This is a genomic window from Kribbella sp. CA-294648 (genome assembly GCF_050943845.1).
GTDB lineage: Bacteria > Actinomycetota > Actinomycetes > Propionibacteriales > Kribbellaceae > Kribbella.
This window is the reverse complement of record NZ_CP191981.1, coordinates 6169852-6227522: the sequence shown is the minus strand read 5'-3', so window position 1 is coordinate 6227522 and position 57671 is coordinate 6169852. Positions and strand designations below refer to the sequence as shown.

Here is a 57671-nt window from a genome sequence, read left to right as displayed (position 1 = left end):
CCGACCTAGCCGAAACCAACGCCCAAACCACCACCACCCTCCAATCCGGCCACCTCCCCACCCCCGCGGACGAACCACCCCCGCCAGGCACTGCAGGAGGCCGGGAGCAAACGGATCGGTCAGGCACTGGCAGCTCATCCAAGGCTGCCTTCCGGGAAACTCCTGCGGCGCAGCGGCGAGCAACTACCGCGGCGGACCCCGCCGCGATCAAGCAAACCGCCACCACACACGGAAACTCAGAGCCGCTCAGCGACGAGGGTCACCCGCCCACCACGGACCCACCGCGCACTGCGGAGCCTTCGAACACATCCGCGGCACCTCCAAGCACTGCGGCGCAGCGGACCTCAACCCCCGCAGATCCAGCAACAACTGACGCCGACGCCAGCCCGCGCGGCGGAGTACAGGGAACTGAGAACGACGGAGATCCCACCAAGGGGTTCTCAAGTTACTCACCAGTCGGGCACTATGTCCCCGGAGTCGTCGAAGAGGAGACGCAGCGTGGCTGATCAGACCGGCGCGGACGCCGTACGGTCCGTCCTGCCGGCCACCGAGCCGTCGGCGCTGGGCCAAGCGGCGACCGACAGTTCGCTCACCGAGGCGCGCCATCGAGCGGTCGATCCGGTCCCGATCGTGGCCGTGGATGTGACTGATGGTGCGGAGCTGGCTACGTTGGAGACAGTGGACGGAGTGCCGTCGGCACCGATCTGGAGGGTGCGGCGCAAACTGTCGCCGCGCCCGGTCCCGGGCAACCGACGCAGGAAACCGCCGGTGCCGGCACTGGCGACGGACGAGGAACCGATCCCGGCTGAGGAGATGGACGACGTGGGTACTCAACCCGACAAGGCGGCGAAGACCGCCGCTGCCGAGCAGGCGGTGACATCGGACGTGGCGGCTGAGGAGACTCCCGCGGCCGAGGCGTCCTCCAGCAGCCCCGGTGCGACCACAACCGCGACCACGACCGCGACCAGGTCCGCGAAACCGAAGACGGCGGCGGAGATCGTCGCCGAGCAGCGTGCCCGCGAGAAGGCCGCGGCCGAGGCGCCGCAGGACACGGCCGTGACGAAGCCCGTCACCCGCCAGCCGGCCTCGCCCAGCTCGCCGGCCGTTTCGAGCGCCAACGCCTCCAAGCCGAAGCCGGCCGTGGCGAAGAAGACCGTCACCTCGTCATCGAGCGACAAGGGCAAGGCCGCCTTGTCCGCGGTGGGTTCGGGCGTGAAGCGCTTCCGGAACCTGGTGGCCTCGCTGGTCTGGCTGGTCGCCGTGATCGCCGCCGCGGTGCTTGCCCTGGGCGCCCTTTTCACTGCCCTGGATCAGGCCAACCAGAGCAACGAGATCGTCAAGTGGGTGCTGGAGCGCGGCCATGATCTGGTCGGCCCGTTCAAGGACCTGTTCCGCCTGGAGACGGCGAAGAACACCCTGCTGGTCAACTGGGGCATCGCAGCCCTCGTCTACCTGGTCATCGGCAAAATCGCCGAACGCTTCATCCGCCCCTGACCCGTACGACGTCGCAAGCCGGCCCGAGTACTCCGTGATTCGCGGCCGGCGCGACCTCTCCCGTACTGCGTAAGCGGTGGCCGGCGCCACGTCTCCGGTACTACGTGCGCCGGGTGCGGGCGACGACGACCAGGTCGAGGCTGTCGTCCAGGTCGCCCGCCCGGATCACGAAGTCCTCGTGGCTGGTCTCCGTCACCAACTGGACCAGCTCAGCCGGCCATTGGCTGTGATCCGTCGCCAGTTGCGCGTCCACACAGGAGCCGTGCTGCTGCTCCCACGCGGTCAGCTTCTCCCCATGCCAGAGCCCGAGCGTTTCAACGATCTCGAGATCGACTTCGACCAGCTCGGTGAACTCGGACGCCGTCAGTTCCTTCGTGTGGTACCAGTTGCCGCTCGGAAAGGTCAGCCGGTTGGGCGTGCTGAGCACCACAACTGCGCCCGGCTCGGCGATCCGCGCGCACTCGGCGATGAACCGCGGCTGCTCCCACAGATGCTCGATCGTCTGCAACGAGACCAGCAGCCCGAACGCCGCGTCCGCGAACCCGGTCTGGACGAGATTGCCCTGGACCAGATTGGTCTGTGGATAAGCCTTGGCGACGTGCCGAAGCGTCGTACTTTCATAGTCGAGACCGAAAACCTGCCGAGCCCCGGCCTGGCGGAGCAGGTCCGCGCCGTACCCCTCGCCGCAGCCGGCGTCGAGGACGCGGCCGGTCTCGGAGCTGAGCCAATTCGCCGTGATCCAGCGATAGGCGGCCTCGTGGCGCGCGAACCAGTAGTTCTCGTGCCAGATCCCGGGGGCTGTTCTCTCACCGGTGAGCGGTAACGTCTCGGTCACCCGGTCAGACTAGTGTCCGGTGGGTACGTTGCGTTCTGCCCACCCGGACTGTGATGGGACTCGCACGCGTCTTATGTTTCTCGCGAGTAACATCCGTGGCAGGCTGGGAGAGACCGTTAACCAGAAGGGGTCCCACACGCTATGAAGATCGTCGTCTGCGCGAAGTTCGTGCCGGATGCCACGGCGGACCGCCGCTTCCGCTCCGAGGACAACACGGTGGACCGCGCCGGTGTCGACGGGCTGCTGTCCGAACTGGACGAGTACGCCGTCGAGACCGCGCTGACCGTCAAGGAAGCCGGCGACGGTGAGGTGACCATCCTCACGGTCGGCCCGGACCAGGCGGCCGACGCCATCAAGAAGGGTCTCCAGATGGGCGCCGACGCCGGTGTCCACGTGAACGACGAAGGCATCCACGGTTCCGACGCGACCGCCACCTCGCTGATCCTGGCCAAGGCGCTGAGCAAGCTCGATGCCGACCTGATCGTGTTCGGGATGGCCTCCACCGACGGCTCGATGGGCGTCGTCCCGGCGATGGTGTCGGAGCGGCTCGGCCTGCCGGGCGTCACGCTGGGCTCGTCGGTCACCGTCGAGGGCGACACCGTGCGGATCCGCCGCGACGGCGACACCGCCAGCGATACCGTCGAGGGCAAGCTCCCGCTGGTGCTGAGCGTCAGCGACCAGTCCGGTGAGCCGCGGTACCCGTCGTTCAAGGGCATCATGGCCGCGAAGAAGAAGCCGGTCGAGACCTGGTCGCTGGCCGACCTGGAGATCTCGCCCGACCAGGTCGGCGCCGCTTCGGCGTGGACCGAGGTGATCGAGGTGACCGCGCGGCCGCCGCGCACCGCCGGCACGATCGTCACGGACGAGGACGGCAGCGGTGCTGCCCAGCTCGTCGAGTTCCTGTCCACCAACAAGTTCCTCTGAGGGGCGACCAGTTCATGTCGAACGTTCTCGTTCTCGTTGACCACACCGGTGGCAAGGTCCGCAAGACGACCGCGGAACTCCTCACCATCGCCCGCCGGCTCGGCGAGCCGGTCGCCGTCTACATCGGCGAAGGCGTCCAGGACGCACTGCCGGCCCTTGGCCAGTACGGCGCGACCAAGGTGATCGCGCTGACCGACGCCGACCTCACGCAGTACCTGGTGGCCCCGAAGGCCGAGGCACTGCACCAGGTCGCGGCCAAGGTCGAGCCGAGCGCCATCCTGATCTCGTCCAGCGCCGAGGGCAAGGAGATCGCCGCCCGGCTGGCCGTCAAGCTCGAGTCTGGCCTGATCACCGACGCCGTCGACGTCCAGGCGGGCGACGGCGGTCCGGTCACCACCCAGTCGGTGTTCGCCGGCAACTACTCGGTCCAGGCCAAGGTCACCCACGGCACGCCGATCATCACGGTCAAGCCGAACGCGGCGACCCCGGAAGCGGCCGAGACCTCACCGGAGGTGGAGGAGTTCGACGTGACGATCTCCGACGCCGCCAAGACGGCCCGCATCACCGAGTCGAAGCCCCGCGAGGCGACCGGCCGGCCCGAGCTCACCGAAGCCGCGATCATCGTCTCCGGCGGTCGCGGCACCGGCGGCGACTTCGGCCCGATCGAAGCCTTCGCCGACTCCCTCGGCGCAGCCGTCGGCGCATCCCGCGCCGCGGTCGACTCGGGTTGGTACCCGCACGCCTACCAGGTCGGCCAGACCGGCAAGACGGTGTCGCCGCAGCTCTACATCGCAGCAGGCATCTCCGGCGCCATCCAGCACCGAGCCGGCATGCAAACCTCGAAGACCATCGTCGCCATCAACAAGGACGAAGAAGCCCCCATCTTCGAGCTCGTCGACTTCGGCGTAGTAGGCGACCTCCACAAGGTCCTCCCAGCCACCACCGAAGAGGTAACCAACCGCAAGTCCTAACCACCCAACCCGAGGTCACCCCCGGACCTCATCCCGAGGTCACCCCCCCGACCTCACCCCGGCCCGGCCCGCTCATCCCCCCGAGCGGGCCGGGTCGGCCCTTTCCCCTGCCATTTCGAAGGGTGTCGCGCTCCACCCAAGTGCTAGCTGCAGCGGCGTACGAAGTTCCGGGCGTGTGGGGGTGCCGAGCGACAGGAGATGCTCGCGGGTTCTGCTGGCGCTCACGCTCAAGAGCCGGGCCCACTGGCAGGTTGAGGGCGGTACATCCTGTCCGTCGGGACACCACGAACCAGGCGAACGGCGGTCGGTCGCCACGAGGTTCACGTTGGGTGAGTGTGGGCCAGGTGCTGGGGCCCATGCCGTGCCGTGCGTGCCCCGCCGGGCTGTGGCGTGCGGTGCGTGCCCTGCCGGGCTGTGGCGTGCGGTGCGTGCCCTGCCTGCCGCACGTGCGGTCCGCGCCGGGGCTGTGCCTGCCGCACCTATTTCACACCCGCGCGTGCTTCACACCGCTTGCTTCACACCGCGTGCGTCACCGCTTGCTTCACGCCGCGTGCGTCACACCGCTTGCTTCACGCCGCGCTTGCTCCACCCGTATCTGCATCACCCGGGTGGGTTTTTGGTGGGGGTGCGGTGGGGTGGGTGGATTACTCGGAGTTGGAGCATGGCGGCGAAGCGGGTGTTGGGGTCGGTTAGGTCTAGGGCTCCTACTTCGGCTAGGCGGCGGAGGCGGTAGCGGAAGGTGTTGGGGTGGACGTAGACGGCGGCGGCCGCGGCGATGACGTCGCCGAAGGCGTCCAGCCAGGCTCGGAGGGTTTCGACCAGGTTGGTGTTGTGGTCGCGGTCGTAGGCGACCAGGCGGGCGATGGGGCCGGTCGGCTGGTCGCCGCGGGCTTCGATCAGGTCGCGCAGTTCGAGGAGCAGGGTTTCGACGTGGACGTCGGCCAGGCGGGCAACGCGTTGGGAGCCGTTGCCGGTTCGCAGTACTCGCAGGGCGCGGTCGGCGCCGGCGCGGGCGTGGGGAAGCCGGGAGGTCTCCCGTACTACGGGTCCGACGCCGATGGTGGCCGTGACGCGTTCGCCGATCCGGTCGAGGAAGTCCTTGGCGATGCGGACCGCGCGTTCTTCACCATCGGCGCGATCGGCCCGGACGGGCATCAGGCCGTACGCGATGTCGCCCACCAATGCGGACGCCGATCGTGGATGGACAGCACCCAGATGCATCGCGAAGGCATCGGCGAGCCGCTGCCGCTCGGTCGCGAGCCCGGCTTCCCCGACCAGCGACTCATCGGACACCGGCACAGCCAGAGCCAGTACTACGACCGGCTGGTCGGCCAGCCCGAGACGGTCGAGCGCATCGCGCGCACCGGCGCCGCCTTCGAGCGCAGTACTGACCAGGTCGGCGCGGAGGCGGCGTTCGACGTCGGCGCCGGCGCGGATGCGGAGCATGTGGAGTGCGACGAGCTTGGCTGCGTCGGAGAAAGCCTGGGAGCGTTCCTCGGTGAGCGGGGCGCGGACGGCGGCCCAGATCGAACCGAGGATCTCGTCGCCGGCGCGGACGGCAACCGCGACCCGCGGCAACGTCAGTTCGTCTTCGACGATCGGCAAGGGTGGGATGTAGACCGGCCGGTCGGTTCGGTACAGCTCGCGAAAGATGCCGCGCTCGGACAGCATCCGGGAGTAGCGCTGCGGCACCTGGCGACCGAGGACGGTTTCGACGCGGGCCGGATCGGCTTCGTCCTGTCGGCCGGAGAAAGCGAGCACCCGGGAACTGCGGTCCTCGATCGTGACCGGCGCGTCGAGCAACGCGGCGGCCGCGTTGGCGAGAGCGAACAGATCGCCGGACGGCATACCGCCCAACGTTTCCGGCTCGGCGACTCCGACATCCCCTTCGGCGAGGAGCGAACGCAGGAGGACGGCGAGCTGGTCCCACGACGCGCCCCGGGTCAGACCGAGCAAGGCGACGCCTGACTCGGCCACCGCGGTGGTGATCGAATCGTGCGCGGCGATGGGGGAGCGGACGACCAGGCCGGCCGCTTGCTGGCGGCCGAGATCGCGCAGGGTCCACGCGATCAGCGACGGCTCCTGGAGTCCGACGCCGAGGACGAGACTGTGCCGCGGCAGGACCGGCTCGTCGAGAGGATCGTGAATGACGACCCCACCGATCTCGGCCCGCTGGTCGGGATCACCGTGCACGAGTTCGAGCAGGGTGGCACCGAGATCGTCGAGCACACGACCGAGGCTCGCGCGGGGTCGGTTGGTCACGGAAGGCAGCACCTCTCCGAAACTAGAAGCCAGACCACCAGCGTAGTTCGTCCAGCCGAACAGATCCTCCCCTCCAATTGGTCGGTCACCACAAGTCAGTCCGGGGAGACTGCTGGATCGGGCCGGTTACAAAGGCAGCCATTCGGTCGAGGTGGTGACAGCGTCCAGTACTGCGGGGAGCGGGTCGATGCCGATCCCGGGCGCGGTCGGGACCGGGAGATGGCCGTCGTCCAGCGTGAACGGAGCGGTGATGTCCGTCGTGTAGTAGCGGCTGGAGGCGGAGGTGTCGCCGGGGAGGGTGAAGCCGGGCAGGGCTGCCAGGGCGACGTTGGCGGCTCGGCCTAGGCCGGTTTCCAGCATGCCGCCGCACCAGACGGGGATGCCGTGCGCGACGCAGACGTCGTGGATACGGCGGGATTCCAGGTAGCCGCCGACTCGGCCGGGCTTGACGTTCACGATGGAGCACGCGCCCAGGGTGATGGCCGCCGCGGCTGCGCGGGCTGAGGTGATCGACTCGTCCAGGCAGACAGGGGTCTTCAGGTGGCGAGCGAGTTCCGCGTGGCCGAGGATGTCCTCCTCGTCCAGCGGCTGCTCGATCAGCAACAGGTTGAAGGGGTCGAGTCGCGCGAGGTGCCTCGCGTCCGACACCGAGTACGCCGTGTTGGCGTCGACCTGGAGCAGCACATCGCCGAAGCGTTCGCGGACCGCGGCCACCGGCGCCACGTCCCAGCCCGGCTGGATCTTCAGCTTGATCCGCAGATAGCCCTCGTCGAGATAGCCCTCGACCGCATCCAGAAGTTCGCCGATCGAGTCCATGATGCCGACCGAAACCCCACACGGCACGCGGTCGTGCACAGCCCCGAGCTCGCGCGCCAGCGGTCGTCCTTCGGCCCGCAACTCGGCATCCAGTACTGCGGTCTCCAACGCCGCCTTCGCCATCCGATGCCCGTGGAACTTGGCCAGCGCCGGCGCCACCTCGACAGCGGAGAGCCGCTCGACCGCGCCCAGCGCGGGCACGAAGAACCGCCGCAGGACGTCGATCGCCGCGTCCACGTACTCCGACGAGTACAGCGGCCCGGACATCGCGACGCACTCGCCCCAGCCTTCCGCCTCGGTGCTGACCGCGCGCACCAGCAGCGCGTCCCGGGTCGTCTCGGTTCCGAACGAGGTCCGAAACGGCGACACCAACGGCAACGAGATCCGCCGCAACTCAACTCCGGTCAGCTTCATCACGCCAGCCCCTTCTCAGCATCGTCAAGCACAGATCGTTCAAGCACAGATCGTTCGAGCGCAGTTTGATCGAGCCCGGATTCTTCGGGCCCAGGTTGTTCGAGCACGTACCACCCAGCTCGGTCGAACCCGGTCACCCGGGCGCCGTCGGCCAGCAACCCACCGAGCACCTCACGCAGCGCCGCCCGCCAAGACTTCGCCACCCCCGGATCGGTCTGCCGCAACTTCTCCACATCAGCCGGTACGCCGACCAGCACTGTCCCGTCGCCGGCACCCCAGGCAGTGGAAGTCGAAGGCCCGCCGTCGTCTGCGAAGCCCAAGGCGACAGTTGCCCCCGGCAACCGATCCACGGTAGTGACAGCCGGGCGGCGGGCGGCGGCTGCGCCGACCTCCGGCGCGTCGAGTTGCCAGCGGACCAGCAGGCGGTCGCTGTCGTCGCCGCCGTTGATTCCGTCCTGCATGAACCCGTAGAAGTTCGTCAGGTACTCCGTCGGCCGCGCCGCCAGCTTGGTCACGTTGAAGTACGCGTTCCGCCGGATCAACGGATCAAAGGTCCACGAGATGGACTCCACCCCACGCTGCAACGCCCACGCCCGCTGATGCAGCTTCAGCGCGAACCCCACGCTCCGCCCCCGAGCAACCCCGGACACGCCGGCCACATGACTGTGCATCGCCCGCTCAGTAGGCGCCGAGAAGAACCCGACACAAGCCCCGATCAGCTCGTCACCGTCAAACGCTCCGCTGACGTAGTTGCCCGCCTTCGTCAACGCCCGCAGCAGTTCCGTCGTGATCGGCGGATTCATCGGATCCGGCCGCCAGATGGAGTCGTACAACCGATAGACCGCATCGAGGTCAGCCAGTTCGTGCAGCCCCCGAACCCGTACTCCGGCGGAGGCCGCGGCGGCCAGGCCGTCGCCGATCGCGTCGTCGACCGAGGTGCTCACGTCGATCAGCCCGGTGGTCTCTGGACTGCTCATGGTCTGTCCAACAGATCGGCGATCAGTGCCGTCAGGAGCGCAGTCCGGGGTGCGATCTCGGCAACCACCACATGCTCGTCGTCAGCGTGAGCGCCGCCGCCGACGGCACCCAAGCCGTCGAGGGTCGGAGTACCGATGCCGGCGGTGAAGTTGCCGTCGGAGCCGCCGCCGACCGAGATCTCGCGCAGTGGTTCAAGCCCGAGTTCGACGGCGAGCGCGGCGGCTCGGTGGTAGAGATCTTCCGACATCTTCCGCTCGAGCGGCGGTCGGTTCGGCGCACCGATCACTTCCAACGAGGACCCGGCGAGCACGGGCGTCAAGGCGTGCAAAGCCGCATCCACGCGCTCCTGCTCGGCAATACTTCGCGCCCGGACGTCGACACAGAAGCCAGCAGCAGCGGGCACGGTGTTCCGCGTAGTACCGGATGTCAGAACAGTCGGCGTCACAGTCGTCCCGAGTGCGGCATCACCGAGCTGGCTCACCGCGAGCACCTGATGGGCTGCCTCGATGCTGGCGTTCACACCGAGCTCCGGCTCGAGCCCAGCATGCGAGGCGCGACCGGTGATCCGGATCTCGTAGCCGGAAACACCCTTGCGCTCGAGCTTCAAAGCCCCGTCAGCCGACGCCTCCAACACCAGCGCGGCCGAGCACCCAGCCGCCTCCGCCTCGATCAGCGCACGGGACGACGGCGACCCCAACTCCTCATCACCGGTCACCAGCAACGTCACCCCCGCCGCAGAAGGCAAGGCCGCGATCGCGTGAAAGGCCATCACCAGACCGGTCTTCATGTCGAAGCAACCAGGCCCCCGCAGTACGCCGTCCTCGACCGCAAACGGATGCGTGACCAGCGAACCAACAGGCCACACCGTGTCGTGATGCCCAAGCACCAGTACCCGCCGAGGTCCGTCGCCGAGCCGCCAGCGCAGATGCGTACGCCCATCGACGACCACGTACTCCGGTGCGCTGCCCAGCAACTCAGTCCCGAGCCGGGCCACCACGTCCGCGCTGCCGGCGACAGCCGCAAGGTCAGCCGACGGCGACTCGCACGTCACCAACGTCTCCAAGTCAGCCAGCATCCGCGGTAAAGCGGCCCGCATGGACTCCACCAGTTCGCTCATCAGCCCACCTTCGGCGTGGCTCGAACCCCGAAGTGCACGTACTTCTCACCCGTGGGCAGCGAGTAGAACGTCACCGGGGACCAGGTCAGCGACCCCGGCTGCCGTACGACGAAAAGGTCGCCACTCTCGTCGACCGGGATCATCGGAAATGAGTGCGTCGGCTCCGGCATCAACTCGGCCAGCGGCCCGGTGAGCGTCATCCGCAGTACCAGCTGGCCGTCCTCGACGAGCACCTCCTGCAGTGTGCTGGCGCGCTCGTACCGACCGACGTGCCGGTGCAACTCAATAGTGGGCGGTTCATCCGGCGCGGTCAGCGGTGCGGGCATCTCGACGTCCGCCAGCTCGCCGAAGATCTCGCGGTACAGGTCTTCGTAGAGATCACGCGCATTGCCGCCGTTGGTCAGCAGCGTCACAGCCAGTCCCTGGTCGGGGAGGACGCGCAGGAAGGCGGCCTGGCCGATCGTGTTTCCGTCATGGCCGATCAGCCGGTGACCGTTCCAGCCGAACCTGATCCAGCCCAGGCCCCACGAGTCGCCCAGCGAGTACTTGTCCGGCAGCTCCGCGTGCTGCTCAGCCATCAACGCCACGGTCTCCTCGCGAAGCACCTGGGTGCCATCCGGCGCCACCCCGCCCTTCAGATGCAAACGAGCGAAGGCCAACGCATCAGCAGCGGTCGACGTGATCAACCCGGCCGGCCCGAGCGAGCGGGGCAGACCCCAGACCGGCGCGCGCGACGGCTCTTCATCACCCTCGCCGACATGCCCGACCGCGGCCCGATGGAGGAGTGCCTCCTCGGGGAGCGTGACGGTGTGCTCGAGTCCGAGCGGCCCGATGATCCGCTCGCGAAGTGCCTGGTCCCAGGTCTTGCCGGTGAGCTTCTCGATCACCCGGCCGGCCAGCGAGAAGCCGGAGTTGCAGTACGACCAGGTGGCGCCGAGCGGATGATTCTGCCCCACCTCGGCCAAGCCCTCGACATACTTCTCCAGACAGTCGTCACCACGCCCGGTGTCGGTGAACACGTCGCCGTCGATCCCGCTGGTATGCGTGAGCAACTGCCGCATCGTCACCTGCTTGGCGACGTCAGGATCGCCGAGTTGCAGTTCCGGCAACACCTGGATGATCGGCGCGTCCAGGTCGAGCAGGCTCTCGTCGACCAGCTGCATGGCCAGCGTCGCCGTCCAGACCTTCGACATCGACCCGATCTGGAACAGCGAATCGGTCGTCGTCTCGACCCCGGTGTCCTTGTTCAGTACGCCGGTCGCAGCCTCCACCAACTCGTCGTCCGCCGCAGGCCGTACCCGCAGGATGCCAAGCGTGGCCCCCGGTACGCCGTGCTTGGCCGCGAGCGTGCTGAGCCTGCGCTGCCAGTGCGCGGCGTCGATGCGGGCGCGACGCGGGCCGCCCGCGTCACCGGCGTACTGCTCGACCCAGTCGAGGATGCGGCGGTTGAAGTCGAGGCGGTGCGACGGCCTGCCCTCGACGATGAACAGGTGACTGGCCTCCGGGTAGAGGACCAGTTGGGTCGGCACGCCTTGCTCGCGCAGCGCGGTATGCCACTGCTGGGCCTGACCGACCGGGCAGCGCACATCGGCATCACCCTGCAGGATCAGAGTCGGCGTCCGCACCTGGCCGATCTGGCTCAGTGGCGACATGGCAGTGACGTCGTCGGCGTTGCTGAGCTCGTAGGCGCGGAGGAAGTGGCCCATGTCGGAGGTGCCGGACATGCTGGTCAGGTCGCTGACCACACCACCCGTGACCGCTGCCGCGAACCGATTGTCCCGGCTGGTCAGGTAGCAGGTCATGTAGCCGCCGTAGCTGTATCCCGCGACGGCGAGACGCTGCGAATCAGCGATGCCCTCGGCAACCAATTCGTCGAGCGGTTCGAGGAAGTCCTTCGCGTCCGCCGTACCCCAGTTGCCGAGCGCGCCATTGAAGAACTCCTCGCCATAGCCGTCGCTGGCACGCGGGTTCACCAGCAGCACGGTCCAGCCGCGCGCCGCGAGCTCCTGGTGGTAGAGATGCACCTCGTCGGCGGCACCGTTCCAGGCGTTGTGCGGACCGCCGTGGATGTCCAGCAGCAGCGGCTGCGCCCCACTGGCCGCAGGGTCGCGGATCAGCCAGCCCGACACGACAGTCCCGTCGGAGATCGTGAACTCGCACTCCTCCCGGAGGAAGTGCTCCACGTCAGCGAACTTCTCGCCGTACTTCGTCAAAGTCGTCGACTCGCCAGTCGCCAGGTCCAGCGCGACGACCTCGCCGTACGACGTCGGGGTGGTCAGCGCGACGGTCGCGACACCGCCCGCGACCGTTAGGCCGGCGACGTTCTGACCCGGCTCGCCCAGCACCCGCTGAGGTGTACCACCGGCCAGCGGAACGGAGTACAGGTGGGTGCAGCCGCGGTCGCGGATGCAGAAGAGGACCGTGCGGCCGTCCTCGATCAAGGCGGGAAGGGCACCCGGGTACGCCGGTCCGCCGGGCATCACGTTGCGGTCGAGCGGTGCTGCCAGGTTCTCCACCTCGCCGGTGGACAGCGTGAGTCGCAGGAGACCCGCATGTCCCACCGGTCCACTGAGGTTGCCGACGATCAGCAGGGACTCGCCGTCAGCCGTCCAGACCATCGGACCGGCCAGTCCCTCGGCCAGACCGACCTGCTGCGGTTTGGCCTTCTCATCCGTCACATCGAGCACGTACGCCGGTGCTGTCGGGCTCAGGTCTGCGTCCGGTGCAGTAGCGGCTCCGAACGCCAGCTTGGTGCCATCAGGTGACCAGGCGGGGTCACCCGCGTGCCAGTCGCCTTCGGTGGCCTGCCTGCACTTCTTCGACTCGACGTCGAGTAGGTGCACGTGCTTGCGGATAGTGCGAAGCCAGCCGGCTCCGTCGGCCTGGTAGTCCAGCCGCTCGCTGACGATCGGTGCGTGGCTCCGTGCCTCGCCCGCAGCCTCGTCCTCGCCGTCCTGAGCAGCCGTGTCGACCGCTGCGCTGAAGGCGATCCGAGTGCCGTCAGGACTCCACTGCGGCATCCCTGCGCCGAGCGGCAGGGTAGTGAGCTGCTCAGGCTCGCCACCGCCGGCTGGAAGCAACCAGAGCTGAGCTGGGCCGTCCTTGGCGCGCAGGAACGCTAGCTGGGTCCCATCAGGCGACCAGACAGGTGTGCTGTCGGCATCACCCCGGGTGAGCTGCTGTGGCTCGCCACCGGACGCGGGCACCCGCCACAGGTTTCGCAGGGTGCGGTCGCCCTTCACATCGGTGGTCCGCAGTACGTAGGCGACCGTGGTGCCGTCCGGCGACAGCGCCGGCTGCTCCGGTACTGCGAACTCGGTCAAGTCGTCGATGCGCAGACGTCGGGTCACGGTGGAGTCCTCCTTGGACACAGGACAAGTCTCCTGAGTCGGAAGTTCCTGCGCATCTCCGGCGCCCAGGCACGCACCTCGCGGCGTTGGAGAAGCGTCCACGATGCTGCGCATCGAGGACGCTCCTCCGCCTTGCGATGCACGCACCTGGACACCGGAGCTGCTGCAGCAACTTCCGACTCAGGAGACTTGCAATGGGATGGCTCACTGGCTGAGCTCGACCGTCTGAAGTGCACCGGCCGCGTGGTGGCAGGCGGTGCTGTGGAGACGATGCTGAGCCTCGGTGGTGGGATCAGTGGTCAGGCAGTGCTCGCGATCGGTACGGACCAGCGGCCCGATCGGACAGCGAGGGTGGAACCGGCAACCGGCCGGCGGGTGATGCGGATCGGCCGGCTCTGCGTCGGCGACAACGCGCAGCGCCGGGTCAGGCGGTTGCAGAGCAGTCGTGCCGCGGCGTGGAGCGGCCGCGAGAAGCTCTTTGGTGTAAGGGTGTTGAGGGTTGCTCAGAACGTCGCGAGCCGGGCCGAACTCGACGATGCGGCCGAGATACATCACCGCGATGAAGTCGCTCACGTAACGCACGACGGCCAGGTTGTGGGAGATGAACAGCATCGACAGGTGCAGCTCCCGTTGCAGTTCGCGAACGAGGTTGAGCACCGTGCCCTGGATCGAGACGTCGAGAGCCGAGGTGATCTCGTCGGCGATGATCACGTCGGGCCGGCCGGCCAGAGCCCGGGCGATCGCGACTCGCTGCCGCTGGCCGCCGGACAACGCGCCTGGGTAGGCCCGCGCCCGATCGGGGTCGAGTCCAACCAGCTCGAGCAGCCGCACGACCTCCTCGCGACGCGCTCGCTGCTGGCCGCGCCTGTTCAGGCGGCCGGGCCCATCGGAGCGGGGTACGGACTCGGCGATCGAGTCGCCGACGGTCATCCGGGGGTCGAGGGACGAGTACGGATCCTGGAACACCATCTGCAGCGGACGCCGTTGCCCGGCGCGATGCTTCAGCGGCACGCCGTCCAGCAGGATCTGCCCGGACGACGGCTCGGTCAGGCCGACCGCGGCCCTGGCCAGGGTCGATTTGCCCGAGCCGGACTCGCCGACCAGCCCAACAACCTGGCCGGACGGAACGGTGAGGTCGACCCCGTCGACGGCGGTCAGCGCCCGGCTGCCGGTTCCGAACCGGACCGAGACTCCTTCGAAACGCAGTTCGCTCATCGCTGCCCCGTCCGGATCGCCGCGCTGCCTAGATACCGAGCTTGCCAGGCCGCCGATGCTCCCTGGGGATTCCAGCAGGCCAGTTGATGATCTGGGCCGTGGATGACCAGCGCGGGATCCTCGGTCAGGCAGCGGTCCTCGGCGAACTCACAGCGCGCCGCAAACGCACAGCCACTCGGCAGCTGCGCCGGATCCACCGGACGCCCCGGAATCACCGCGAGCGGTTCGTCGAGCGGCGTCTCGAGATCCGGTACTGCGGCCAGCAAGGCGCGCGTGTAGGGATGGCGGGCCCCGGTCGCGAGCTCGCTGGACGGCAGGTCCTCGACGATGCGGCCGGCGTACATCACCAGCACGCGATCGCAGACCTGCGCGACGACGGTGATGTCGTGGCTGATCAGCAGCACGGCAACGTCGTCCTCGGTCCGGATCGTCTCCAGCAGACGGAGTACCTGCCGTTGCACGGTGACGTCGAGTGCGGTGGTCGGTTCGTCGGCGACGATCAGCGCCGGGGTACCCATCAGGCCCATGCCGATCATCGCCCGCTGCCGCATCCCGCCGGAGAACTCGTGCGGATACTGACGCGCTCGCCGCTCGGCCGCCGGGACCCGCACCGCGCGCAACCGGTCGATCGCGCGAGCCATCGCCTGACGCCGGGACAGGCCTTGGTGCTCGCGCGCGCCTTCGGCCAGTTGGACGCCGATCCGCTTGGTCGGGTTGAACGACGTCATCGGGTCCTGGAAGACCATCGCGAACGACGTACCCAGCAGGCGTCGCCGGGCGGCCGCGGTCCCGCGACCCGCTAGCCGTCCGAGGAGTGGCGCACCGAGGAAGGACAGTTCGGAGGCCCGCACCTGGCCGGGCGACTCGATCAACTGCGCGACGGCGAGAGCGGTCAGACTCTTGCCGGAGCCGGACTCGCCGACCACGCCGACGATCTCGCCCTTCCCGACCGTGAAACTGACGCCGCGGACCGGGGTGATCGGGCCGGGGAAGCTGACATACAGGTCCTTCACGACCAGGACGGCCTCATCGTCGGCCGGCGCTGCGGGAGTCGTCTCGGGCAGTCGCTCGCGGACCTGAGCTCCCTTCAGCACCGGTACGCCGAAGCCCTTCGCGACGGCCTCACCGAACAGGTTGAAAGCGAGTCCCGCGATGACGACCGCGACTCCGGGCGCGAGCGCCGCGGCTGGATGGACGTAGATGCCGTTGAGGCCTTCGCCCATCAGCCGGCCCCAGTCATAGGCCGGTGGCTGAACGCCCAGGCCGAGGAACGACAGTCCCGCGAAGGCGAGCAACGCGCCGCCCGCGCCGATCGTGGCATTGACGACGAGCGGCTCGGCGATGTTCGGCAGGATGTGCCGCAGCAGCGTCCGGAACCGGCCGACCCCGGCGATGCGGGCGGCGGCAACGAAGTCCCGCTCGCCGATCCCGGCGACCAGCGTCTGGGTCAGCCGCGCGAACGCCGGCGCCCCCGCGAAACCGATCGCCAGTACTGCGCCCTTGGCTCCCACCCCGAAGATGACCGCGAAAAACAGCGCGAGCAACAGGCCGGGGAAGGCGACCGCGATGTTCACCACGGCCGTCGTCACCCGGCCGGCGCGCCGGCCCATCATCGTCGGTGCACAACCGAGCGCGAGTCCGGTGATCACCGCGATCGCCGTGGCCGACAGGGCGAGCAGGATCGACGTACGGGAGGCGACGAGTACTCGGTAGAAGATGTCGCGGCCGAGGCTGTCCGTGCCGAGCCAATGCGCTGACGATGAGCCTTGCAGGAGCTGCTCGGTGTCGATCGCGTTGGCTTGCTCGGACCAGAGCACTGGGGCGAACAGGGCTAGGAGGAGTACCAGGAGCAGGAGTAGGCCTGCGCCCGCGCCGACCGGCGTACGGAGTACTGCGATCCATCTCGCTCTCATCAGCTCTCCCTGATTGTGGAGCGCGGATCCAGCAGGGCGAGGGTTACGTCGACTACCAGGTTTACCAGGAGGACGCCGACGCCGTAGACGAGTACTACGCCCTGCACCAGCGGGTAGTCCTTGGCCAGGATCGAGGAGACGATCGTGCTGCCGAGTCCGGGCCAGCCGAAGACGTTCTCGACCAGTACTGTCCCGGCGACCATTCCGCCCAGCAGGAGGCCGCCCAGGGTGATGGTGGCCGTTACTGCGTTGGGCAGGGCGTGCCTCAGGTAGACAGCTACGGCAGGGAGGCGCTTGGCGCGTGCTGTGCGTAGGTAGTCGGTCTGCAGCACTGCTAGCAGCTCTACGCGGCAGATGCGTGCCAGGACTGCGGCAGGCCCGACGGCCAGCGAGAGCACCGGGAGCACGTACGACGTGACGTTGCCGCGGCCGGCGACTGGCAGCCAGTGGAGCTTCACTGCGAAGAGGTAGACCAGGCCGACGGCCAGGAGGAACTCCGGGATCGCGGCCAGGATCACTGTGGTCGAGGTGAAGCTCAGTTCGGTGCGGGGGCGGCGGCCGGCTCGGGTGAGGACTCCCATGGCCAGGCCGACTGGTAGAGCGATCAGTACTGCGACCAGGAAGGCAGCTACGGCTAGCTCGACGGTGGCGGGTAGGCGGTCGCGGATCACGTCGGAGACCGGCAGGCCGGTGGTGATCGACGTACCGAGGTTGCCGGTGAAGAGGTTCTGCAGGAAGTGGAGGTACTGCTCCCAGAGTGGGTCGTTGAGACCGAGCGACTCGCGCTGAGCGTCGACCAGGCTCTTCGGCGCCGCTGGGCCGAGCGCCGACTGCACCGGGTCACCCGGAATCAGATGAATCATCAGAAAGGCCGCGCTGACCAGCGTCAGCACCGACACCACCAGCCGGCCAACCCGCCGCACCCCGAACCGCACCCACGGGTGGGCAACGAACCCGGCCGCCATCCCAGCACCCGAGCCCGCGCCAGGACCCGAGCCGGGGCCACGACCCGAGCCCGCGCCAGGCTCCGAGCCCGCGCCGGGCCCCGAGCCCGCCGCGGCGCCAGGGAGGCCGGCCGTTGTGGTCACCGGCTCACCCCAGCATCCGGATGGAGGACGGGACGACGCTGCCCTGGATCAGGTCGAAGGTGGCGTTCTTGGCGAACGTGGGGATGGTCGAGTTCACGAACGGCACCACGTTGACCTGCTCGAACAACGCACGCTCGGCCGCCGCCCAGTCCGGGCAGCCGTCGGTGCCCGCGATCGACGACGCCTTCTTGACCGCGGCGTCGTACGCCGGGTTCTTGATCGCGGCGAAGTTGCTCCCGTTCGGGGGAGTCGGACCGGACAGGAACGAGACGAGCTGGCTGGGCAGGGAAACCGTCAGCGGGATCAGTCCGGCGTGCCAGGTGCCCTGGCCGGCCAGGATGACCGTGCTGATCTCGGCGGTCGAAACAGCCTTCAGCGAGACCTCGATGCCCAGCTCGTTCCAGGCCTTCTGCAACAACTCGGAACCGGATTGCAGCGTCGAGCCGAGACCGGTCGGATAGTAGAAGACCAGCGAGAGCTTGCTGCCACCCTTCTCCCGGGTGCCGCCCGCACCCGCCTTCCAACCGGCTGCGTCGAGAGCAGCCTTGGCAGCGTCCAGGTCATGGCCGGGCAGGTTGCCGGCGACCGTGTCCTCGGTGCAGGGACCCATGCCGGGGGCAACCATGCTGGTGGTCGGCGAACCGGTTCCGCCGGTGATCACCTTGCCGAGCTGGGTCAGGTCGAGACCCTGAACCAGCGCCTTCCGGACGGCCGGGTCAGCGGTCGGCAGCCCGGCCTTCTGGTTGAACCAGAGCTCGCCGAGCGGAGCACCCGCGCTGTGCTGGAAGATCTTCTGCGCTTCCAGCCGCTGCTTGTCCGGCCCCGCGATGCGGACGATGTTGACCTGGCCGGCAACCAGCAGGTTGGCCGCGGTGGTCTCGTTGGCGATGACCTTGAGCACCACCTTGTCCGGCAGACCCGGTTGTCCTGCCTTGAAGTCGCCAGGCCCCCACGCGTACTCCTTGCGGCGGGTGAGCGTGTAGTGGTCACCCGGCACCGCCTCGGCGACGGTGTACATGCCAGTGCCGTCTGAGCCCTGCTTGAGCAGGTTGCGGTCCTTCATGCCCTTGCTGCAGACCAGGTGCAGGCCACCGATGTTGCCGACCAGGAAGGCATCGGGCGCAGGCACAGTGACGCTCACTGTCCCCGCCGCATCATCGGCGGTCGCCTTCGCGCCGGGCGGGACGAAGACGCCGATCCGGGTCGACTTGTTCGCCGGGTCGCCGACGAAGTTGATGTTCTCCGCCACCGTGCTCGCGGTCAGCGGGCTGCCGTCCGCGCAGGTGATGCCCTTGCGCAGCGTGTACTTCGCTGTGGTCGTCGTGCCTTCCCACTTCTCCGCGAGACCGGCGATCTGCTTGCCGCTCGCATCGGCGCTGACCAGCGTGTCGTACAGGAACATGTCGACCTGCTGGGTGACCGACAGCGAGGTGAACTGCGGGTCCAGGTTGCCGGGGTCGGCATTCAGGGCCATGGTCAGCGTCCGGCCCTCGACGGGCCGGCCGGAGCCCGCGCCCGCGCTGGCGTTGTTGCTCTGCTCGCCCGAACTGCATGCGGACAAGGCCAGTCCGGTGACCAGTACGCCGGCCGCCGCGACGGTGAATGCGGATCTCATGAGATGCCTCCGGTGGGAAAGCGTGGGTCAGGCTGAGGTCGGGTCAGCGGCGCGGCGGATGGCCCTGCCGGTGTGCAGGAAGAGGGCACGACCGGCCGGATCGTTCCCGACGAAGACATACGGACTGTGGATGCCGTTCTCGGCCTTCACCGCGATCAGGCTCTCCTCGGTCCGGCCGACCAGCTCGACCGGATCGGGGGTGGGCCCGAGTTCGGCGAAGATGCCCTTCGGGATCTGGTCGAGCCAGACCCGGCCGTCCTCGTCCTGCCGGACGGTGACGTCGGCGACCTCACAGCTGTAGGTGCCCAGGACGCGGTCGACGTCGATCGGCACCGGCGTGGCCGGCGGGGTGGGCAGCGCCGGGAGGTCGAGACCGGCGAGTTCCTTGACCACATGGGCCACGACGGTCTTGTACACCTCGATCGTGTCGCCACCGTTGGTCAGTACGGCGACCGCCAGGCCATGCTCCGGTACGACGCGCAGGAACGCGTTCTGGCCGATCGTGCCGCCGTCGTGGCCGATCACTGTCGTGCCGTTCCAGTCGAAGAGCTCCCAACCGAGCCCCCACGAGTCGCCCATCATGCCGAGCGCCGGCACCTTGACCTGCGCCTGCTGCATCGCCTTGACGCTCGCCGGGCTCAGGACCGCAGTACCGTCGGCCGCAGTACCGGAGTCGAGGTGGAGCTTGGCGAAGGCGAGGAGGTCGCGCGGGGACATCGCCAGCATGGAGCCGGCGGCGGCCATGGAGCGGGTCATCGCCCAGAAAGGTGCCGGTACCGGCGCCGCGTCGGGAGTGGGCCGGACGTGGCCGACCGCTGCGCGATGCAGGATCGCGTCGTACGGGTCGGCGGCCGCGTGGGCCAGGCCGAGTGGGGTGAAGAGGTGGTCCCGCAAGGCGGCGTCGAAGGTTTTGGCGCGCAGTACCTCGATCAGGCGGCCCAGGACGGCGAAGGCCGCGTTGTTGTAGGAGAACAGCTCGCCGGGCGGGAAGAGCTGCTCGACTCCGGCCAGCGTGGGGACGAACTTCTCGATGGCGTCGTCGCCCTTGCCGGTCTCGTTGAAGATGTCGCCCTCGAAACCGGACGTGTGGCAGAGCAGCTGACGCACGGTGATGACGGCGGCGGCCGTTTCGTCGCCGAGGACGAACTCCGGGAGGTAGTCGCGCAGCGGCCGGTCGAGGTCGACCTTGCCCTCGTCCACCAGCTGCATCACCAGGGTCGTCGTCCAGACCTTCGTGATCGAGCCGATCTGGAACACCGAGTCGGGCGTCGTCTCGACCTCGGTGGCCTTGCTCAGCACGCCGGCCGCGTGGTCGATCACCTCACCGCCGTACAGCACGCCCACCGCCGTACCGGGGACCTCGTGCTCGGCGAGCAACGCCGGGAGCCGGTCTTGGAGCCACGTCTGGATTTCGCTCAGGGTCGCCATGACCCGACGCTAGGACCGTCCGTCCCCCGAGTATTCGTCCCGGCGGACGACTACCCACCCCGATTTCGTCCACCCCGACGAGGTGTCACGATCGGGGGATGGAAAAGAGGCACTGGTACGCCGATGGCCTGGGTCCGGAGGAGCTGGCCTTCCAGCGGCTCTACGGGCCGGTCGAGCCGGCCACGCTGGCCGAGGCCAAGGAGTTCTTCGGCGGACTCGGACTCGACTGGCGGGTCGCCGGCGGCTGGGCCGTCGAGGCGTTCACCGGCGTCCCGCGCCCGCACGACGACCTGGACGTCTCGTTCTGGCGGCGGCACGTACCGGAGCTGGTCAGGTACGCCGACGGCCGGTACCACGTGTGGTCGGCGGGCAGCCGGATGCTCTCCCCGCTCTCGGCGGACGATCCGGTGATGCCCGACACCGCGGACCAGGTGTGGCTGCGCGAGCACGCGCTGGCGCCCTGGAAGTACGACGTGGTGCTGAATCCGGACCGGGACGGCCGCTGGGTGTTCCGCCGGGATCCGGCCCTCGACTTCGCGCTCGACGAGGTGACCTGGGTCGCCGACGACGGCATTCGCTACCTCAATCCTGAGATGGCCGTCGCCTACAAGGCCCGCCTGGACCGGCCCAAGGACCGCCAGGATCTCGCCGCGGTCCTCCCGCTGCTCCCGGCGGCGAAGCGCGGCTGGCTCGCCGACATGATCGATCATCTGCACCCCGGTCATGCCTGGCTGGAGCCGATCCGCGGTGGCTGATCGGGAACATCCGGGGAGGACTTACTCTTGAGGGTGTTATGACCCTTTCTGGCCGTCGGACGGTCTACCTCGATCACGCTGCGACGACTCCGATGCTGCCCGCGGCGATCGAGGCGATGACCTCGCACCTCGGGCGGACCGGCAACGCCTCCTCGTTGCACGGGTCCGGGCGGGCCGCGCGACGGACGATCGAGGAGTCGCGCGAGACGATCGCCGAGGCGCTGGGCGCCCAGCCGAGCGAAGTGGTGTTCACCTCAGGCGGGACCGAGGCGGACAACCTCGCCCTGAAGGGTCTGTGGTGGGCCCGGCTCGCCGAGAGCCCGCGTCGCCGCCGGATCCTGCTGAGCGGGATCGAGCACCACGCAGTACTGGATCCGGCCGTCTGGCTCGCTCAGCACGAGGGTGCCGAGATCGAGTGGCTGCCGGTCGACGAGCTGGGCCGGGTGCGGCCCGACGACGTCCAGCGGGCGATCGAGGCGGACCCGGAGTCCGTGTCGTTCGTCACGTTGATGATGGCCAACAACGAGGTCGGCACACTCCAGCCGGTCCGGGAGATCGCGGTCTTGGCCAAGGAACACTCCATCCCCGTGCACACCGACGCCGTCCAGGCGGTCGGGCAGGTGCCGGTGGACTTCGCCGGGCTCGGCGTCGACGCGATGACGGTGTCCGGCCACAAGGTCGGCGGCCCGTTCGGGATCGGTGCGCTGGTCGTTCGCAAGGAGACCAAGCTGGTGCCGATCGTGCACGGCGGCGGTCAGGAGCGCGACGTCCGGTCCGGCACGCTCGACACCCCGGCAGCGGCCGGCTTCGCGGTCGCCGTCGAGCATGCGGTCAAGCACCAGGACGAGCTCGGGCAGCGCCTCACCGCTCTGCGTGATCACCTGATCGAGGGCATCACCAGCACCGTGCCGGGCGCGATGCTGTCCGGAGACCCGGTACGACGCTTGCCCGGTAACGCACACTTGTCGTTCAAGGACTGCGAGGGCGACTCGCTGCTCCTGCTGCTCGACGCGCGGGGGATCGAGGTCTCGACCGGATCCGCCTGCAACGCCGGCGTGGCCGAGCCGAGCCACGTGCTGCTGGCGATGGGGTACGACGACCAGCGGGCGCGCGGGTCGCTGCGCTTCACCTTGGGGCACACGTCCACCCGGGCCGACGTGGACGCCGTACTGGACAGCATCGGGCCCGTCGTCGAGCGGGCGATGTCCGCCGGATTGCAGAACGTGGGAAGGAACAACTGATGCGGGTACTCGCAGCCATGTCCGGCGGGGTCGACTCCGCCGTCGCGGCGGCGCGGATGGCCGAAGCCGGGCACGACGTGGTCGGTGTGCACCTGGCGCTGAGCCGCAACCCGCAGTCGTACCGCAGCGGCGCGCGCGGCTGCTGCACGGTCGAGGACTCCCGTGACGCCCGCCGCGCCGCCGACGTGATCGGCATCCCCTTCTACGTCTGGGACCTGGCCGAGCGGTTCCACGCCGACGTGGTCGAGGACTTCGTCGCGGAGTACGCGGCCGGCCGTACTCCGAACCCCTGTCTGCGCTGCAACGAGAAGGTCAAGTTCAGCGCGGTGCTCGAGCGGGCCCTGGCGCTGGACTTCGACGCCGTCGCCACCGGGCACTACGCGCAGATCGTCGAGACGCCTGCCGGGCGCGAGCTGCACCGTGCGGTGGACCAGGGCAAGGACCAGTCCTACGTGCTCGGGGTGCTCACCCAGGAGCAGCTCCGGCACGCGTTCTTCCCGCTCGGCGACACCCCGAAGACCGAGATCCGCGCCGAGGCCGAGCGCCGCGGGCTGTCCGTCGCCGACAAGCCGGACAGCCACGACATCTGCTTCATTGCTGACGGCAACACCCCGGGCTTCCTCAGCAAGCAGCTCGGCGAGGCGCCGGGTGACATCGTCGATGCCCAGGGCAACAAGTTGGGCGAGCACAAGGGCACCCACGGCTTCACCGTCGGCCAGCGCAAGGGCCTCAAGATCGGGACGCCGGCAGCGGACGGCAAGCCTCGCTTCGTCCTCGACATCAGCCCGGTCGACCGCACCGTCACGGTCGGCTCGCGCGCCGAGCTCGCCGTCGAGCGGCTGACCGCGTCGAAGCCGCGCTGGTGCGGCCCGGTGCCGACCGGGACCCTGCACGTGAAGGCGCAGTTGCGCGCGCACGGCGAGGAGATCGCGGTCACCGCGCGGCTCGAGGGCGACCAGGTGCTGGTCTCCTTCGACGAGCCCGCGGACGCCGTCGCGCCCGGCCAGGCGGTCGTCCTGTACGACGGCACCCGGGTGATCGGCTCGGCCACCATCGATACGGTCGAGCGCGCAGCGTCGAAGGTCTGAGCCTCGTGCTGAAGATGAAGGACAGCTGCGAGCGCTGCGCCACGTCGCTCGGCCCGGCGGACGACGCGGTCATCTGCAGCTACGAGTGCACCTTCTGCCCGGCCTGTTCGGCGGCCATGTCGGCCACCTGCCCCAACTGCGGCGGTGAGCTGGTCAGCCGCCCGAAGCGAACCACCGGCGCGGCCCAGATTGCCGCGCGGGCACCCGGCCGCGTGACCAGGTACCTCCAGCGGAACAGGAACACCACGTGAGCAGTCCCTTCGGCCCAGCGGCGACCACGGCGATGGGCTCGCTGCCTGGCGAGGACCTGCGCGAGTGGACGAAGTACGTGCTGGGAGCAGTCACCATTCCGTTCCTGCCGGAGCTGCCGGCCCGCCCGTACGGCGACATGCTGAGTCGCACGGCTGGGCTGATCACCTCATTGGCGATGGACCTGCAACCGGCCGGATGGCGGCTGACGGGTGGGAACGACCCGCGAGCAAGCCTTGACCAGCGGCGCGCTCGCTCGTTGCTGCTGGAAGACCTGGACGTACTGGAGGAGCTTGCCGACGGCTACACCGGTCCGCTGAAGCTCCAGGTGACTGGGCCGTGGACACTCGCCGCCACTGTCGAGTTGCCGCGCGGCGACAAGGTGCTCGCCGACCACGGTGCCCGGCGCGACCTGGCCGAGGCGCTGGCGTATGGGCTGCAGGACCATGTGGCCGACGTACGGCGACGGGTGCCGGGCGCTGACCTCGTAGTACAGATCGACGAGCCGGGGCTGCCCGCAGTACTGGCTGGGGCGGTTCCTACTGCCAGTGGGTGGGGCAAGCATCGGTCTGTCGATGGTCCTGGTGCTGTAGACCTCATGAGTCGGGTGATCGAGGCAGCGGCGCCTGCACTCACTGTGGTGCACTGCTGCGCGGCACGGCCGCCTATAGAGGTGTTCCGGAAGGCCGGCGCCGGGGGAGTGGCGGTAGATGTTGCCTTACTCACCGATGCGGCTTGGGAGCAGATCGCGTTTGCGGTAGAGGCTGACACGGTCTTGTATGCGGGCGTAGTACCGACCACTGGCGCGATTCCTCAGCCGGAGAAGGCTGCTGCGACTCTGACTCGCCGCTGGCACGAGATCGGCCTCACCCAGACCTCCTTGACCGACGTGGTGATCACTCCGGCGTGCGGCCTGGCAGGCGCCCCGTCACCAAGCGACGCGCGCGCCCGGATCGAGCTCCTCCGTCGTACGGCCGAGGTCGTGGGAGATACCGCAGAAGCCTAAGAACGTCGGTGGCGGGCGGTAAGTTCTCCTTCATGAGTACGGAGATCCCGGAGACCACAGCCGCCGACCAGCCCGCCGCGCCGCCGGACGTGCGCGAGCGTCATGCCGCGCTGAGCCGGGAGATCGAGGAGCACCGGTTCCGCTACTACATGGCCACCTCGACCATCTCCGACGCGGACTTCGACGCGCTGATGCACGAGCTGCAGGCGATCGAGGAGCAGTACGCCGAGCTGCGCACCCCGGACTCGCCGACCCAGAAGGTCGGCGTCCCGATCTCGACGCTGTTCACCGCGGTCCAGCACCCGCAGCGGATGGAGAGCCTGGCGAACGCGTTCTCCGCCGAGCAGATGGAGGCCTGGGCGAAGCGGCTCGAGCGCGAGGTCACCGTCCAGCAGATCCACGACTCCGGGTTCCTCTGCGAGCTCAAGGTGGACGGCCTGGCGCTCGACCTGGTCTACGAGAACGGCCGGCTGGTCAGCGGTGCCACCCGCGGCGACGGCCGCACCGGTGAAGACGTGACGCTGAACGTCCGCACCATCGCCTCCATCCCGAACGAGCTCACCACCTCCGAGCCGCCGAAGTTCCTGGAGGTGCGCGGCGAGGTCTACTTCCGGGTCGAGGACTTCACCGAGCTGAACGCGCAGCTGGTGGAGGCCGGCAAGGACCCGTTCTCCAACCCACGCAACGGCGCCGCCGGATCACTGCGGCAGAAGGACCCGCGCGTGTCCGCGACCCGCCCGTTGCGTTTCGTCGTGCACGGTCTCGGCAAGGTCGAGGGCCACCACATCAGCCGGCTCTCCGAGGCGTACGAGCAACTGAAGGCCTGGGGTCTGCCGATCAGCGACCGGGCCCGCCGCGTCAGCACCCTCGACGAGGTCAACGAGTTCATCGCGTACTACGGCGAGAACCGGCACTCCGTCGACCACGAGATCGACGGTGTCGTGGTGAAGGTGGACGAGGTCGACCTGCAACGCGCGCTCGGCTCCACGTCGAGTGCACCGCGCTGGGCGATCGCGTACAAGTACCCGCCGGAGGAGGTCACCACCAAGCTGCTCGCCATCGAGGTGAACGTCGGGCGCACCGGCCGGGTCACGCCGTACGGGGTGATGGAGCCGGTCCGGGTGGCCGGTTCGACGGTCGAGTTCGCGACGCTGCACAACGCCAAAGAGGTCGAGCGCAAAGGCGTCTACCCGGGCGACACCGTCGTACTGCGGAAGGCCGGCGACGTGATCCCCGAGATCCTCGGGCCGGTCGTCGAGCTGCGACCCGACGATGCCGTGCCGTGGGTGATGCCGACGGAGTGCCCGTCCTGCGGGACGACGCTGCGGCCCATGAAGGAAGGGGACGTGGACATCCGCTGCCCCAACTCGCAGTCCTGCCCGGCGCAGTTGCGCGAGCGATTGTTCCATCTGGCCGGGCGGTCCGCGTTCGACATCGAGGTGCTCGGGTTCAAGGCCGCCGACGCGTTGATCAGCAGCGGCCTGATCACCGACGAGGGCGACCTGTTCGACCTGACCGAGGAGGCGCTGGCCGGCAGTTCCTTCTTCACCACCAAGGCCGGCGCGCTGTCGGCCAACGCGCAGAAGCTGCTCGCCAACCTCGAACAGGCCAAGACCCAGCAGTTGTCCCGAGGCCTGGTGGCGCTCTCGATCCGGCACGTCGGCCCGACCGCGGCGGCCGCGCTGGCCGCGGCGTACGACGACATCGACGCGATCCAGGCAGCCTCCGAAGAAGAGTTGTCGCAGATCGAGGGTGTCGGTCCGACCATCGCGCATGCGGTGATCGAGTGGTTCGAGGTCGACTGGCACCAGGAGATCGTCCGCAAGTGGAAGGAAGCCGGCGTCGAGCTGCGGCAGATCCGGTCTGGACCAACGGTCGAGCAGACCCTGGTGGGACAGTCTGTCGTGGTGACCGGCACGGTCGAGGGCTACAGCCGCGACGAGGCCACCGAGGCGATCGTGTCGCGGGGCGGCAAAGTGGCCGGCTCGGTGTCGAAGAAGACCTCGTTCGTGGTGGTCGGCGATTCGCCGGGATCGAAGTACGACAAGGCGGTTCAGCTCGGCGTGCCGATTCTGGATGCGGCCGGTTTCGAGGTACTGCTGACCGACGGGCCGGAGGCGGCCGCGGCGGTCGCGACGAACCCCGAACCGGGCGATGCCTGACAACGAATGGATCCGCCAGCGGATCTGAAACGTCGGACTGTTAGTTTGCATCCTCTACACGTGGGTTTCTAAGGAGCGCATATGACGACGCCGCCACAAGGACCGTGGGGTCCTGGGCAGCCGGGGGGCCAGCCGGGCGGGCAACCAGGGGGGCAGCCGGGAGGTCAGCAGCCGGGTCAGGGAGGCTGGGGGCAGCAGCCTGGTCAGGGTGGAGGCGGCTGGGGTCAGCCGCCGGCCCAGCCGCAGCCTGGGGCAGGACAGCCGCCGCAGCAGGGTGGTTGGGGCCAGCAGCCTGGGCAGGGCGGTCAGCCCGCGCAGGACGGGCAGCCTGGTGGCGGTTGGGGCCAGCGCCCCGGTCAGCCTCCTCAGCAGGGCCAGCAGCCGGGTGGTTACCAGCAGCAGCCGTGGGGTCAGCAGGGCCAGCAGTCGCAGGGCGGCTGGCACCAGCAGCAGACCCAGCCTTGGCAGGCCGGAGTCGGCGGTCCAGGGGGCCCGAAGAAGGGCGGCATCCCCAAGGACAAGCTGCCGATGGTGATCGGCGGTGGCGTGATCGGTGTCGTACTGATCGGCCTGCTGGTCTTCCTCGGCGTCCGCGCCATGGGTGGTGACGACGACACGACCAGTCCGCCGCCGACCACGCAGCCGACGGGCGAACCGACCGGCCAGCCCACGGGCGAACCGACCGGCCAGCCCACGGGCGAGCCGACCAGCAACCCGACCAGCGGTCTGGGTGAGGCCAAGGGTCAGGCGAAGGCCGCGACCGACAAGTTGCAGGCCGCCGGCTACCAGTGCAGCGACCTGTTCAACGGCGCGCAGGGTGCGCACCGCGGCTGCTTCAAGTTCGAGGAAGCCAGCGAGGCCGAGACGATCTTTCAGTTCCAGCCCGACGGCACCATCATCGGCGTGCTGATCAAGTCGTCGAACGACGAGAACGTCAACAACGCCGCCGTCGTCTTCGACGCGGCCCTGCAGGCGATCGGCAACGACACCTTCGGCGGCAGCGAGGTGGCGAAGATCCAGCAGGCCGTGAAGACCGGGCAGCGCACCACCAAGGTCGGCAGCACCTGGGGCGAGTTCAACCTGCGGAACAGCGGCGAGACCGTGCAGATCCTGGGTGGCAAGTCCGGCGCGGACTCCTTCGACCTGCCGCGCAAGGAGTTCGAGACCACCGAAGCGCAGCTGACCGCGGCGCTGCGGGCCAAGCAGTACACCTGCACCTCGTCGTGCCGCAAGGATCTCGGCCGGTCCGGCTCGCAGCGGATCTTCGGGATCGGTGGCAACAGCGGGATCCGGATCCTCGACATCGGTGCGTCCGGCAACCCCGAAGAGGTCAAGGCGGCTCTTCCCACCGTCATCGGTGACGCGTTCGGTGCGCTCAAGGGCCCGGATGCGGCGGCGCTGAAGGCGTTCATCGACTCGCACAAGGACGGGAAGCCGTACGCTGGTTACGTGGCCGGATGGCGCGTCCAGCTGACCGGGAACGCCGGTGAGACGTACGCGACCCAGACCGTCACGATCAAGTACGAGTCGTACTACGTGTGAGGTGTGATGAGGTTCAGCCCGGCGAAGCGTGAGCGGACTCCGGTGGCCAAGCCGCCGCCGGAGTCGCTCCACCGGGTCGAAGGCGGCGGCCCGTGGGGGCCGACCCAGTTCGACCTCCCGGAAGGTGAGGACAACACCCAGGCGGTGCTCGTCGTCGCCATCGTCGGAGTGGTCATCCTGCTGGTGATCGCCGGGCTGTGGGCCCTCTGGTACTTCCAGTACAACTGAACGAACAGAAGGGGGCCTCCCGTGCTGGGAGGCCCCTTCTGCGTTCTGTCGAAAGCGCGGGTGTGACGCAGCGTCAGGCGGTGGCGCGGATGGTGACGGCGAGGCTGGCCAGGTAGCTCAGGCGGGCTACTTCGGAGCCGAGGAACTCGGGCCCGCCGCGGCGGCCGATGATGAGCACCCGGCGGTCCGACTCCAACGGCGCCGCGACCAGGACCGACTCGGCCAGACCCTTGTGGTCCGGAGCGGTCAGCGTCGTCGCCTTCTCCAGCGGCAGCCACTGGTCACCGAGGTCACCGAACTCCGGCGTCGCGCTGGTCTCCAGCGCGACCTTGATCTCACTGCCGGTGCCGTCCAGCAGTGCGGCCCAGTCGGCGTGCAGCACGGCGGGTGCCTGCTCGACCAGGATGTCGACCGCTTCGGCCGGTGCCGACGTCATCTGCTCGACGGCTTCGAGGTCCATGTGCAGCCCGCCGCCGGCGCCGTACCGGGAGAACCAGATCACTTCGACGTCGGGGACGCTGTTGCAGGCCGAGACGAGCCGGTCGGGCAGCACGCCCGGTGGCAGGTCGACCACGATGTCGTCGACGGCGGTGCCGTTCTCGCGGCGGTGTTCCACGATTTCGATCGCGTGGATGTCGGCGCTCACCTCGCCGAGGGCCGTTGCGACGGTGCCCAGCGAACCGGGACGGTCCGGGATGATCAATCGCAGCAGGAACACCGAACGATCATCTCCCAGCCGAATACCACGCAAGTTACGCCCTGTCGCGGCCAATGTTACAGAGCGGAACCCAGGGACACGCCGGGACCTCTCACCTGATGATCTTCGCGGCCGCCGGAAACCGGAAATACACCCGTCATCGCCGCCCACTAGGATGGGCCGGTCCGTAGGTAGGTGCGCGTCGCGCTGACCGCACCCTGCCGGCAACTCGCTGTAGACCATTGGAATCCAACATGGCATCGATTACCCGCGAACAGGTCGCGCATCTGGCGCGACTGGCGCGGATCGAGCTCTCCGACGACGAGCTCGACCACCTCGCTCCGCAGCTCGACCAGATCATCGGCCTGGTCGCGCAGGTCAGCGACGTGGCCGCCGAGGACATCCCGCCGACGTCCCACGCGCTGCCGATCACGAATGTGATGCGGGACGACGTGAACGTCCCCTGCCTGACGCCGGAGCAGGCGCTGTCCGGCGCCCCCGCGGCGGAGGAGCAGCGTTTCCGGGTGCCGCGGATCTTGAGCGAGGAGGCGTGATGAGCGACTTGACGCGGAAGACCGCGGTTGAGCTGTCGGAGCTGATGAGCTCCGGCGAGGTGAGCTCGGTGGAGATCACCCAGGCTCATCTGGACCGGATCGGCGCCACCGACCGGGCCGTGCACGCGTTCCTGCACGTCGACACCGAGGGCGCGCTCGCCCAGGCGGCCGACGTGGACGCGCGCCGTGCGGCTGGTGACGAGTTGGGCCCGCTGGCCGGCGTACCGCTGGCGCTGAAGGACGTGCTGACCCAGGACGGCGTACCGACCACGGCCGGTTCGAAGATCCTCGAGGGCTGGAAGCCGCCGTACGACTCGACTGTCGTGAAGCGCCTGAAGGCGGCCGGCATCGTGATCCTCGGCAAGACCAACATGGACGAGTTCGCGATGGGCTCGTCGACCGAGAACTCGGCGTACGGGACGACCCACAACCCGTGGGACCTCGACCGGATCCCCGGTGGCTCGGGTGGTGGCTCGTCGGCCGCCATCTCGGCGTACCAGGCTCCGCTCGCGATCGGCACCGACACGGGTGGCTCGATCCGTCAGCCGGCCGCGTTCACGGGCACCGTGGGCGTCAAGCCGACGTACGGCGGCACCTCGCGGTACGGGCTGATCGCACTGGCCTCCAGCCTGGACACGCCTGGTCCGTGTGCGCGGACGACCCTCGATGCGGCGCTGCTGCACGAGGCGATCGCCGGCTACGACCCGATGGACTCGACCTCGATCAACCAGCCGGTACCGGCCGTGGTCGACGCGGCTCGTCGCGGTGACGTGACCGGGCTGCGGGTCGGCGTGGTCAAGGAGCTCGGCGGCGAGGGGTACCAGCCGGGTGTCGAGGCACGCTTCCACGAGGCGGTCGAGCTGCTCACCAAGCTCGGCGCCGAAGTGGTCGAGGTGTCCTGCCCGCACTTCCAGTACGCGCTGCCGGCGTACTACCTGATCCTGCCGAGCGAGGCCTCGTCCAACCTGGCCAAGTTCGACGCGATGCGGTTCGGCCTGCGGGTCGGCGACGACGGTCTCAACGACGCCGAGCAGGTGATGCGGCTGACCCGCGAGGCCGGTTTCGGCCCCGAGGTCAAGCGCCGGATCATGCTCGGCACGCACGCCCTGTCCAGCGGCTACTACGACGCGTACTACGGCCAGGCGCAGAAGGTCCGCACGTTGATCGCGCGCGACTTCACCAACGCGTACGAGCAGGTTGACGTACTGGTCTCCCCGGCCACGCCGACCACCGCGTTCGCGATCGGCGACCGGGTGAACGACCCGATCGCCATGTACAAGAACGACCTCTGCACGATCCCGTCGAACCTGGCCGGCAACGCCGCCGGGTCGTTCCCGATCGGCCTGGCCGACGAGGACGGGATGCCGGTCGGCTTCCACGTGATGGCGCCGGTGATGCGCGACGACCTGTGCTACCTGGTCGGTGCCGCGCTCGAGTCGGCGTACGCCGACCAGTGGGGTGGCGTACTGATGTCGAAGGCTCCGGAGCTGGAGGTCACCCGATGACTGTGGTTGCTGACGTGCTGTCCATCGATGACGCTTTGGCGAAGTTCGACCCGGTGATGGGCCTGGAGGTCCACGTCGAGCTGAACACGAAGTCGAAGATGTTCTGTGGCTGCCCGACCGAGTTCGGCGCCCCGCCGAACACCCAGACCTGCCCGGTCTGCCTCGGCCTGCCGGGCGCGTTGCCGGTGGTGAACGCCCGCGCGGTCGAGTCCGCGATCAAGATCGGCCTCGCGCTGAACTGCGAGATCGCCGAGTGGTGCCGGTTCGCCCGGAAGAACTACTTCTACCCGGACATGCCGAAGAACTTCCAGACCTCGCAGTACGACGAGCCGATCGCCTTCAACGGGTGGACCGAGGTCGTCGTCGACGGGGAGACGTACCGGATCGAGATCGAGCGCGCGCACATGGAGGAGGACACCGGCAAGTCCACCCACGTGGGTGGCGCGACCGGCCGGATCCACGGTGCGTCGCACTCGCTGGTCGACTACAACCGGGCCGGCATCCCGCTGATCGAGATCGTCACCAAGACGATCGAGGTGCCGCCGGCCAAGGCGGCCGCGGTGGCCCGGGCGTACGTGAGCATGTTGCGCGATCTGCTGCTGGCGCTGGAGGTGTCCGACGTACGGATGGACCAGGGATCGCTGCGGTGTGACGCGAACGTGTCGCTGAAGCCGTCGGGTTCCACCTCCTTGGGCACCCGGACCGAGACCAAGAACGTGAACTCGTTCCGCTCGGTCGAGCGCGCGATCACCTACGAGATCACCCGGCAGGCCGCCATCTTGGTTGCCGGGGGCAAGATTTTGCAGGAGACCCGGCACTGGCACGAGGACACCGGGATCACCACCTCGGGCCGGGAGAAGTCGGACGCCGACGACTACCGGTACTTCCCGGAGCCCGACCTGGTGCCGGTCGCCCCGGCGCGCGAGTGGGTCGAGGAGATCCGCGCGACGCTGCCCGAGGCACCGCCGGCCAAGCGGCTGAGGCTGCAGACCGAGTGGGGCTTCACCGACCTGGAGATGCGTGACGTCGTCAACGGCGGCGTGCAGACCCTGATCGAGCAGACCGTCGCCCTCGGCGTGACCCCGGCCGCCGCGAAGAAGTGGTGGCTGGGCGAGCTGGCCCGCGCGGCGAACGAGGCCGGCAAGGACGTCGACGCGCTCGGCGTCGGCCCGGCCGAGATCGCCGAGGTCCAGAAGTTGGTCGACTCCGGTGAGCTGAACGACAAGCTCGCCCGCCAGGTCTTCGACGGCCTGGTCAAGGGCGAGGGCAGCACCACCGAGATCATCGAGAAGCGAGGCCTGAAGCTGGTCTCCGACGACTCGGCCCTGACCGAAGCCGTCGACCGCGCCATCGCGGCCAACCCCGACGTGGTCGAAAAGGTCAAGTCCGGCAAGCCCGCCGCAGCCGGCGCCCTCATCGGCGCCGTCATGAAAGACATGCGAGGCCAAGCAGACGCCGCCAAGGTCCGAGAACTGGTCAACACCAAACTCGGAATCTGACGCAGCGATCAGCACCTGGGCCCGGCCGCCACCACAGCGCCGGGCCCAGCCTCGTCCCCGAGCCTCGTCCCCCCAGCCTCGTCCCCGAGCCTCGTCCCCGAGCCTCGTCCCCGAGCCTCGTCCCCCGAGCCTCGTCCCCCCAGCCTCGTCCCCCCAGCCCCGGCCCCCCAGCCCCGGCCCCCCAGCCCCGGCCCCCCAGCTCCGGCCGACCCGCCGGGGCTGCTCTCGATGGCCCACCACGCCTTCCCTGACCCCAGCGTCAGCGCCCTAGCTCAACCCAGCGCCTCGCGCCTTCCCTGGCCGGAGACCGACCGCCCACCTCACCGCTTTTCCTGGGGTTGGTTAGTTGGTGACCGTGATCCGGAGGATCTTGTCGTCGTCGGGGCGGGTTTCGCCGCGGCCGTCGGTGTTGGAGGTGGTTAGCCAGAGGGAGCCGTCGGGGGCTGGTTCGATGGTGCGGAGGCGGCCGTATTGGCCGGTGAAGAAGGCTACTGGTTCGCCGGTGCGTTTGCCGTTGGCTACCGGGGTTGCCCAGAGGCGTTCGCCGCGCAGGCTGGCCATGAAGATGTTGCCTTGGGCAAAGGCGATTCCGCTCGGTGAGGCGTCGGCGGTTCGCCATTGGGCGATCGGGTCGACCATGCCGTCCAGTTGGCTGATGCCTTCGGCGGCCGGCCAGCCGTAGTTCGCGCCCGGGGTGATCGCGTTCAGCTCGTCCCAGGTGTTCTGCCCGAACTCCGCGGCGTACAACTGCTGCCCGTCGAACGCCAGGCCCTGCACGTTCCGGTGGCCCTTGGAGATCCACATCCGGCCGTCCGGGTTGCCCGGCGCGGCCTTGCCATCGGTGGTGATCCGCAGGACCTTACCGCCGAGCGAGTCGTCGTTCTGCGAGTTCGGCCGGTCGGCGCCGTCACCCGTGCCGACGTACAGGAAGCCGTCCGGGCCGAACTTGATCCGTCCGCCGTTGTGCACAGCCGCCTGCGGAATCCCTTCCAGGATCACCGTGGCGTCGCCGAGCTTGCCGTCGGTGTAGTTCAGCCGCGCGATGCGGTTGTCGTCGCTGCTCGAGTAGTACACGTAGACAAAAGGCCTCGTCGGGTACTGCGGGTCGACCGCGATCCCGAGGAGCCCGCCTTCCGATGATGGGTCGACGTCCGGGACGGTCCCGACCTCGGTGACCTGGTTGCCGACGATCCGCTTGACCTTGCCGGAGTCCCGCTCGGTCACCAGGGCGCTCTTGTCGGGCAGGAACGCCAGCCCCCACGGCACCTCCAGCCCACTCGCCACCACCCCGGCAGCGGCGAGCTGCACCGGCCGGCCGGGCGCAGTACTGGACGGCTGTCCGCCCGTCGGCCCAGCAGGCGAGGAGGTCGACACCGACGGCTGGACGTCTCCGCCCGCGTCAGAACATCCGCCGACCAGCGCCACCGAGGCCACCAACAGCCCGGCCCGAAGTCCCTTACCCATGAGCACCATCCGTCTCCCAGACCGACCCCCAGACCTCCAAGGTATCGACCACTCCAACGCCGCATCGCGCCCCCACGTTATGCGTCCGCCGCACGAACCCCTCCGTCGGGGAGAATAGGCGCCCGAAACGGATCGGCCGTTGGAGGGCTTGTGAGTATCACCAGGCGTACCTTGCTAGCCGGTACTGCGGCCCTGCCGCTGGCCGCGAGTGCCCAGACAGCTGCAGGAGTTGGCCGCCAGACCATGAACGATGCGCACACCGTGAAGACCCTGATCACCGAGCTCATCGAGAAGTACCCCGATGGTGTAGCCCCGATCGTCTCGCTCGGAGATCCCGTACTACGCCAGGTCGCGGAGCCGTTCGACGGCCAAGTGGACGACGACGTCCTGACCGACTTCATCGCCCTGATGCGCCGGACGATGAAGGCAGCACCCGGCGTAGGCCTGGCCGCCCCGCAAATCGGGGTACCGGTGCGCATCGCAGTACTGGAAGATCCTGCCGCCGTCTCACCAGACGTAGCCGAGGCGCGCCACCGGTACCCGTTGGAGTTCTTCACGGCCATCAACCCCGACTACCGCCCCGACGGCCGCAAACGCCGCGGCTTCTACGAAGGCTGCCTGAGCATGCCCGGCTACACCGGCGTAGTGAACCGCCCGTACGCCGTCCACGCCACCTACACCGACGCCACCGGCCACCGCCACCACAAACACTTCACTGGCTGGCAGGCCCGCATCGTCCAACACGAAACCGACCACCTCCGCGGCACCGTCTACGTGGACAAACTAGAACCCCGCTCCCTCTCCACCACCCAGAACTACCTCTCCACCTGGAACGACCCCATCCCCACCCGAGCCGCCCAAACCCTCCGCTTCCACCTCGACCGAGCCTGACCCACCAGCGAATGCATCGCTGGAGCATATGCCGTTGATGCGCTTTGTACGGCTACTTGGTCTGGCCGCAGCTGGCTGAGATCGAGGGCGCAGTGTCCCTTGCCTTGCATGGCGGGGACGATGCCGAGCAGGTAGTGGACAGCTTCAACGTCTTCGAGGTTGAGCCGTGGCGGGCGCGGCTGGCTTCGGCGTATCCGCAGCGCAGCTTTCCGTGAGGTTGCTGGATCCGGATGACTCAATGGGTTGGCGTGTCACGGTGTCGCAGGAGTCTCCGGTGCTTGTTGCTCCGCAGTTCCGGGAGGCGCGTCACGGCGGGTAACGCTTGAGCGATGGGGGCTCCGGTGGTTTGCGGAGCCCCCACGGGGTCAGCTGCCCCAGGTGGGGCGGAGGGGGAAGTGGGCGTTGGCTTGGTCGTCCAGTTTTACTGCTAGGACCTGGTGGAGTTGGGTGTTGTTGCGTTCGAAGCCGACTCGGCAGGCGGCTAGGTAGAGGCCCCAGACCTTGGCGGTGGGGTAGCCGACTTCGGCTACTGCTTCGTCCCAGTGGGTGACCAGGTTTTCGGACCAGGCCTTGAGGGTGAGGGCGTAGTGCTCGCGGAGGTTTTCTTCGTGGCGTACTTCGAAGCCGGCGTCCTGGGCGTCGGCGATGATGCGGCCGGAGCCGATCAGTTCGCCGTCGGGGAAGATGTAGCGGTCGATGAAGGCGCCGGTGGAACGGTAGCGGTTGTCCGGGCGGGTGATGCTGTGGTTCAGGAGGCGACCGCCGGGCTTCAGGCGGTCGAGCAGGAAGCCGAAGTACGACGGGTAGTTGCGGACGCCGATGTGTTCGGTGAGGCCGATCGAGCTGATCGCGTCGAACTCGCGCTCCGAGACGTCGCGGTAGTCGGAGAAGCGGACCTCGGCCAGGTCTTCCAGCCCGTCGCGTTTGATCGCTGCCTGGGCCCACTCGGCCTGCGCGGCCGACAGGGTGACGCCCACGGCCTTCACGCCGTACTCGCGGGCGGCGTGCCGGACCATGCCGCCCCAGCCGCAGCCGACGTCCAGCAGACGCTGGCCGGGCTTCAGGTTGAGCTTGCGGGCGACCAGGTCGTACTTCTCGAACTGCGCCTGCTCGAGCGTCGCGTCGGCGGTCGGGTAGACGGCGCAGGTGTACGTCATCGACGGGCCGAGGATGTACTCGTAGAAGGTGTTCGAGACGTCGTAGTGATGGTGGATCGCGGCTTTGTCACGGGCCTTCGAGTGGCGCAGGCCCTCGAAGGTGCGGCGCCACTTGGGCAGGTGCTCCTGCGGTGGCGGGGGCGGCGGCTTGAGGTGGCTCCAGCCGAGGCCGCGGACGATGCGCAATGCTTCCGCCGGGGTCGGGCGCTCGAAATGGAGGTGATTGAGCATCATCTTCATCAGGTCGTACGGGTTGCCGGGATGGCTGCCCTCGATCTCCAGGTCGCCCTGGACGTAGGCGCGCACCATGCCCAGGTCACCGGGAGCCGTCAGCACGTAGGACAGACCCCGCTCGGTCGCCAGGTGCATGTGGATCGGCGAGTCCTCGGGCCCGGTCGCGCTGCCGTCGTAGGCGGTGAAACGGAAGGGAAGACCTTCCGGGGCCACCGCCGTGAGCGCTCCTGCGATCGATACCTGCGTCGGGATCGTTGCCGTCATCGGCGCGTCACCGCCTTCTCGTAGAGCCCGGTGAGCCGGGCATCGGGGTCATAGCGTTCCTTCACCTTTGTCAGGGCCGGAACGTTGTAGAGCCGGTCGAAGGTCTCCCGGTCGTAGTAGGCGTCGGAGTACAAGGACTTGTGGCCGTCGAAGTCGGCGACGGCCGCCTCGATCCGCCGGTTCACGTCACCGTCTTCGGCGCCCGGGGCGATCGGCACGGTGCCCCAGAAGCCGACGTTCACATAGGTTTCGCCGGCCGCGAGGGGGTACAACGGCCAAGGCTCGGCGGATCGCAGTCGCAGGGGGCACAGCCAGACCGGCCGCATCCCCACCTCGGCGTCGAACCAGCGCAGGAAGCCGGCCAGCCGCGAGGCCGGGATCTCGACGTCCTGGACGACCCGCTCGCGGTCGGGGTTGCCGCGCCGCCGATTGAGCCGGGCGGCGAACTGATGACGGTTCTCGAAGCCGATGATCTTGTGGTAGACGTCGCTGCGCCGCAGCCGGCGCGGCCAGATCCGCCGTACATAAGGGTTCTGCGCGCCGAACGCCGCCGAGCACCAGAACCAGTCGGTGTCCCAGCGCCACAGGTAGTCGTGCGCCGTCAGAGCATCGGTTGATCGCTGCTGAATCGAGCGATAGAAGATCTGCTGCCCGGTGTAGTCGCTGACCTGTACTGCGGTATCGCTGTTCCGCCCCAACGTCAGATAGGCCTCGTCAGGGCTGAACGCCACGCCGTCGACGAAGTGCACCGGCTCGCCGCCATACGTGCCGTCGGCAACGATCGACTCGATCGCCGGGCCGAGCTCGTCCAGGCCGAGCCGCACATGCCGCAGCGCGACGTACGGCGAGATGCGGTCGAGCTCGATCCGGAGTCTGGTGGCGTAACCGAGGGAGCCGTAGGAGTTCGGGAAGGTGCGGAACAGCTCGGCATGTTCGCCGTCGGGGCGGGCGGTGACGATCTCGCCCGCGCCGGTCAGGATGTCCATCTCCAGCACCGACTCGTGGGGCAGACCGGCCCGGTACGACGAGGACTCGATCCCGAGGCCCGTCACGGCGCCACCAAGCGTGATCGTGCGCAACTGCGGCACCACCATCGGCACCAGCCCGTGGGGCAGGGTCGCCGCGACCAGGTCTTCGTACGTGCACATGCCCTGGACATCGGCGGTGCGGCCGGCCGGGTCCACCGAGATCACCCCGGTCAGCCCGGACACGTCCAGGCCCGGTGTTTCTACCGCCGTTCTGGGGCGAAACAGGTTCGAACTGCGCTTCGCGAGGCGGACCGGAGCTCCCGCCGGAATGCGCTGATAGGACGATCTCAGCCGTCCCACGGCCTGATCGTGATCGAGAGTCGAGGCTAAAGCCGATGTCGATGGCACCTGTTCAGAGTACGACGGGAAGCCGTCTCCGGCACCGAATTCTCACTGCACTCCCACTGCACCTGAAGTGCACTTCAGCACCACAGCGTCAGTGGTCCTACCCGGGGTGGAGATTTTCTTCCGGCCCGATGTCGAGGTGGTGCCCTGGGCTCCGACGTACCGGCGGAGAGACCCGGAGAAGGAGAACTCGATGATCGATCTGCAACCCGCCTGTCACCAGCTGGGCGAGCTCGTCATGGGCATCACGGACGAGCAACTCGCCAACAGCACGCCGTGCACGGAGTACACCGTGCGGGAGCTGCTCGACCATGTGGACGGAGGCGCCCGCGGTTTCGCGGAGGCCGCCGGAGCCGAGGTCACCGACGCCGCCCTGGCCTTCGACGGAGAGTGGCGGGAAGCCTTTGGGCACCGGCTGCTGGTTCTGGCCAAGGCCTGGGACGACCCGGCCGTCTGGGCTGGGGAGTCCGATCAGGGCGGACTGAAGCTCCCGAACGAGACGTGGGGCCGGATCGCGCTGACCGAGGTCGTGGTGCACGGCTGGGACCTGGCGAAAGCCACCGGGCTGCCGTACGAACTGCCCGCCGAAACAGTGCGGGCCTGTTACGAGCACGTGGCCGGATTCCTCGACCAGCCGCCGGTTCCCGAACTGTGGGCGGCTCCGACCGATGTCCCGGCCCAGGCACCGCTGATGGATCGGCTGGTCGGAATCACCGGCCGGCGGCCGTAGCCGAGGTCGTAGTACGAAACTGTCCTGAGGTGCGAGTAAGTTGCGGAGCATGGCTGATTTGGTGAAGACCTTGCTGCCGTGGAAGGACCCCGAGGACTTTCTCGGCGGGCTCCCGGCAGGGATCGATGCGCGGTACTACGCCGGTGGCGAGCGTCCCGCGCTGGACGCGATCGAGTTCTACGTGCCCAGTTACATGGGCTCGTCGGAGGTCGTCGAGGTGATCGCCGAGATGCCCGCGCTGAAGGTCGTCCAGACCCAGACGGCCGGCTTCGAGAACGTGCTGCCGCACCTGCGGGAGGGAGTCACCTTGTGCAACGCGCGGGGTGTGCACGACGCCTCGACGGCTGAGCTGGCGGTCGGGCTGATCCTGGCGTCGTACCGGCGGTTGCCGCGCGCGGTGAAGAACCAGGAGCGCGGCGAGTGGCCGTCGTCGTACCAGGAGCTGGACGATTCGCTGGCCGACCGGACCGTGCTGATCCTCGGCTACGGCTCGATCGGTGAGGCGCTGGAGCGGCGGCTGGACGGGTTCGAGTGTGACGTCATCCGGGTGGCGAGGCGGCCGCGCGACGGCGTCCACCCGATCACGGATCTGCCAGAGCTGCTGCCACGCGCGGATGTCGTCGTGCTGCTCACGCCCGCGACCGACGAGACGCGGGGGATGGTCGATGCCAAGTTCCTGGCGCAGCTGAAGGACGGCGCGTTGCTGATCAACGTGGCGCGCGGCGTCATCGTCGACACCGACGCGCTGGTCGCCGAGCTGTCCACCGAGCGGATCCGGGCCGCCCTGGACGTGACCGACCCCGAACCGCTGCCCGCCGGCCATCCACTGTGGTCGGCTCCGAACGTCCTGATCAATCCGCACCGCGGTGGTGCCTCGACGGCGTTCTCGCCGCGGGTCGCCCGGCTGGTGCGGGCCCAACTCGAGCGCTATGCCAATGGTGAACCGCTGATCAACGTAGTCGCGGGGCCGCCGCGCTAACCAAACCTGTGGCGCGGCGGCGGCCGTGCCGACGATGGAGGAGGACAAAGATGTCCAACGCCGTACTGCTGATCGGAACCAAGAAGGGTCTCTGGATCGGCCGCAGCGACGCCGAGCGCCGGAAGTGGACGCTCGACGGCCCGCAGTTCGAGATGCAGGGGGTCTACTCCGTCGGCATCGACACCCGCGGCGAACGGCCGCGCCTGTTCGCCGGCGGCACCAGCGAGCACTGGGGTCCGGCTGTCTTCCATTCCGACGACCTCGGGCAGACCTGGGACGAGCCACCAGAGGGCTCGATCGGGTTCCCGGCCGACGCCGACGCGTCGCTCGAACGCGTGTGGCAGATCCAGCCGGCGCCGGCCGACCAGCCCGGCGTCGTGTACGCCGGTGCGCAGCCGTCCTCCCTGTGGAGGTCGACCGACGGGGGAGTCCGGTTCGAGCTGGTTCGCGCGCTCTGGGATCACCCGCATCGCAAGGACTGGGGTGCTGGCTTCGGCGGCCAGGCGATCCACACTGTGCTGCCGCATCCCACCGATCCCCACCGCATGAGCGTGGCGATGTCGACCGGCGGGGTCTACCAGACGGCCGACGGTGGTGAGTCGTGGAAACCGGCGAACAACGGGATCAAGGCGTACTTCATGCCCGACCCGGATCCCGAGTTCGGTCAGTGCGTCCACAAGCTGGCGGCGCATCCCGACGTACCGGAGCGGCTGTTCGCGCAGAACCACCATGGCGTCTACCGTTCCGACGACGGTGGTGCGATCTGGAAGTCGATCGCGGACGGGCTGCCGTCGGACTTCGGCTTCCCGATCGTGGTGCATCCGCACGAGCCGGAGACCGTGTACGTCTTCCCGCTGATCGCGGATGGCAACAGGATTCCGACCGACGCGAAGTGCCGGGTCTACCGCTCCCGCGATGCCGGCTCGACCTGGGAAGCGCTGACGACCGGCCTGCCCGATGTTCCGTCGTACGCGCCTGTACTGCGAGACGCGCTGTGCGTTGACCAGGCGGACCCGGCTGGGGTTTATGTCGGGACGCGGGACGGGTGTGTCTACGCGAGCGCCGATGCCGGTGACACCTGGGCCGAGGTGGCGCGCCATCTTCCCGACGTACTGACTGTGCGGGCCGCGGTGGTGGACTGATGTCTGTGCACGTGAAGCTTCCGACGGTGTTGAGACCGTTCGCCGGGGGAGTGGAGCGGGTGGAGATCGACGTACCGGGTGAGCCGACCGTCGGTGCGGTGTTCGCCGCGCTGGAGGCGGAGCATCCGGCGTTGCGCCGGCGGCTGACGGACGACCAGGGCGCGCTGCGCCGGCACGTCAACGTCTTCCTAGGCAACGACAACATCCGCGACCTCAACGCACTCGACACCACTCTGTCCGACGGCGACGAACTCCTCATCCTCCCCAGCGTCGCGGGCGGCTGACAGCCCCTGGGCGAGGGGCGGATAGCAGGTGGCGCCGACGGGCTGCGGATAGCGGGCAAGGCGGGTCTGCGGGAAGCGGGCGAGGCGGGCCGGCGGGTGTGCGGGAAGCGGCCGAGTGGGACGGCGGGGCTTTGGGTTAGCGGATCTGGGGTGCGGGAGTGGTTGCTGGGTGAGGCCATCCAGGCACGGTGGATGGCCTCGGGCGGCTACTGCGCGGCGACCCAGCCGTAGATGTTGCCGGGGCGGCCGGCTGCCTTGGCGCGGGTCGGGTCGAACGGGCCGTGCTTGCGGACGGCGTTGTTGGAGTTGCCTTCGACGGTGCTGATCCTGCCGTTGCCGACCGCAACGACTACGCCGGTGTGCACGCTGGTGCTGGTGTTCTGCGGACCGGTTCCGTAGAGCACGATGTCACCCGGTTGCATGCCGGTGTTGGTCGAGTGGGCCCGGCCTTTGTTCCGGCCTCAGGTGTAGATGTCACCGGTGAAGCCGTAGTTGGGGATGGTGATGCCGGCCTTGCGCCACGTCCAGGTGGCGAAGTGGGCGCACCACGCCTGGCACGGCCCGTACGGGTTGCAGTTGCTGCCAGGTGGCGTCTCGCCCTGGCCGATCTGGCTGTTGGCGGCGTCTGTGGTGTGTAGGAGACACACGCCACCCCCCAGGGCCCGCCTCGCAGCGGCGTGAGCTGCTCGGCTCCCACAATCTGTTATATAACTACCAAAATGCGCAACTGATGGTAATTCTTTAACTAGGAATGTACTGAACAGGGGGTCGGGAGTCTCGCCGGGCCAACGCTCTTACAGTGAGCGGTATGCCGAACACGCCTGATATCAAGCCGCGGAGCCGCACTGTCACGGACGGTCTGGAGGCGACTGCCTCGCGGGGCATGTTGCGCGCCGTCGGGATGGGTGACGACGACTGGGTCAAGCCGCAGATCGGGGTCGCCTCGAGCTGGAACGAGATCACCCCGTGCAACCTCTCGCTGGATCGCCTCGCGAAGGCGGTCAAGGACGGTGTGCACGCGGCCGGCGGCTACCCGCTGGAGTTCGGCACGATCAGCGTGTCGGACGGCATCTCGATGGGCCACGTCGGCATGCACTACTCGCTGGTCAGCCGGGAGATCATCGCCGACTCGGTCGAGACGGTGATGGAGGCCGAGCGGCTCGACGGCTCGGTCCTGCTGGCCGGCTGCGACAAGTCGCTGCCCGGCATGCTGATGGCCGCCGCGCGTCTGGATCTCGCGAGCGTCTTCCTGTACGCCGGTTCGATCATGCCGGGCAAGCTGGGCGACAAGGAAGTCACCATCATCGATGCGTTCGAGGCGGTCGGCGCCTGTGTTCGCGGGCTGATCACGCGCGAAGAGGTCGATGCTGTCGAGCGGGCGATCTGTCCCGGTGAGGGTGCGTGCGGTGGCATGTACACCGCGAACACGATGGCGTCCGCGGCCGAGGCGCTCGGGATGTCGCTGCCCGGTTCGGCGGCTCCGCCCGCGGTCGACCGGCGGCGCGACGGGTTCGCCCGCAGGTCGGGCGAGGCGGTGGTGAACCTGCTGGCCAAGGGGATCACGGCTCGCCAGATCCTCACCAAGGAGGCGTTCGAGAACGCGATCGCCGTGGTGATGGCGCTCGGCGGCTCGACCAACGCGGTGCTGCACCTGCTCGCGATCGCCCGCGAGGCCGAGGTCGATCTGACCCTCGACGACTTCAACCGGGTCGGCGACAAGGTCCCGCACCTGGGCGACCTGAAGCCGTTCGGCCGGTACGTGATGACCGATGTCGACCGGGTCGGCGGCATCCCGGTCGTGATGCGGGCGCTGCTCGACGCCGGTCTGCTGCACGGCGACTGCCTCACGGTGACCGGCAAGACGATGGCGGAGAACCTCGCCGACATCGCCCCGCCGGACGTCGACGGAACGATCATCCGCGCGCTCGACAAGCCGATCCACGGCACCGGCGGGATCACCATCCTGCACGGCTCGCTGGCGCCCGAGGGTGCGGTCGTGAAGAGCGCCGGCTTCGACTCGGATGTCTTCGAAGGTACTGCGCGGGTCTTCGACGGCGAGCGCGGTGCCATGGACGCCGTCGGTTCGTTGAAGGCCGGTGACGTCGTGGTGATCCGCTATGAGGGTCCCAAGGGCGGCCCGGGGATGCGCGAGATGCTCGCTGTCACCGGTGCGATCAAGGGCGCGGGCCTCGGCAAGGACGTGCTGTTGCTGACCGACGGCCGCTTCTCCGGCGGTACTACGGGCCTGTGTGTCGGCCACGTCGCGCCCGAGGCCGTCGACGGCGGCCCGATCGCGTTCGTCCGCGACGGCGACCGGATCACCCTGGACGTCAAGAACCGCACCCTCGAGCTGCACGTCGAGCCCGAGGAGCTCGAGCGTCGGGCCGTCGGCTGGATCCCCAAGGAGCCCGCGATCACCAAGGGCGTGCTCGGCAAGTACCGCCGCCTGGTCACCTCCGCCTCCCAGGGAGCCGTCTGCATCTGAGGAGTCCAGTGCCTGCGGCACCCGTCCGTAGGTGCCCGTCCGCCCCTCGAGCACCAGGTCTTAGACTGGGTCCGTACGTAAGACGGTGATCTCGGATGTCGAGATGGAACTGTGCCGGGCTTGACCGGGTCGAGGGGAGTCGGCAATGGTGACTGCATGCGATCGATTCTTCTCGTACTTGTGCGGCGCGCCGACTGACGCGACCACCGAGTCGAGCGCGCCCCCTCAGCCCACCCGGCGGAGGGGGCGTTTTCTTTTGTGCAGCACTAGATTTCACGGCAGTGACGACCGAGGGAAGGCACCATGAGTGAGCAGCTGACCGGGGCACAGGCTCTGATCCGCGCACTGGAACATGCCGGAGTGGACACCGTCTTCGGCATTCCGGGCGGCGCGATCCTCCCGGCGTACGACCCGATGCTCGACTCGACCCAGATCCGCCACATCCTGGTACGTCACGAGCAGGGCGCCGGCCACGCCGCCCAGGGCTACGCCTCCGCGACCGGCAAGACCGGCGTCTGCATGGCGACCTCCGGGCCGGGCGCGACCAACCTGGTGACCCCGATCGCCGACGCCTACATGGACTCGGTGCCGATGGTCGCGATCACCGGCCAGGTGGCCAGCGCGGCGATCGGGACGGACGCCTTCCAGGAGGCCGACATCCGCGGCATCACGATGCCGATCACCAAGCACAACTTCCTGGTCAACGACCCCAACGACATCGCCAGCACGATCGCCGAGGCCTTCCACATCGCCTCCACCGGCCGTCCCGGTCCGGTGCTGGTCGACGTGACCAAGGACGCGATGCAGGCCAAGGTCGACTTCCGCTGGCCGACCGAGCTCTCGCTGCCCGGCTACCGCCCGGTGACCCGCCCGCACCCCAAGCAGGTGCGCGAGGCGGCCCGGATGATCGCCGCCGCGGAGAAGCCGGTCCTGTACGTCGGCGGCGGCGTGATCCGGGCGAAGGCGTGCGCCGAGCTGAAGCAGCTCGCCGAGCAGCTCGGCATCCCGGTGGTCACCACCCTGATGGCGCGCGGCGCGTTGCCCGACTCGCACGAGCTGCACTTCGGTATGCCGGGTATGCACGGCTCGGTCTCGGCGGTCGGCGCGCTGCAGCGGTCCGACCTGCTGATCTGCCTGGGCGCGCGGTTCGACGACCGGGTGACCGGCAAGCTGGACTCGTTCGCTCCCGAGGCGAAGGTGATCCACGCGGACATCGACCCGGCCGAGATCGGCAAGAACCGGCACGCCGACGTGCCGATCGTGGGTGACTGCAAAGAGGTCATCGTCGACCTGATCGCCGCGCTGAACAGCGAGATCGCGAGCAGCGGCCGGACCCCGGACTACTCCGCCTGGCGCGGCCTGCTCGACTCGGTCAAGGCGAAGTACCCGGTCGGGTACGACGAGCCGGAGGACGGCAGCCTCTCCCCGCAGTACGTGATCCAGCGGATCGGCCAGATCGCCGGACCGGACGCGATCTACACCAGCGGCGTCGGCCAGCACCAGATGTGGGCGGCTCACTACCTCCCGTTCGAGAAGCCGCTGCACTGGCTGAACTCCGGCGGCCTCGGCACGATGGGGTACTCCGTGCCCGCGGCGATGGGCGCGAAGGTCGCGCGGCCCGACAAGACCGTCTGGGCGATCGACGGTGACGGCTGCTTCCAGATGACGAACCAGGAACTGGTCACCTGCGCGCTGGAGGGCATCCCGATCAAAGTCGCGGTGATCAACAACCAGTCGCTGGGTATGGTCCGGCAGTGGCAGACGCTGTTCTACGACAAGCGGTACTCCAACACCGACCTGCACTCGGCCCGGATCCCCGACTTCGCCAAGCTGGCCGAGGCGATGGGCGGCGTCGGGCTGCGCTGCTCCGACAAGGAGTCGGTCGACGCCACCATCGACAAGGCGATGTCGGTCACCGACCAGCCGGTCGTGGTCGACTTCGTCGTGCACCGGGACGCGATGGTCTGGCCGATGGTTGCCGCCGGCACCAGTAACGACGACATCCAGATCGCCCGCGACATGGCGCCGAAGTGGGACGGGGAGGAGCTGTAATGTCGAAACACACCTTGAGCATCCTGGTCGAGAACAAGCACGGTGTGCTGGCTCGCGTCGCCGCCCTCATCTCGCGCCGCGGATTCAACATCGACTCGCTGGCCGTCGGTCCGACCGAGCACCCCGAGGTGTCCCGGATGACCATCGCGGTCAGCGTCGACGAGCAGCCGCTGGAGCAGATCACCAAGCAGCTGAACAAGCTGGTGAACGTGATCAAGATCGTCGAGCTCGAGCCGACCGCCACCGTGCAGCGCGAACTGCTGCTGGTGAAGGTCAAGGCGGACACCCTGAGCAGGGGGCAGGTGCTGGAGACCGTCCAGCTGTTCCGTGCGAAAGTGGTGGACGTCGCTCCGGACGCGATCACCATCGAGGCCACCGGTAATCCCGAGAAGCTCGAAGCCATGCTCCGGGTGCTGGAACCCTTCGGCGTCCGCGAGCTGGTCCAGTCCGGCATGGTCGCGATCGGCCGGGGCAGCCGCTCCATCTCCGACCGCACCCTGCGCCCGGTCCCGGTCCCGCCACCGCACGTGGCTTCCGGAGCCCCGGCCCTGCAGGCCCGCCCAGCCGGTGCTGCGGCTCCCGCACCGGCTCCCGCCCCAGCTTCTGCAGCGGCCGGCGCTCAGGCCGGCTCCGCGTCCCACCCGGTGCCGGCGCCGCCGCCGGGCCACCGTCCCGCCCCGGCCCGCCAGGCCTGACCCCCAAACTCAAAACAGCAAAACCAAGGAGACGAGCTCCCAGTGGCAGCAGAAATGTTCTACGACGACAACGCCGACCTGTCGGTGATCCAGGGCCGCAACGTGGCCGTGCTCGGCTTCGGCAGCCAGGGCCACGCCCACGCGCTGTCCCTGCGCGACTCCGGCGTCGACGTCCGCGTCGGCCTGCCGGAGGGCTCGAAGAGCCGCGCCAAGGCCGAGGCGCAGGGCCTGCGGGTGCTCACCCCGTTCGAGGCGTGCGAGGAGGCCGACGTCATCGTCGTGCTCGCCCCGGACCCGGCGCAGCGCTCCCTGTACAAGGAGGCCATCGAGCCGAACCTGGTGGACGGCGACGCGCTCGTCTTCGGCCACGGCTTCAACATCCGGTTCGGCTACATCAAGCCGCCGGCCGGCGTGGACGTCTTCATGGTCGCCCCGAAGGGCCCCGGTCACCTGGTCCGCCGTGAGTTCAGCGAGGGCCGCGGCGTGCCCGTGCTCGTCGCGGTCGAGCAGGACGCCTCCGGCAAGGCCTGGGACCTCGCGCTGTCCTACGCCAAGGGCATCGGCGGCCTGCGGGCCGGCGGTATCAAGACCACCTTCACCGAGGAGACCGAGACCGACCTGTTCGGTGAGCAGGCGGTGCTCTGCGGTGGTGTCTCCGCGCTGATCCAGTCCGGGTTCGAGGTGCTGACCGAGGCCGGCTACCAGCCCGAGGTCGCGTACTTCGAGTGCCTGCACGAGCTCAAGCTGATCGTCGACCTGATCTACGAAGGCGGCATCGCCAAGCAGCGCTGGTCGGTCTCCGACACCGCGGAGTACGGCGACTACGTGTCCGGCCCGCGGATCATCGACGCGTCGGTGAAGCAGCGGATGGTCGACGTGCTGGCCGACATCAAGGACGGCACCTTCGCGGCCCGCTTCATCGCCGACCAGGACGCCGGCGCGCCCGAGTTCGCCGAGTTCCGCAAGAAGAGCGAGGAGCACCCGATCGAGGCCGTCGGCAAGGAGTTGCGCGGTCTGATGGCTTGGGTCAAGTCGCACGACGACGACTACGTCGAGGGCACCTCCGCCCGCTGACCGTAGTACCGGTAGCTTCCAGCCGAAACGCGTCCGGGTCGCCCTCGTGGGTGGCCCGGACGTCGGCATTGTTTGACACAATCGGTGCTGGCGGTGCGCAGCGAGTGATCGGGGGAGTCGATGGTGGACAGCGGCAGGCGTGAGCTGCCGAGGCCGCCCCGACGCGTCCCGCCCGGACAGCCTTCGCAGCTGACCTCGATCGAGGCGCCGCGACCAAGGCCGGCCGCTGCCACGCCGGCCGAGCCGCCGTTGCCGCCGAAGTTCCGGCTGCGCTTCGTGTTGCCGCTGGTCGTGTTCGTGCTCGTCCTGGGTGCGGGCGCCGGGTGGTTGGTGCGTCAGAACAGCCTGACCCTCGACACGGCGGAGGTGCTCGAGACCGCCGGCCCGAGCGTCGTCAAGGTGCTTGCGACGACTTGCGAGGGCACCGGCGTCGCCAGCGGCGTACTGCTCGCCGACGGGCTGGTGCTGACCGCCTCCTCCTCGATCAAGCAGCCGATGTCCGTCGCGCTGGTGACCAACACCGGCGAGGTTCGCCCGGCCAATGTGCTCGGCAGCAGCACGGACGGCGTCGCCGTACTGCGGATGGTCGGTCAACTGCCCGGGAAGGCTCAGCTCGCCCCGAAGGATCCACCAGCCGCTGCCGAGCGGGCCGTCGTGGCCTACATCGCCAACGGGTTGCAGACGATCCAGTTGCTCGGCCCGTCAGAGGCGCCGACGCCGCTTACCAACGTGCTGAACGCGACGAAGCTCGGTGCCCCGGCCCTGGACAGCAAGGGTCGCGTGGTCGGCCTGATCACCGGCGACACGGTTCCCGCCGCCAAGATCGTCCCGCTCGGCAAACTCCGTCAGTACGCCGGTACCGGGCAGCCCGGCATCACGCCGGAGCCGGGCGGCAAATGCCCACGCTCGCGCGGCCCGCAGCTCCCGATCGTCCCCGAGTTGGCGGTGGCCAACACGCCAGTGGCCGGTGAGGCTCAGAAGCTGCTGGGGAACTACCTGACCGCGACGAACAAGCACGACTTCGCGGCGGTCCAGCAGTACTACTCGAAAGCGCTGGCCCGCTACCTGACCGAGAAGCGGGACCGCGACAACCACCAGACGTCGTACCTGTTCGGGGCCCGGATCATCGAGGTGACCCAGCCCGGTGCCGAGGTGAACGCCCGGATGACCTACACCGCGCTGTTCTCGCCGAACAGTCCCGGGGCCCAGGGCCAGACCTGCCACCGGCTCGACAAGCGGTACCGGCTGGTCCGCGAGAACGGCCGGCTGGTGATCGACTCGGCGCCCGCCGTCCAGCCGCTGCGTGCCTGCGACTGAGATGAGACCCAGCGGGCGGCCGGATCCGCGACCAGGTAACATCGTGACCAGCGGGCACAGCGCTGTGCTCTGACTTTCGAGCACCCAACCGCTTCCGCAGGAGATGTCTCCATGACAGTCGCAGCCCGACCCGTCGTCCTGATCGCCGAAGAACTCTCCCCGGCCACCGTCGAGGCGCTCGGCCCCGACTTCGAGATCCGGCACGCCAACGGCGCCGACCGCGCCGAGCTGATCCCGGCCATCGCCGACGTCGACGCCATCCTGATCCGCAGCGCCACCAAGGTGGACGCCGAGGCGCTGGCCGCCGCCAAGAAGCTGAAGGTCGTCGCCCGGGCCGGTGTCGGCCTGGACAACGTCGACGTCAAGGCCGCCACCCAGGCCGGCGTGATGGTGGTCAACGCGCCGACCTCCAACATCGTCAGTGCCGCCGAGCTGGCCGTCGCGCTGCTGCTGGCCGCCGCCCGCCGGATCCCGGCCGCCGACCTGTCGCTGAAGAACGGCGAGTGGAAGCGCAGCAAGTACTCCGGTGTCGAGCTGTTCGAGAAGACCGTCGGCATCGTCGGCCTGGGCAAGATCGGCGTCCTGGTCGCCCAGCGGCTGGCCGCCTTCGGCATGAACGTGATCGCCTACGACCCGTACGTGCAGGCCGGCCGCGCTGCCCAGATGGGCGTCCGGCTCGCGTCGCTGGACGAGCTGCTGGCCGCGTCCGACTTCATCTCCGTGCACCTGCCGAAGACGCCGGAGACGATCGGTCTGATCGGTGACGAGCAGCTGCACAAGGTCAAGCCCGAGGTCATCATCGTCAACGCCGCTCGCGGCGGCATCGTCGACGAGCAGGCGCTGTACTCCGCGCTGAAGGAAGGCCGGGTCGCCGCGGCCGGCCTGGACGTGTTCGCCAAGGAGCCGTGCACCGACTCCCCGCTGTTCGAGTTCGAGAACGTGGTCGCCACCCCGCATCTGGGCGCGTCCACCGACGAGGCGCAGGAGAAGGCCGGGATCGCGGTCGCCAAGTCCGTCCGGCTCGCGCTGTCCGGTGAACTCGTCCCCGACGCGGTCAACGTCCAGGGCGGGGTCATCGCCGAGGACGTCCGCCCGGGCATCTCCCTGACCGAGAAGCTCGGCCGCATCTTCACGGCGCTGGCCGGTGGGGTCGCGCAGCAGCTCGACGTCGAGGTCCGCGGCGAGATCACGCAGTACGACGTGAAGGTGCTCGAGCTGGCCGCGCTGAAGGGTGTGTTCGCCGACGTCGTCGAGGACAACGTCTCCTACGTGAACGCCCCGCTGCTCGCGGCCGAGCGTGGCCTCGAGGTCCGTCTCCTCACCGACCACGACAGCCCGGAGCACCGCAACCTGATCACCCTGCGCGGCACGCTTGCCGACGGCGGCCAGGTGTCCGTGTCCGGCACCCTGGTCGGCGTCAAGCAGTCCGAGCGGCTGGTCGAGATCGACGGCTTCGACCTCGAGGTCGAGCTCGCGGCGCACCTGGCGTTCCTCAGCTACGAGGACCGCCCGGGCATCGTCGGCGCCGTTGGCCGGATCCTTGGTGAGTCCGACATCAACATCGCCGGCATGCAGGTCAGCCGCGACCGCAAGGGCGGCAAGGCGCTGGTCGCGCTGAGCGTCGACTCCACCATCCCGACCACGGTCCTGGACGACATCGCCACCGCGGTACAGGCCGACACCGCCCGGGCCGTCGACCTCGAGGTCTGAAGCCCGTTCGATTCACCCCGGGGCTGGCTGATGACCCCGGGGTGAGGGCACACTGGAACGGATCTTTCTCGGCGCGCGCGTCCTGGAACTGATCGCAGGATCCGGCCTGCCGCCCGCAGGCGCATGGCGGCCGGCCAGGGCCCGAGCCCTCCCACCCGGGAGCGCGCTCGGGCCCACCTGCATTTCCCGGGCGGTGCGGACGGTTTCAGCGCTTGGTGGCGAGCAGGACCGCGGCGTCGGTGGCGACCATGATCTCGACGGTGGTGAAGCGCTTGTCCTGGAGCCATTCCTGGCGCAGCGTGTCGACCCGGCCCTCGTACATCGGCGGCCACACGGCCGACGGGGTGAAGTCGTCCAGGACGACGAAGCCGCCGGGCTCGACCGCCTCGGCGATCACGTCGCGGGCCGAGAGCTTGGCCTCGCGGGCGTCGACGAACAGCAGGGAGAACGGGCCGCGTTCGATCAGGGCCGTCCAGTCCGCCGACAGCACCTCGATCCGGCCGTCGTCGGCGAAGAGTTCCTTGACCACCTGGGCCAGTTGGGGGTCACTCTCGGCGGTGACGATCTTGGTGTCGTCCGTCGCGCCGTGCCGCAGCCAGGCCGAGCCGACGCCGCAGCCGGTACCGACCTCGCCGAGGGTTCCGGTCCGGGACGCCGCCAAGGTGGCGAGCAGCCGGCCGGTCTCGTTGCGGGTCGCGCTGACGAATCCGCGCCGGCCGGACAGGCTGAGGGCCGCGGAAACCAGCGGTGGCAGTTCTGGGGGAGCACTCACCGCCTGAGAGTTGCACAGCATCGGCCCAGCCGTGTCACTGGCATCTCACATTGCGGGACAGAGTGCCCGCATTGTGGCGAGATAGTCGGACGTCAGAGTATCTTCGGACCCATCATGCAGTTCGTGGTACGCCTTATTCGCTGCCGCGCCGGGGTCCGCTGAGGCCGACCTCCCCGGCGCGGGTTTCGGCGTACCTCCCGCCCGGTAGTGCCAGTCGTCGGCCGTTTGTGACAAGCACCAGACCAAACGGGAGACAGCATGTACGACATGTATCCGGCTAGCTGGCAGGTTGTCGACGGACGCGAGCGCAAAGCCGCCCGCCGTCGCCGCCCCGCTCCGCGCAAGGCCGAGACCCAACCAGTCCAAGAGGCCATGAACCGCCGCGACAACGGGGGAGAACCCAAGAAGTGAGCAGCAAGCTCGAGTCATCAAAGAAGGCTTTCAAGCTGGCGGTTGTCGGTGGCGACGGGATCGGTCCCGAGGTCACGGTCGAGGCGCTCAAGGTGCTCGACGCGGTCAGCGCGAACCTCGGCGTCACGTTCGAGCGCACGGAGTACGACCTGGGCGCGAAGCGCTGGCACGCCACCGGCGAGACGCTGCCGGACGCCGAGCTCCAGGAGATCCGCGGCCACGACGCGATCCTGCTCGGCGCGATCGGCGACCCGACGGTGCCGTCCGGCATCCTCGAGCGGAACCTGCTGCTCAAGCTGCGGTTCACCCTCGACCACTACGTCAACCTGCGGCCGTCGAAGATCTACCCGTCCGTCGGCTCCCCGCTGGCGAACCCGGGCGAGGTCGACTTCGTCGTCGTCCGCGAGGGCACCGAGGGTCCGTACACCGGCAACGGCGGCGCCCTGCGCGCCGGTACGCCGGCCGAGATCGCCACCGAGGTCTCGGTCAACACCGCCTACGGCGTGGAGCGGGTGGTCCGGGACGCGTTCGCCCGGGCCCAGGCGCGGCCGCGCAAGAAGCTGACGCTGGTGCACAAGACCAATGTGCTCGCGTACGCCGGTTCGCTGTGGAAGCGGACCGTCGACGCGGTCGCGACCGAGTTCCCGGAGGTGACGGTCGACTACCAGCACGTGGACGCGGCGACCATTTTCCTGGTCACCGACCCGGCCCGGTTCGACGTGATCGTCACCGACAACCTGTTCGGCGACATCATCACCGACCTGGCCGCCGCGATCAGCGGTGGGATCGGGCTGGCCGCGAGCGCCAACATCAACCCGGAAAAGACCGCGCCGAGCATGTTCGAGCCCGTGCACGGCTCGGCTCCGGACATCGCCGGTCAGCAGAAGGCCGACCCGACGGCGGCCATCCTGTCCGCCGCGCTGCTGTGCGACCACCTCGGCCTGACCGAGGCCGCGGCCGCGATCGAGGCTGCCGTGACGGCCGACATCGAGGAGCGCACCGGCGCGCCGCGGACCACCGCGGAGATCGGTGACGCGATCGCCAAGCGCGCGGCCGGCTGAGCTGATGGACTCGTACGACGCCCGCCCGGCCGGCGCCACCCGGCGCCGGGGCCGCGGCGAGAGACTTCAGCACGCTCGCCTGACCACTTCGCCAAGAGGTACGGTGCGGATATGAGCGCGGATTTGCAGTTCACCGTTGAGCCAAACACCCAACCGGCCAGCGACGACCAGCGCGCCCAGATCCTGGCGAACCCAGGATTCGGGCAGCACTTCTCCGACCACATGGCGATCGCCACCTGGACTTCGGAGTTCGGCTGGCACGACGCGAGGATCACCGCCTTCGGGCCGCTGGAGCTGTCTCCGGCGACCTCGGTGTTCCACTACGCCCAGACCATCTTCGAGGGGATGAAGGCCTACCGGCATCCCGACGACTCGATCCACATGTTCCGTCCCGAGGCGAACGCGACGCGGTTCAACCGCTCCGCCCGGCGGCTCGCGCTGCCGGAACTGCCCGAGCCGGTCTTCCTGGACTCGCTGCACAAGCTGATCGAGCTGGACAAGGCCTGGGTCCCCAGCGGTGGTGAGACCTCTTTGTACCTGCGGCCGTTCATGTTCGGCTCGGACCCGTTCCTCGGTGTCCGTCCGTCGGCCCAGGTGACGTACTGCGCGATCGCCTCCCCGGCCGGCTCGTACTTCGCCAAGGGCGTGAAGCCGGTCCGGATCTGGCTCAGCGAGGAGTACACCCGGGCAGCCCCCGGCGGCACCGGCGCCGCCAAGACCGGCGGCAACTACGCTTCGTCGCTGCTCGCGCAGGCCGAGGCGATCGAGAACGGCTGCGACCAGGTCGCCTTCCTCGACGCGGTCGAGAAGAAGTGGGTCGAGGAGCTCGGCGGGATGAACCTGTACTTCGTCCTCGACGACGGCTCGGTGGTCACACCGGAGCTGTCCGGCACGATCCTCGAGGGCATCACCCGCGACTCGATCCTGAAGCTGGTCACCGATCTGGGCCACACCGTCACCGAGCGCAAGATCTCGATCGACGAGTGGCGCGAGGGCGCCGCGTCCGGGCGGATCCAGGAGGTGTTCGCCTGTGGCACGGCCGCGGTGATCACGCCGGTCGCCTCGCTGAAGTGGCGCGGCGGCGAGATCCAGGTGGCCGACGGCGAGGGTGGCAAGGTCACCGCCGCCATCCGCACCGCTCTGCTGGACCTCCAGTACGGCCGGGCCGCCGACCCGCACGGCTGGATGACCAAGGTCTGCTGAAACCGACAGCGAACGAGCGCCCGGAAACCTCACGGTTCTCCGGGCGCTCGGCTTGTGGCGTGAGTTCACAGGGTCCTCTCAGCCGTCCGGGCCGGCGGTTGGATAGGGTCGGAGAACCGTTTCCAAGCTGAGGGCGAGGGTATGAGCAACAGCTTTCCGGACGAGGTCGAGGCGTACTACGCGGAGCTGGCCGAGCAGCGCGGCTGGCAGCCGGAGACCGTGCAGGCGTATCGCGCCTCGGTCGAGCTGATCCGCGACCTCGACCGTGGCACCGCCGCCCGGACCTACGGGGCACGCGCCGACGAGTACGGGACGGACTGGTTGTTCGAGGCGGTCTGGCACGAGCGCGAGTGGGTGGTCGTCCGGCAGCTGCAGGTCGGCGAGGACGGCACCGTACTGCGGTACTGGTGGCAGCGGCTCGAGGACGAGGACGGCGCGCTGACCGAGCAGGGCCTGGACCGGGACGAGTGGGGCTTGCGGGAGCTCAGCCGGGAGGACTTCTACACCGCCTGGGACGACCCGGGCTGGTCCCTCACCGCCTGATTCAGTACTCCGCCACGCTCCGTAGTACTGGCTGACGTACTGGATGTTCGCGTTTCGAGACAATCGGCGGGGCCGGTGGATTCCTGTGGCAGACTGCGAAATGTCATGAAGAGCTACCAGATCATTATCGACTAGCGCGCTCAGCAAGCAGCACCTGAGCGCGCAGACCTCTCGCATCGTGCGGGGGGTTTTTTGTTTGCCTGAAGCCCGTACTTCGGAAGGCGATTTCGTGAGCACTAGCGACGATTTCCACGTCTACGACACCACTCTGCGCGACGGCGCGCAGCAGGAGGGTCTGGCGTTGTCCGTGGCCGACAAGATCGCCATCGCGCATCACCTCGACGACCTGGGCGTGGGCTTCATCGAGGGCGGCTGGCCGGGCGCGGTGCCCAAGGACACCGAGTTCTTCCAGCGGGCGCGGACCGAACTGAACCTGCGGCACGCGACCTTCGCGGCGTTCGGCGCGACCTGCAGGCCCGGTACGCCGGCCGCCGACGACCAGCAGGTCGCCGCGCTGCGTGACTCGGGCGCCGGGGTCGTCACGTTGGTTGCCAAGAGCCACGATGCGCACGTCGAGCGCGCGCTGCGGACCTCACTGGACGAGAACCTGCGGATGGTCGCCGACACCGTCAAACACCTCCGCGAGCACGGCCTGCGGGTCTTCCTCGACACCGAGCACTTCTTCGACGGCTACCGCTCCAACCGCGCCTACGCGCTGGAGGTCGTACGGGTCTCCGCTGAAGCCGGCGCGGATGTGGTCGCGCTTTGCGACACCAACGGTGGCACGCTGCCCCGCGAACTACAGGACATCGTCCGCGACGTCCTGGAGACGACCGGCGCGCGGCTCGGCATCCACGCCCACAACGACGGCGGCTGCGCGGTGGCGAACTCGATCGCCGCCGTCGAGGCCGGCTGCTCACACGTCCAGGGCACGATCAACGGGTACGGCGAACGCACCGGCAATGCCGATCTCCTCGCGGTCGTGGCCAACCTCGAACTCAAGCGGGGGATGCGCCTGCTCCCGCCCGGCCGGCTGGCCGAGTCGTACCGGATCGCGCACGCGATCGCCGAAGTGACGAACGTGCCGCCGTCGACCCGGCAGCCGTACGTCGGTGTGTCCGCTTTCGCCCACAAGGCGGGACTGCACGCCAGTGCCATCAAGGTGGATCCCGACCTCTACCAGCACACGGATCCAGCCCTGGTGGGCAACGACATGAGGATGCTCGTCTCGGAGATGGCAGGCCGGGCCAGCGTCGAGCTGAAGGGCCGCGAGCTCGGTTTCGACCTCGGCAACAACCGTGACCTGGTCAGCCGGGTTACGGACCGGGTCAAGGAGATGGAATCTCGCGGCTACACGTTCGAGGCGGCGGACGCGTCCTTCGAGCTGCTGCTGACCGAGGAGGTCGACGGCCGCCGGGTGAGCTTCTTCGACGTCGAGTCGTGGCGGGTCATCACCGAGTCGCGGGCCGACGCGGAGGCGGTCTCCGAGGCCACGGTGAAGCTTGTCGCGGGTGGCGACCGCGAGATCGTCACCGGGGAGGGCAACGGTCCGGTGAACGCGCTCGACCATGCGCTGCGGACCGCGATCGAGCGCGCCTACCCGGTGGTGAAGAAGTTCGAGCTGGTCGACTACAAGGTCCGCATCCTCGACCAGGGCCACGGCACCGACGCGGTGATCAGGGTCCTGATCGAGACCACCGACGGCGAGGGTTCGTGGCTCACCGTCGGCGTCGGTCACAACATCGTCGAGGCATCCTGGGAGGCGCTGGTCGACGGCGTCACCTACGGTCTGCTTCGCCACAAGGAGGTCGTCCGATGACTGCCCTGGCAACCCTGGCTCCCCGTACTACGTCCGCTCCGGCGTACGCCGTCCCGGAGCGCGTCCTCACCGTCTTCACCGCCCAGGTGGTGGAGACCCGCGGCCTGCTGGCCCGGATCGCCGTCCAGCTGAACCCGTACGACGTCCGCGAGCTCACCCTCTGCCTGGAGACCGGCACCCTGCGCATCGTTGTCGAAGGCAACGGCTTCGACGCGGGCCGGGTGGCGGCCCGCCTCGACAAGATCATCGGCGTGCTGGAGGTCAGCTCCGCTCGAGGTCCAGTGCCAGGGCCGCTGTCCAGCTGAAGTCGCGGGCGCCGCGGGCCTCGCCGGTGTGCGGATCGACGTACTCGGCGAAGTCGGTGCCGGCGGCAAGTTTCAGGACGTCTTCGCGGAGGGCTTCGGCGAGGGCGTTCTGTTCCAGGGTGGTCAGGCCGCGGTGGATCAGCCAGGCGGTGTTGAACCAGCTCGGGCCGCGCCAGTAGCGGCCGGGCTCGAAGGCCGGACCGGTCAGGTCGTAGCTGGGGACCAGTTTGGCCTCGCCCAGGCGGAACCGCGGACCTCGCGCGGTCGCCAGGAGCTCGGTTGCTTGAGGCAATCGAGGCACGAGCAGCGGGATCAGGCCTGCGATGGTGTCGACGGCAACAAGTTCGCCGTTCGTGAGATCGCGGACGCGGAAGGTGCCGTCGGCAAACAGGCTGGCCAGCGATTCGGTCAGTTCTGCTGCGGCCTTTAGGTGCGGGCTGGGGGCGAGGGACAGGGCTGAGGCGATTGATGCGAGGGCGTGTTCCGACGCGATCAGCAGGGCGTTGAAGCAGGGGTCTTCGAGGGCGAACTCGAACGGCGTGGTGGCGTCGTCGTAGCCGTGGTCGCGATAGGTGCCGGCCAGTTGGACGTAGCGGCCGTAGTCGAGGTCGGTCGGGCGGTCGGCGTCGCTGGCGTGGTCGGTGTCCCGGCGGGTGAAGGAGTCCAGGGGTGCCGGCTCGACCCTGGCCAGGGCCGCGTCCCAGGCTGGGCTGTTGTCCATCCCGGATTCCCAGGGGTGGACGATCGCGACCAGGCCGTG

The 57671-nt window shown here is 68.8% G+C and carries 52 protein-coding genes (2 of these 52 only partly in view); 33 read left to right on the top strand and 19 right to left on the bottom strand.

The genetic code is table 11. The features are described 5' to 3' along the window. Together ACQPYM_RS29405 and ACQPYM_RS29400 are read left to right on the top strand one after the other, a co-directional pair. On the top strand, positions 1-506 hold the 3' end of the coding sequence (locus ACQPYM_RS29405) for a hypothetical protein (RefSeq protein WP_433006865.1). The gene continues 625 nt to the left of window position 1, outside the view; only the last 506 of its 1131 coding nucleotides appear in the window; its start codon lies off the left edge, out of view; the stop codon is at positions 504-506. After that, the gene (locus ACQPYM_RS29400) at positions 499-1494 is read left to right on the top strand and encodes a hypothetical protein (protein WP_433006862.1); all 996 of its coding nucleotides are present in this window, start codon (positions 499-501) and stop codon (positions 1492-1494) included. The genes ACQPYM_RS29405 and ACQPYM_RS29400 overlap by 8 nt, the downstream gene beginning before the upstream one ends. Positions 1495-1594: 100 nt before the next feature. Here the strand turns inward: ACQPYM_RS29400 and ACQPYM_RS29395 are convergent, their stop codons facing one another. Next, on the bottom strand, positions 1595-2329 hold the full coding sequence (locus ACQPYM_RS29395; protein ID WP_433006859.1) for a class I SAM-dependent methyltransferase: 735 nt from the start codon (positions 2327-2329) through the stop codon (positions 1595-1597). A 141-nt stretch (positions 2330-2470) separates the two neighbouring features. Here ACQPYM_RS29395 and ACQPYM_RS29390 point away from each other — a divergent pair, with 141 nt between their 5' ends. Both ACQPYM_RS29390 and ACQPYM_RS29385 read left to right on the top strand, forming a co-directional pair. Beyond that, entirely contained in the window at positions 2471-3253 is a 783-nt protein-coding gene (locus tag ACQPYM_RS29390) for an electron transfer flavoprotein subunit beta/FixA family protein (protein WP_433006856.1), read from the top strand. 14 nt (positions 3254-3267) lie between these two features. After that, positions 3268-4224, top strand: a complete 957-nt coding sequence (locus ACQPYM_RS29385; RefSeq protein ID WP_433006853.1) for an electron transfer flavoprotein subunit alpha/FixB family protein — start codon at positions 3268-3270, stop codon at positions 4222-4224. Positions 4225-4824: 600 nt separating this feature from the next. Here ACQPYM_RS29385 and ACQPYM_RS29380 read toward each other — a convergent pair. From ACQPYM_RS29380 to ACQPYM_RS29335, 10 genes are all read right to left on the bottom strand, one after another. Further along, positions 4825-6486 (bottom strand): PucR family transcriptional regulator, encoded by a 1662-nt coding sequence (locus ACQPYM_RS29380; protein ID WP_433006850.1) that lies wholly within the window; start codon positions 6484-6486, stop codon positions 4825-4827. A gap of 126 nt (positions 6487-6612) precedes the next feature. Then, a complete protein-coding gene (gene menC / locus ACQPYM_RS29375) occupies positions 6613-7716 on the bottom strand; it encodes an o-succinylbenzoate synthase (RefSeq protein WP_433023415.1) in 1104 nt (367 codons plus the stop codon). Beyond that, entirely contained in the window at positions 7716-8693 is a 978-nt protein-coding gene (locus ACQPYM_RS29370; RefSeq protein ID WP_433006847.1) for a GNAT family N-acetyltransferase, read from the bottom strand. Before ACQPYM_RS29370 ends, menC begins: the two co-directional genes overlap by 1 nt. After that, complete coding sequence (locus ACQPYM_RS29365) at positions 8690-9811, bottom strand: M20 family metallopeptidase (RefSeq protein ID WP_433006844.1); 1122 nt, start codon at positions 9809-9811, stop codon at positions 8690-8692. The genes ACQPYM_RS29370 and ACQPYM_RS29365 overlap by 4 nt, the downstream gene beginning before the upstream one ends. Continuing rightward, positions 9811-13161, bottom strand: a complete 3351-nt coding sequence (locus ACQPYM_RS29360) for a serine hydrolase (RefSeq protein WP_433006841.1) — start codon at positions 13159-13161, stop codon at positions 9811-9813. The genes ACQPYM_RS29365 and ACQPYM_RS29360 overlap by 1 nt, the downstream gene beginning before the upstream one ends. Before the next feature lie 204 nt (positions 13162-13365). After that, a complete protein-coding gene (locus tag ACQPYM_RS29355; RefSeq protein WP_433006838.1) occupies positions 13366-14376 on the bottom strand; it encodes an oligopeptide/dipeptide ABC transporter ATP-binding protein in 1011 nt (336 codons plus the stop codon). Next, the gene (locus tag ACQPYM_RS29350) at positions 14373-16289 is read right to left on the bottom strand and encodes a dipeptide/oligopeptide/nickel ABC transporter permease/ATP-binding protein (RefSeq protein ID WP_433006835.1); all 1917 of its coding nucleotides are present in this window, start codon (positions 16287-16289) and stop codon (positions 14373-14375) included. Before ACQPYM_RS29350 ends, ACQPYM_RS29355 begins: the two co-directional genes overlap by 4 nt. Then, positions 16289-17377 carry an ABC transporter permease gene (locus ACQPYM_RS29345; RefSeq protein WP_433006833.1) on the bottom strand — a complete coding sequence of 363 codons (1089 nt, stop codon included), beginning with the start codon at positions 17375-17377 and terminating at the stop codon, positions 16289-16291. Before ACQPYM_RS29345 ends, ACQPYM_RS29350 begins: the two co-directional genes overlap by 1 nt. Before the next feature lie 4 nt (positions 17378-17381). Further along, positions 17382-18992, bottom strand: a complete 1611-nt coding sequence (locus ACQPYM_RS29340; protein ID WP_433006830.1) for an ABC transporter substrate-binding protein — start codon at positions 18990-18992, stop codon at positions 17382-17384. A gap of 27 nt (positions 18993-19019) precedes the next feature. Then, entirely contained in the window at positions 19020-20420 is a 1401-nt protein-coding gene (locus tag ACQPYM_RS29335; protein ID WP_433006827.1) for a serine hydrolase domain-containing protein, read from the bottom strand. 98 nt (positions 20421-20518) lie between these two features. Here ACQPYM_RS29335 and ACQPYM_RS29330 point away from each other — a divergent pair, with 98 nt between their 5' ends. The 8 genes from ACQPYM_RS29330 (at position 20519) to ACQPYM_RS29295 (ending at position 28691) form a co-directional block, all read left to right on the top strand. Then, positions 20519-21175 (top strand): hypothetical protein, encoded by a 657-nt coding sequence (locus ACQPYM_RS29330; RefSeq protein WP_433006824.1) that lies wholly within the window; start codon positions 20519-20521, stop codon positions 21173-21175. Between the two features lie 38 nt (positions 21176-21213). Then, positions 21214-22416, top strand: coding sequence for a cysteine desulfurase family protein (locus ACQPYM_RS29325; protein WP_433006821.1), 1203 nt, complete (start codon positions 21214-21216; stop codon positions 22414-22416). After that, on the top strand, positions 22416-23504 hold the full coding sequence (gene mnmA, locus ACQPYM_RS29320) for a tRNA 2-thiouridine(34) synthase MnmA (RefSeq protein WP_433006818.1): 1089 nt from the start codon (positions 22416-22418) through the stop codon (positions 23502-23504). Before ACQPYM_RS29325 ends, mnmA begins: the two co-directional genes overlap by 1 nt. Before the next feature lie 14 nt (positions 23505-23518). Further along, positions 23519-23755, top strand: a complete 237-nt coding sequence (locus tag ACQPYM_RS29315; protein WP_433023413.1) for a DUF1272 domain-containing protein — start codon at positions 23519-23521, stop codon at positions 23753-23755. Continuing rightward, complete coding sequence (locus ACQPYM_RS29310) at positions 23752-24759, top strand: methionine synthase vitamin-B12 independent (protein ID WP_433006815.1); 1008 nt, start codon at positions 23752-23754, stop codon at positions 24757-24759. Before ACQPYM_RS29315 ends, ACQPYM_RS29310 begins: the two co-directional genes overlap by 4 nt. A gap of 32 nt (positions 24760-24791) precedes the next feature. Then, positions 24792-26921 carry an NAD-dependent DNA ligase LigA gene (ligA, locus tag ACQPYM_RS29305; protein WP_433006812.1) on the top strand — a complete coding sequence of 710 codons (2130 nt, stop codon included), beginning with the start codon at positions 24792-24794 and terminating at the stop codon, positions 26919-26921. Between the two features lie 81 nt (positions 26922-27002). Next, positions 27003-28463, top strand: a complete 1461-nt coding sequence (locus ACQPYM_RS29300) for a PT domain-containing protein (RefSeq protein ID WP_433006809.1) — start codon at positions 27003-27005, stop codon at positions 28461-28463. Between the two features lie 6 nt (positions 28464-28469). Continuing rightward, the gene (locus ACQPYM_RS29295) at positions 28470-28691 is read left to right on the top strand and encodes a hypothetical protein (protein ID WP_433006806.1); all 222 of its coding nucleotides are present in this window, start codon (positions 28470-28472) and stop codon (positions 28689-28691) included. Between the two features lie 73 nt (positions 28692-28764). On the opposite strand, the gene ACQPYM_RS29290 is transcribed toward ACQPYM_RS29295, so the two are convergent. Beyond that, positions 28765-29409, bottom strand: coding sequence for an ACT domain-containing protein (locus ACQPYM_RS29290; RefSeq protein ID WP_433006803.1), 645 nt, complete (start codon positions 29407-29409; stop codon positions 28765-28767). Between the two features lie 233 nt (positions 29410-29642). Here ACQPYM_RS29290 and gatC point away from each other — a divergent pair, with 233 nt between their 5' ends. The 3 genes from gatC to gatB are packed head-to-tail and all read left to right on the top strand — an operon-like array spanning position 29643 to position 32946. Further along, complete coding sequence (gatC, locus tag ACQPYM_RS29285) at positions 29643-29942, top strand: Asp-tRNA(Asn)/Glu-tRNA(Gln) amidotransferase subunit GatC (RefSeq protein WP_433006800.1); 300 nt, start codon at positions 29643-29645, stop codon at positions 29940-29942. Beyond that, entirely contained in the window at positions 29942-31447 is a 1506-nt protein-coding gene (gatA, locus tag ACQPYM_RS29280) for an Asp-tRNA(Asn)/Glu-tRNA(Gln) amidotransferase subunit GatA (RefSeq protein WP_433006797.1), read from the top strand. The genes gatC and gatA overlap by 1 nt, the downstream gene beginning before the upstream one ends. Further along, complete coding sequence (gene gatB, locus ACQPYM_RS29275) at positions 31444-32946, top strand: Asp-tRNA(Asn)/Glu-tRNA(Gln) amidotransferase subunit GatB (protein ID WP_433006794.1); 1503 nt, start codon at positions 31444-31446, stop codon at positions 32944-32946. The genes gatA and gatB overlap by 4 nt, the downstream gene beginning before the upstream one ends. A 342-nt stretch (positions 32947-33288) precedes the next feature. Here gatB and ACQPYM_RS29270 read toward each other — a convergent pair whose 3' ends face one another. Next, positions 33289-34410, bottom strand: a complete 1122-nt coding sequence (locus ACQPYM_RS29270) for a PQQ-dependent sugar dehydrogenase (RefSeq protein ID WP_433006791.1) — start codon at positions 34408-34410, stop codon at positions 33289-33291. A 150-nt stretch (positions 34411-34560) separates the two neighbouring features. Here ACQPYM_RS29270 and ACQPYM_RS29265 point away from each other — a divergent pair, with 150 nt between their 5' ends. Together ACQPYM_RS29265 and ACQPYM_RS29260 are read left to right on the top strand one after the other, a co-directional pair. Continuing rightward, positions 34561-35301, top strand: a complete 741-nt coding sequence (locus tag ACQPYM_RS29265) for a peptide deformylase (RefSeq protein ID WP_433006788.1) — start codon at positions 34561-34563, stop codon at positions 35299-35301. Between the two features lie 44 nt (positions 35302-35345). After that, positions 35346-35516, top strand: a complete 171-nt coding sequence (locus ACQPYM_RS29260) for a hypothetical protein (protein WP_433006785.1) — start codon at positions 35346-35348, stop codon at positions 35514-35516. 150 nt (positions 35517-35666) lie between these two features. Here ACQPYM_RS29260 and ACQPYM_RS29255 read toward each other — a convergent pair whose 3' ends face one another. Together ACQPYM_RS29255 and ACQPYM_RS29250 are read right to left on the bottom strand one after the other, a co-directional pair. Next, positions 35667-36956, bottom strand: a complete 1290-nt coding sequence (locus tag ACQPYM_RS29255) for a class I SAM-dependent methyltransferase (protein ID WP_433006782.1) — start codon at positions 36954-36956, stop codon at positions 35667-35669. After that, the gene (locus ACQPYM_RS29250) at positions 36953-38284 is read right to left on the bottom strand and encodes an FAD-binding oxidoreductase (protein WP_433006779.1); all 1332 of its coding nucleotides are present in this window, start codon (positions 38282-38284) and stop codon (positions 36953-36955) included. The genes ACQPYM_RS29255 and ACQPYM_RS29250 overlap by 4 nt, the downstream gene beginning before the upstream one ends. Before the next feature lie 154 nt (positions 38285-38438). Here ACQPYM_RS29250 and ACQPYM_RS29245 point away from each other — a divergent pair, with 154 nt between their 5' ends. The 4 genes from ACQPYM_RS29245 to ACQPYM_RS29230 are packed head-to-tail and all read left to right on the top strand — an operon-like array spanning position 38439 to position 41464. Then, positions 38439-39059: a TIGR03086 family metal-binding protein gene (locus ACQPYM_RS29245; RefSeq protein WP_433006776.1), complete on the top strand. Its 621-nt coding sequence runs from the start codon at positions 38439-38441 to the stop codon at positions 39057-39059. A 49-nt stretch (positions 39060-39108) separates the two neighbouring features. Next, entirely contained in the window at positions 39109-40038 is a 930-nt protein-coding gene (locus tag ACQPYM_RS29240; protein WP_433006773.1) for a 2-hydroxyacid dehydrogenase, read from the top strand. Positions 40039-40088: 50 nt separating this feature from the next. After that, positions 40089-41180: a WD40/YVTN/BNR-like repeat-containing protein gene (locus tag ACQPYM_RS29235; protein ID WP_433006770.1), complete on the top strand. Its 1092-nt coding sequence runs from the start codon at positions 40089-40091 to the stop codon at positions 41178-41180. Continuing rightward, positions 41180-41464 carry a ubiquitin-like small modifier protein 1 gene (locus ACQPYM_RS29230; RefSeq protein ID WP_433006767.1) on the top strand — a complete coding sequence of 95 codons (285 nt, stop codon included), beginning with the start codon at positions 41180-41182 and terminating at the stop codon, positions 41462-41464. The genes ACQPYM_RS29235 and ACQPYM_RS29230 overlap by 1 nt, the downstream gene beginning before the upstream one ends. 206 nt (positions 41465-41670) lie before the next feature. Here the strand turns inward: ACQPYM_RS29230 and ACQPYM_RS29225 are convergent, their stop codons facing one another. Next, positions 41671-41886 (bottom strand): CHAP domain-containing protein, encoded by a 216-nt coding sequence (locus tag ACQPYM_RS29225; protein ID WP_433006764.1) that lies wholly within the window; start codon positions 41884-41886, stop codon positions 41671-41673. A 39-nt stretch (positions 41887-41925) separates the two neighbouring features. Further along, entirely contained in the window at positions 41926-42111 is a 186-nt protein-coding gene (locus ACQPYM_RS29220; RefSeq protein WP_433006761.1) for a hypothetical protein, read from the bottom strand. Between the two features lie 161 nt (positions 42112-42272). Between ACQPYM_RS29220 and ilvD the strand changes: the two genes are divergently transcribed. The 6 genes from ilvD (at position 42273) to serA (ending at position 50797) form a co-directional block, all read left to right on the top strand. Next, complete coding sequence (ilvD, locus tag ACQPYM_RS29215; RefSeq protein ID WP_433006758.1) at positions 42273-43949, top strand: dihydroxy-acid dehydratase; 1677 nt, start codon at positions 42273-42275, stop codon at positions 43947-43949. Positions 43950-44252: 303 nt separating this feature from the next. Continuing rightward, positions 44253-46001, top strand: coding sequence for an acetolactate synthase large subunit (locus ACQPYM_RS29210; protein ID WP_433006755.1), 1749 nt, complete (start codon positions 44253-44255; stop codon positions 45999-46001). Further along, positions 46001-46696, top strand: coding sequence for an acetolactate synthase small subunit (gene ilvN, locus ACQPYM_RS29205; protein ID WP_433006752.1), 696 nt, complete (start codon positions 46001-46003; stop codon positions 46694-46696). The genes ACQPYM_RS29210 and ilvN overlap by 1 nt, the downstream gene beginning before the upstream one ends. A 54-nt stretch (positions 46697-46750) precedes the next feature. Beyond that, complete coding sequence (gene ilvC, locus ACQPYM_RS29200; RefSeq protein WP_020392833.1) at positions 46751-47770, top strand: ketol-acid reductoisomerase; 1020 nt, start codon at positions 46751-46753, stop codon at positions 47768-47770. 120 nt (positions 47771-47890) lie between these two features. Next, entirely contained in the window at positions 47891-49087 is a 1197-nt protein-coding gene (locus tag ACQPYM_RS29195; protein ID WP_433006749.1) for a serine protease, read from the top strand. Positions 49088-49198: 111 nt separating this feature from the next. Further along, positions 49199-50797, top strand: a complete 1599-nt coding sequence (gene serA, locus ACQPYM_RS29190; RefSeq protein WP_433006747.1) for a phosphoglycerate dehydrogenase — start codon at positions 49199-49201, stop codon at positions 50795-50797. A gap of 205 nt (positions 50798-51002) precedes the next feature. Here serA and ACQPYM_RS29185 read toward each other — a convergent pair whose 3' ends face one another. Next, entirely contained in the window at positions 51003-51569 is a 567-nt protein-coding gene (locus ACQPYM_RS29185; protein WP_328326545.1) for an O-methyltransferase, read from the bottom strand. A 258-nt stretch (positions 51570-51827) separates the two neighbouring features. On the opposite strand from ACQPYM_RS29185, the gene ACQPYM_RS29180 reads away from it, so the two are divergent. The 6 genes from ACQPYM_RS29180 (at position 51828) to ACQPYM_RS29155 (ending at position 56911) form a co-directional block, all read left to right on the top strand. Next, a complete protein-coding gene (locus ACQPYM_RS29180) occupies positions 51828-51980 on the top strand; it encodes a hypothetical protein (protein ID WP_433006743.1) in 153 nt (50 codons plus the stop codon). Further along, positions 51977-53041: a 3-isopropylmalate dehydrogenase gene (locus tag ACQPYM_RS29175; protein WP_433006741.1), complete on the top strand. Its 1065-nt coding sequence runs from the start codon at positions 51977-51979 to the stop codon at positions 53039-53041. Before ACQPYM_RS29180 ends, ACQPYM_RS29175 begins: the two co-directional genes overlap by 4 nt. A gap of 111 nt (positions 53042-53152) precedes the next feature. Further along, a complete protein-coding gene (locus tag ACQPYM_RS29170) occupies positions 53153-54244 on the top strand; it encodes a branched-chain amino acid aminotransferase (protein WP_433006738.1) in 1092 nt (363 codons plus the stop codon). 141 nt (positions 54245-54385) lie between these two features. Then, entirely contained in the window at positions 54386-54787 is a 402-nt protein-coding gene (locus ACQPYM_RS29165) for a hypothetical protein (protein ID WP_433006735.1), read from the top strand. A gap of 229 nt (positions 54788-55016) precedes the next feature. Further along, positions 55017-56606, top strand: coding sequence for a citramalate synthase (gene cimA, locus ACQPYM_RS29160; RefSeq protein ID WP_433006732.1), 1590 nt, complete (start codon positions 55017-55019; stop codon positions 56604-56606). Next, a complete protein-coding gene (locus ACQPYM_RS29155) occupies positions 56603-56911 on the top strand; it encodes a hypothetical protein (RefSeq protein WP_433006729.1) in 309 nt (102 codons plus the stop codon). Before cimA ends, ACQPYM_RS29155 begins: the two co-directional genes overlap by 4 nt. On the opposite strand, the gene ACQPYM_RS29150 is transcribed toward ACQPYM_RS29155, so the two are convergent. After that, positions 56868-57671 carry the 3' portion of an MGH1-like glycoside hydrolase domain-containing protein gene (locus ACQPYM_RS29150; RefSeq protein ID WP_433006726.1) on the bottom strand. Its footprint extends 447 nt past the window's final position, so the window shows 804 of its 1251 coding nt (coding positions 448-1251); the start codon falls outside the window, past its right edge — the gene reads right to left on this strand; it ends in the stop codon at positions 56868-56870. The two genes, ACQPYM_RS29155 and ACQPYM_RS29150, sit on opposite strands and share 44 nt — an antisense overlap.

Bases quoted from the DNA above. Each gene is read 5' to 3' on its own strand.
- ACQPYM_RS29390 (WP_433006856.1), top strand. From the start codon at position 2,471: ATGAAGATCGTCGTCTGCGCGAAGTTCGTGCCGGATGCCACGGCGGAC.
- ACQPYM_RS29385 (WP_433006853.1), top strand. From the start codon at position 3,268: ATGTCGAACGTTCTCGTTCTCGTTGACCACACCGGTGGCAAGGTCCGC.
- menC (WP_433023415.1), bottom strand. From the start codon at position 7,716: ATGAAGCTGACCGGAGTTGAGTTGCGGCGGATCTCGTTGCCGTTGGTG.
- ACQPYM_RS29370 (WP_433006847.1), bottom strand. From the start codon at position 8,693: ATGAGCAGTCCAGAGACCACCGGGCTGATCGACGTGAGCACCTCGGTC.
- ACQPYM_RS29365 (WP_433006844.1), bottom strand. From the start codon at position 9,811: ATGAGCGAACTGGTGGAGTCCATGCGGGCCGCTTTACCGCGGATGCTG.
- ACQPYM_RS29355 (WP_433006838.1), bottom strand. From the start codon at position 14,376: ATGAGCGAACTGCGTTTCGAAGGAGTCTCGGTCCGGTTCGGAACCGGC.
- ACQPYM_RS29350 (WP_433006835.1), bottom strand. From the start codon at position 16,289: ATGAGAGCGAGATGGATCGCAGTACTCCGTACGCCGGTCGGCGCGGGC.
- ACQPYM_RS29340 (WP_433006830.1), bottom strand. From the start codon at position 18,992: ATGAGATCCGCATTCACCGTCGCGGCGGCCGGCGTACTGGTCACCGGA.
- ACQPYM_RS29335 (WP_433006827.1), bottom strand. From the start codon at position 20,420: ATGGCGACCCTGAGCGAAATCCAGACGTGGCTCCAAGACCGGCTCCCG.
- ACQPYM_RS29330 (WP_433006824.1), top strand. From the start codon at position 20,519: ATGGAAAAGAGGCACTGGTACGCCGATGGCCTGGGTCCGGAGGAGCTG.
- ACQPYM_RS29325 (WP_433006821.1), top strand. From the start codon at position 21,214: ATGACCCTTTCTGGCCGTCGGACGGTCTACCTCGATCACGCTGCGACG.
- mnmA (WP_433006818.1), top strand. From the start codon at position 22,416: ATGCGGGTACTCGCAGCCATGTCCGGCGGGGTCGACTCCGCCGTCGCG.
- ACQPYM_RS29315 (WP_433023413.1), top strand. From the start codon at position 23,519: ATGAAGGACAGCTGCGAGCGCTGCGCCACGTCGCTCGGCCCGGCGGAC.
- ligA (WP_433006812.1), top strand. From the start codon at position 24,792: ATGAGTACGGAGATCCCGGAGACCACAGCCGCCGACCAGCCCGCCGCG.
- ACQPYM_RS29300 (WP_433006809.1), top strand. From the start codon at position 27,003: ATGACGACGCCGCCACAAGGACCGTGGGGTCCTGGGCAGCCGGGGGGC.
- ACQPYM_RS29295 (WP_433006806.1), top strand. From the start codon at position 28,470: ATGAGGTTCAGCCCGGCGAAGCGTGAGCGGACTCCGGTGGCCAAGCCG.
- gatC (WP_433006800.1), top strand. From the start codon at position 29,643: ATGGCATCGATTACCCGCGAACAGGTCGCGCATCTGGCGCGACTGGCG.
- gatA (WP_433006797.1), top strand. From the start codon at position 29,942: ATGAGCGACTTGACGCGGAAGACCGCGGTTGAGCTGTCGGAGCTGATG.
- gatB (WP_433006794.1), top strand. From the start codon at position 31,444: ATGACTGTGGTTGCTGACGTGCTGTCCATCGATGACGCTTTGGCGAAG.
- ACQPYM_RS29270 (WP_433006791.1), bottom strand. From the start codon at position 34,410: ATGGGTAAGGGACTTCGGGCCGGGCTGTTGGTGGCCTCGGTGGCGCTG.
- ACQPYM_RS29255 (WP_433006782.1), bottom strand. From the start codon at position 36,956: ATGACGGCAACGATCCCGACGCAGGTATCGATCGCAGGAGCGCTCACG.
- ACQPYM_RS29240 (WP_433006773.1), top strand. From the start codon at position 39,109: ATGGCTGATTTGGTGAAGACCTTGCTGCCGTGGAAGGACCCCGAGGAC.
- ACQPYM_RS29235 (WP_433006770.1), top strand. From the start codon at position 40,089: ATGTCCAACGCCGTACTGCTGATCGGAACCAAGAAGGGTCTCTGGATC.
- ACQPYM_RS29230 (WP_433006767.1), top strand. From the start codon at position 41,180: ATGTCTGTGCACGTGAAGCTTCCGACGGTGTTGAGACCGTTCGCCGGG.
- ACQPYM_RS29225 (WP_433006764.1), bottom strand. From the start codon at position 41,886: ATGCAACCGGGTGACATCGTGCTCTACGGAACCGGTCCGCAGAACACC.
- ilvD (WP_433006758.1), top strand. From the start codon at position 42,273: ATGCCGAACACGCCTGATATCAAGCCGCGGAGCCGCACTGTCACGGAC.
- ACQPYM_RS29210 (WP_433006755.1), top strand. From the start codon at position 44,253: ATGAGTGAGCAGCTGACCGGGGCACAGGCTCTGATCCGCGCACTGGAA.
- ilvN (WP_433006752.1), top strand. From the start codon at position 46,001: ATGTCGAAACACACCTTGAGCATCCTGGTCGAGAACAAGCACGGTGTG.
- ilvC (WP_020392833.1), top strand. From the start codon at position 46,751: ATGTTCTACGACGACAACGCCGACCTGTCGGTGATCCAGGGCCGCAAC.
- ACQPYM_RS29195 (WP_433006749.1), top strand. From the start codon at position 47,891: ATGGTGGACAGCGGCAGGCGTGAGCTGCCGAGGCCGCCCCGACGCGTC.
- serA (WP_433006747.1), top strand. From the start codon at position 49,199: ATGACAGTCGCAGCCCGACCCGTCGTCCTGATCGCCGAAGAACTCTCC.
- ACQPYM_RS29180 (WP_433006743.1), top strand. From the start codon at position 51,828: ATGTACGACATGTATCCGGCTAGCTGGCAGGTTGTCGACGGACGCGAG.
- ACQPYM_RS29170 (WP_433006738.1), top strand. From the start codon at position 53,153: ATGAGCGCGGATTTGCAGTTCACCGTTGAGCCAAACACCCAACCGGCC.
- ACQPYM_RS29165 (WP_433006735.1), top strand. From the start codon at position 54,386: ATGAGCAACAGCTTTCCGGACGAGGTCGAGGCGTACTACGCGGAGCTG.
- ACQPYM_RS29155 (WP_433006729.1), top strand. From the start codon at position 56,603: ATGACTGCCCTGGCAACCCTGGCTCCCCGTACTACGTCCGCTCCGGCG.